The following is a 57671-nucleotide window of genomic DNA, read 5'->3' as shown; positions in this document are numbered from 1 at the left end:
TTAGAGTTAAGTTCTACTGTGAGACTTAAGCCTGTTCGCCTTCAGCTTGTTGAGCTTGGTTCTGTAGGTAGTTCATGAACAAAGCATCGAAGTTTACTGGAGCTAGGTTCAGTTGTGGGAACGTACCTTTAACCACTAGGCTAGAAATCGTTTCACGAGCGTATGGGAACAGGATGTTCGGGCAGAATGCGCCTAGGCAATGTGCCAGTTGGCCAGCTTCCATTTCGCTTGCAGAGAAGATACCGCCTTGCTGAACTTCACAAAGGAATGCTGTGTCTTCTGCGTTCTTAACTGTAACCGTTAGACGTAGAATTACTTCGTACACGCCTTCGCCAAGTTCACGGCTTTGAGTGTCTAGATCCAGTTTTACATCTGGGTTCCACTCTTTTTGAAACATGTCTGGAGAGTTTGGCGCTTCGAAAGATACGTCTTTTAGGAAGATACGTTGGATTGCGAAGTTTTGTTGTGCGTCTTGTTGTGCTGCTTCAGCCATTTTCTTGTCCTTAAAAATTTAAATTAGGTTTTGTTCGTCATATCTGCCGGACAAAACCTTAAAGTCATATTCGTTGAATCAGGTCAGCTTACTGCTTGTCTTTAAAAGTTTTTCACCTTTAACTACTTCTTACCTTTAACCAAAGGTAAGTTAGCTTCGCTCCAAGCCACTAAGCCGCTTTTAAGTACGCTTACGTTTTCGAAACCTGCTTTAACCATTAGGTTAGCGCTTTCTTGAGCAGTTTGACCTGTCTTGCATACTACGATGATTGGGTCTGCTTTGTGGCTTTCAAGGCTACCAAAGCTATTTGCTTTGATATCTGACGGCAAAATGTGAACTGCGTCCGTAATATGGCCCTTTTTGAACTCATCTTTAGTACGAATATCAACCACAACACCGTTTTCACGGTTAATCATGTGTGTGGTTTGCGCTGCCGTGATCTCTTTGTACGCTGCATTTGATGTTTTGATTACGTTCGCAATGATGGCAACAACCAAGCCGATCCATACGATGGCTAAAATCATATTCTCTTGAACAAATGGAACTAACTCTTGCATGTCTTGAACTCTTATTCGTTATTGGGCGAAAAATTATAGGGTAGGAGTATAGCGAGGTTTAGGGTTCGGTGTATAGGGCGATTGACAAGACTTACAAGCTGAAATTAATTCACATTGGTTGCTTATTGAGATCAATGTCAGAGGGGGAAGAAGAAGCAAAAAATTTTGCTTCCTAAAGTTACATTAGGGATAATGTTTGGAATTATAAGCCTTCATTTTTATGCGTAGTGTGATTTCGCCCCAACATCAAAGGGCGGTAGCATGCTTGTTTTTCTGAGATGGCTATCAGTTTAAAGTGTTTGGAGTTAATTAAATGTTTGATGCTGCTAAAGAAAAATGTTTTTTTGAAATGGATAATACCATTCAAAATTTTGCTTGGGGTAGTAAGTCTTCGTTCAATCAGTTATTTGATATCGATAATTTTAATAATGAGCCGCAAGCAGAAATGTGGATGGGCGCTCACCCAAATGGATGCTCGAAAGTTAAAAGTGGCGATTCTACAGTATTATTGTCTCGCTTGATTGAATCTCATAAAGAGGAATTCTTATCTGCGCAGATAAGCGAGAGATTTGGAGAGTTGCCATATTTATTTAAAATTCTTGCGGCTGAAAATGCCCTGTCTGTTCAAGTTCATCCAAGCAAAGAGGAAGCTGAGCTTGGTTTCCAGAAAGAAGAGCAAGCTGAGGTTCCTCTTTCTGCTCCTTACCGAAATTATAGAGATTCAAATCATAAGCCTGAACTTGTATATGCGCTAACTCCTTATTTGGCTATGAATGGTTTTCGAGCAGTTCCTGAGATCATTTCACTATTTTCAAATGTTGGAATCCCACAGTTAAGTGAGATGCTTGAACTCCTAAATGCTAATCCTTCTTCTGAGGGGCTTCGTGAATTTTTTGTAGGTATCCTCTCGTTGGAAGGAGAAAACAAAGTTGAAGCAGTCGACTCGTTAATCTCTAAAGTTAAAGATAATGTAACCCAAGAACTGTCTTCACTAATTTTAACCCTGTCAGAGCAGTATCCCGGTGATATTGGGTTGCTTACCCCATTAATGCTTAATGTCATTACTTTAGAGCCTGGAGAGGCAATGTATTTAGATGCCAGAACGCCTCATGCTTATCTAAAGGGAACTGCATTAGAAGTTATGGCCAATTCTGATAATGTACTTAGAGCAGGTTTAACACCTAAACATATTGATGTTCAAGAGCTTGCTAGTTGTACTCTTTTTGAAGAGAAGCCATTTGATACGCTAAAGTTAGCACCTTCAGTTAATAACGGTGTTTTAACTTACCCAATTCCAGTTCCTGATTTCAGGTTCTCGGTTTATAAAAAACCAAATAATGAGCCTATTAAACCTGAAAGTGCCGAAATTTTGCTGCCGTTGGACGCTGAATTGACGTTAACTCATGACTCTGGTGAGGTTGTGACGTTGAAAAAAGGAAAGTCAGTTTTCATACCAGCTTATGTCGATGAGTATCGTATATCTTCGAAAGGAAATGTAGCTAAAGCTCACTGTTAACCCTGCGTATAACAACCAAATGTTAAGTGGTTTGGCGCTGGTTTGAAACTATTTATTCTTGTCCCCTTGCTTTACTACAAAATAGGGGGGACCAAAGTATTGATTATAAATTAAAGAAGAAAAATTATGTTTATACCTGTCATTATGGCTGGGGGTTCTGGCTCTCGTTTATGGCCCCTGTCGCGTTCAGCGTTCCCAAAGCAATTTTTAGCGCTAGATAATCACAATTCATTAACGATGTTGCAGTCCACCTTAGATCGAATTAGTGGTATGTCGGCTTCTGAAGCAATCATTATTTCTAATGAAGACCATCGTTTTGTGGTTGCTGAGCAGCTTCGTACTTTTGGTCAGGAAGCTCGTATTATATTGGAACCTGCAGGGCGAAATACTGCTCCGGCTATTGCATTGGCTGCAATGCAAGCGATAGCGCATGGCGATGATCCTGTGATGCTAGTTTTAGCCGCTGACCATATAGTGCAAGATACGGAAGCGTTCCAAGACTCAATTCGTAAAGCTCAAGTTGTCGCTGATGCTGGTAAGTTAGCAACCTTCGGTATAGTACCAACTGCACCAGAAACGGGTTATGGCTATATTAAGCGAGGCTCTCAAGAAGGCGATTCGGCTTACGTTGTAGAGCAATTTGTTGAAAAGCCTCAATTGGAAGTCGCGGAGCAATATGTAGCAAGTGGAGAGTACTACTGGAATAGCGGATGCTTTATGTTCAAAGCGAGTGTCTTTCTAGAAGAGCTTAAGAAATACTCACCAGAAATTCATGAGTGTTGTTCAAAAGCAACGAATGGCACAACAGAAGATATGGACTTCATTCGCGTCGATAAGAGCGAGTTCTTAAAGTGCCCAGATGATTCTGTTGATTATGCTGTAATGGAACGCACCGATAAGACTGTAGTTGTTCCTATGGATGCAGGCTGGAGCGACGTTGGTTCATGGTCCGCGTTATGGGAAGTTTCAGAGAAAGATAGCTCTGGAAACGTAATTCATGGAGATGCGATAACAGAGGATACTGAAGGGTGTTATATTTACGCTCCGAATAAGCTGGTAGCTTCGGTTGGAGTAAAAGACATCGTTGTCGTTGAAACTAAAGATGCAGTCTTGGTCGCACACAAAGATAATGTTCAACAAGTGAAGAAAATTGTTGAGCATTTAAAGGCTGAAAATCGGGCTGAATTCAGAGAGCATAGAGAGGTTTATCGTCCTTGGGGTAAATCTGATGCAATTGATGGCGGTGAGCGCTACAAGGTAAATCGTATTACCGTACAGCCAGGTAAAAAACAATCACTCCAAATGCACTATCATCGAGCTGAGCACTGGGTCGTAGTTTCAGGTACCGCCAAAGTAAGTAGCAATGGCAAAGAGCAAATTATCTCTGAAAATCAATCACTCTACATTCCAGTTGGTGTAAGCCATATGGTTGAAAATCCCGGTAAAATACCACTCGAGCTTATAGAAATACAATCAGGTTCATACCTAAACGAAGACGACGTAGTACGTTTAGAGGAAAGTAAATAATGACAAAGTTAACATGCTTCAAAGCTTATGATATTCGCGGCCAGCTAGGCTCAGAACTCGATAATGACATCGCGTACCGAATCGGCCGAGCTTACGGCCAGTTTTTAAAAAGTGAAAGTGTAGACGAGAAAACTATTGTTGTTGGGGGAGATGTTCGTCTTACGAGTGAAGAACTGAAACTCTCTTTAGCTAACGGTTTAATGGATGCGGGTGTTCATGTATTAGATATTGGCCTATCAGGAACCGAGGAAATCTACTTTGCTACTTTTCATCTAGGTGTTGATGGCGGTGTAGAGGTTACAGCGAGTCATAATCCGATGGACTACAATGGTATGAAGCTTGTTCGTGAAGGAGCAAGACCAATTAGTGGTGATACCGGGTTACGAGATATCCAAACGTTAGCAGAAAACAATGATTTTATTGACGTTGATGTTAAAGGTACCTACAAGCAGATTAATATTTTGAAAGAGTACACTGATCATTTGATGGGCTATATTACGCCTGCGAATATTAAACCGATGAAATTGGTGATCAACTCTGGTAATGGTGCTGCAGGACACGTGATTGATGCTCTTGAAGAGCGTTTTCAAGCTCTGAATATTCCATTGGAGATTATCAAAGTTCACCATGAGGAAAACGGCAACTTTCCTAACGGAATCCCAAATCCACTATTGCCAGAATGTCGTGCAGATACTGCAAATGCGGTAAAAGAACATAAGGCTGATATGGGGATTGCCTTTGATGGTGATTTTGATCGCTGCTTTTTGTTTGATGAAAATGGCGATTTTATCGAAGGTTACTACATTGTCGGCTTACTAGCGGAAGCCTTTTTGCAAAAAGAAAAAGGCGCGAAAATCATTCATGACCCACGCTTATCTTGGAACACGATTGACGTAGTTACTAAAGCCGGCGGTATTCCTGTTATGTCGAAAACAGGTCACGCTTTTATCAAAGAGCGTATGCGTAAAGAGGATGCCATTTATGGCGGCGAGATGAGTGCACATCACTATTTTCGTGATTTTGCCTACTGTGATTCAGGTATGATTCCTTGGTTGCTAGTAACTGAGTTATTGTCAGTTAAAAGCATGAAGTTATCCGAAACGGTTTCAGAACGTATTAGTGCATACCCTTCATCTGGTGAAATCAACTCTAAGCTTGCTAACCCGAAAGAAGCAATTAATCGAGTTTTAGACGCCTATAAAGGCTCTGAGCTTGTGTTTGATGAAACTGATGGCATTAGCTTGGAATTTGCGGAGTGGCGATTTAACTTACGCTCGTCAAATACCGAGCCTGTTGTTAGGTTGAATGTGGAATCACGTGGGAATATAGCCTTGATGGAAGAGAAAACACAATCAATTCTAGCTATTTTGCGCGGGTAACGTTCTTCTAGCATAAGCCTCATATAACAGCTCTGAGGCTTATGTGACTAACTTGACCTATAAATTATCTCTAGGTTGAAACTTTAAAGGCTTTTTAAATGAAAAGAGTATTACTTCCTCTGTGGGCGTATCGATACTTCATACTTTCTTCAATCCGTACTGAGTTTCGCTCTCGTTTTGCTCGAAGTAAACTTGGCGGCTTATGGATGGTTTTGAACCCATTAGCAATGGTACTTGTCTATGCTCTGATTTTATCACAAATCATGACGGCTAAACTGCCTGAGGTCTCCACACAATATGCATATCCAATTTATATCCTTTCTGGTGTGATTGGTTGGACATTGTTTGCAGAAGTATTAGGTCGGTGTCTTACTGTCTTTATTGATAACGGAAACCTATTGAAGAAAATGTCTTTTCCTAAGCTTGCTCTTCCACTAGTGGTAGTGGGGACTGGCTTTGTTAACTTCTTTTTGATGTTTGTTGCTATGTTTGCAGTATTTGGTGTTTTGGGTCACTTGCCTTTTCACGCTCTTCATTGGCTGCCTTTACTTGTTCTTATTACTTTGGGCTTAGCTGTAGGTATTGGACTATTTTTCGGAGTGCTGAACGTATTTATGCGAGATGTCGGACAGGTTCTAAATGTGGTGCTGCAGTTTTGGTTCTGGCTCACTCCTATTGTATACATGTTATCTATCGTACCTGAGAAGTATCATTGGTTAATGATGTTAAACCCGATGACTGGAGTAGTCATGGGTTATCACAACGTGCTGCTTTATGACAAAATCCCGGATTTTAGCTTGCTTATATATCCGAGTGTTTTTGCTGTCACGAGCTTAGTTTTAGCAATGGTGCTGTTCAAAAAAGCGAGTGAAGAAATGGCGGATGTGTTATGAGTAGCGTGTTAGAAGTTAACAACGTTGGAAAATCGTTTAAAGAGTACAGCTCAGAACTTCAACGAATATCATCATGGTTTGGCCTAAATCCCAAGCCAGTCCAAGAACATAAAATTCTTAAAAATATTAACTTCTCCTTGGCCTCTGGTGAAGCTGTTGGAATTGTAGGGCAAAATGGTGCAGGCAAAAGCACTTTGCTAAAAATGATCACTGGAACCCTGAAGCCCTCTAGTGGCAGTATTAATGTCACTGGACGAATTTCAGCTATTTTAGAGTTAGGTATGGGGTTTCACCCTGATTTAACTGGGCGACAAAATGTTTATCATTCTGCTGGTCTTATGGGATATAGCCAAGATCAGATAGATGCAGTAATTGATGAGCTAGAAGCCTTTGCTGAAATAGGGGAATATTTTGATCAACCGGTTCGCACATACTCTAGTGGTATGCAAATGCGTGTCGCTTTTGGTGTTGTCACTGCATATCGACCTGAGATCCTTATTGTAGATGAAGCGCTTTCAGTTGGAGATGCTTATTTTCAACACAAAAGCTTAAGCCGCATTAAAGAGTTTCAAGAGCAAGGAACAACACTATTGCTTGTTTCTCATGATAGAAGTGCGATTCAAGCTATTTGTGACCGAGCGATTCTTCTAGAGCAAGGGATGGTTATTAGGGACGGTAATCCTGAAGAAGTAATGGACTTTTATAATGCTCTTATAGCAGAAAAGGAAAATAGTAGGATATCGCAAGTAAAAACTGAATCAGGTCTTATTCAAACATCTTCTGGTACCGGTGAAGCTAACCTTATAGATGTTGGCTTATATAATGAAAATGACCAAAAAGTAGAATATGTATTTGTAGATCAACCAGTAACTATTAGAGTAAAAGTAAAAGCTAATGAGGATATTCCAAAGTTGGTTGTTGGCTTTATGATAAAAGATCGCTTGGGGCAAACGGTTTATGGAACTAACACACATCACCATGATAAAATTATTCATGATATCAATTCTGGGAGTTCACTAGAATATCTATTTTCATTAAATATGAAGCTAGGCCCGGGTTCATACTCGATTGCGGTTGCATTAGCAGGAGGTGAATCTCATGTTGAAAAAAACTATGAGTGGCGAGACCTTGCTGTAGTTTTTCATGTTGTTAATAATAATAAAGAAATTTTTGCCGGAAGTACTTGGTTGCAAACGGGAATAAATATTAAAGGGATAAATAAATTATGATAGTTAAAATCACTAACAGGTTCTTATCTCTATTTGATGTTGTAATACTTAGAAATAGTTCAATTAACTCTAGGTTGCATAGTTTAAATTGTCAGATTGACGAATTATCAAACTTAAAGAAAAAGTTGGAAAATGATAAAATAGAAAAATTAGAGATAAAAAAGGAAATAATAGGCTTACAAGGTGTCATTTCAAAAGCGACCCCAAACTTCGATGATGATAGAGTTCGAAAATCAGAAATAACAAGAGATCTAATAGATTTACAAGAGAAGCAAATAAAACACCGAACGTATACTAAGTGGTCTATTATCGATGCAATAAGCAGAGATGGTAATATCTCAGGCGTAAAACTTGCTTGCCCTATATGTAAGGAAGTAGCGACGTATGATAACCCCTTAGAAAGTCATTGTATTTTTGGTGGCGGTATTTTGAAACGGCATCTTTGTAAGCATTGTGGGGTGATTTTTGGGCCTCAGAAAATGTTAGAGCTATCAGATGCAGAGTTGGATGAGGAATATAAGTGGCACTATGAAGTTTACTCGGAAGGAGACTCGACTGAGCAGGAAAAAAGAGCTTTTTATTCACTAAATCCCACCAAATCAGGAGTTTATTTAAACTATGGTGCTGGCGAGTGGTCTCGTTCAATTATTGAGTTAAGGGAAGAAGGATGGAATGTGTATGGCTATGAGCCACATGCAATATCTTCGAATGAACACATAATTGGAGATTTTGATTCGTTACAAAAACTAGATTTTGATGGTGTATTTTCAAACAATGTTATTGAGCACTTTAAAGATCCAGTAAAGGAGCTATTAAAAATAAAATCTCTACTTAAAAATGAAGGGCTAATGTCCCACGCAAGCCCTTGTTTTGAGTATTTGTATGAATTTACGCGTTTTCACCTTTTTTTCTATACTGGAGATTCGATGGAATATATAGCCAGAAAAACTGGTATGGAAATATATGAATTTATTGTTGATGGTGAATTTATGAATGTCGTTTTAAAACCGAATTAAAAAGAGAAGGAAACTTAAAGAATGAATTTTATTTCCTACGCTCAGAACTTTGAAGATGTCATGCTTTGGCGAGCACTTAAACATGTAGAAAATGGGTTCTATATTGATATTGGTGCAAATGATCCAACAGAACACTCTGTAACCAAGTCTATGTATGATCGTGGTTGGCGTGGTCTTAATTGTGAGCCTGTGCAATATTGGTTTGAAAAACTTGAAGAAAATCGAGTCGATGATCTTAACTTGCAGATTGCAATTGGTGCAACTAACGAAGAGCTAGAGTTTTTTGAAGTTGTAAATACAGGTCTCTCAACCTTAGATAGATCTATAGCTGAACAGCACTCAATGGAGTATGGCTTTGATCTGATTAGGTATACAGTGCCTGTCGAAAGCCTTACCTCCATTTGTAATAGAACAAATTTTGGAGAAGTTCACTTCTTAAAAATTGATGTTGAAGGAGCTGAAAAGTCAGTTTTACAAGGTATTGATTTTAAGATAATTCGACCTTGGATTGTTGTTGTTGAAGCTACAAAACCAATGTCTCAAGATGTTGACTATGAGCAATGGGAATATCTTATTACTTCAAAAGATTATCACTTCGTATACTTTGATGGGCTCAATCGTTTTTATGTCGCAAATGAACATACAGAGCTTGATTGTCACTTTGATAGACCTCCAAACGTATTTGATGGTTTTGTTCGCTATAGTGAAACAGAAGTAATTAAAGCTGAAGCCAAAGTGAGTGAAGCTGAAGTCAAAGTAAGTGAAGCTGAAGCCAAAGTAAGTGAAGCTGAAGCCAAAGTAAGTGAAGTTGAAGCAAAAGTAAGTGAAGCTGAAGCCAAAGTAAGTGAAGCTGAAGCCAAAGTAAGTGAAGCTGAAGCCAGAGTGAGTGAAGCTGAAGCTAAAGTGAGTGAAGCTGAAGCCGAAGTAAGTGAAGCAATACGCAATTATTCAGAATTAATCAATAGTAACTCTTGGAAGGTAACGAAACCAGTTCGTAGCTCTGTTCGTTGGTTTAGAAGTATATTAGGAAAGAAATAGTAATGCGTATTGTTATTGATTTACAAGGCAAGCAAAGTACGGGTAGCAAAAATAGAGGTATTGGTCGCTATAGTTTGTCTATTTCACAAGCGATCGCAAGAAATCGCAAAGACCATGAAGTTATTATTGTCCTATCATCGGCTTTTCCAGAAGAAATTTCAGTTATTAGAAATGAATTTAAATATTTGCTACCAGCTGAAAATATAGTTGTCTGGGAAGGGGGGAACGACTCTTCGTATTTAACTGGAACTAATGAATTAAGAAAGAGTGCAGAAATTAGTCGAGAACTATTTTTCCTTGATTTAGAACCGGATGTTATTTATATTACCAGCCTTTTTGAAGGGCTGGATGATAATGTAACTACAAGTGTTGGTAACATTATCTCTGATGTTCCTGTTGCAGTAACACTTTATGACTTAATTCCGCTAATTAATGAAAATCCATATTTAGAAAATCCTGAAGTTAAGCGTTGGTATTTTGATAAAGTAGAACATTTAAAAAGAGCTGACCTGTTACTTGCTATTTCTCAGTCATCTCGGCAGGAAGCTTTAGAACACCTTGACTCAAGTGTTGATGGTGTTGTTAATATTGGCACCGCCGCAGACCCCCAATTCAAAAGAGTTGAATTTAATGAGGACTTTAAGTCTAAATTACTAACTAATTACAACATCAAAAAAGATTTTTTGATGTATACTGGTGGGATTGATTTAAGGAAAAATATAGAAGGACTTATTAGAAGTTATGCAAAACTTCCATTAGAACTAAGAAATAAATATCAATTAGCGATCGTATGCTCTATTAATGAAAGTCAAAAGCATGACCTAGAGCTATTAATAAACAAAGTGGGACTAGAAATTAATGATGTTGTCTTAACTGGATTTATTTCTGAAAGCGAATTAATAGCGCTTTATAATTTATGTAACCTATTTATTTTCCCATCTTGGCATGAAGGTTTTGGTTTGCCAGTACTTGAAGCAATGCATTGTGGAGCGCCAGTTATTGCAGCAAATACGTCGAGCTTACCCGAGGTTGTGGGGCTAGAGGAGGCTCTGTTTGACCCATATGACGACCTAGATATGGCAAATAAAATTGAATTAGTATTAACAGATAAACAGTTTCGGGAAAAGCTATGCGAGCATTCATTAAAGCAGTGCTTAACTTTTTCTTGGGATCATAGCGCTCAAAAAGCTATAACCGCATTAGAAAAGATAGCTATAAAAAGCAAAAAGGAAGTCATTTATCCAAAGCGCCTAAAGTTGGCCTACGTATCCCCTTTACCCCCGCAGCGAAGTGGAATCGCAGATTATAGTGCCGAACTGCTTACTCAATTATATCGTTACTATGATATTGATGTTGTAGTTGACCAAGATACTGTTTTAGACCCATGGATAACCAAATATTGTAATATTATTAATGTTATAGAATTTAAAGAAAATTCGATAAACTATGAACGTGTTTTATATCACTTTGGGAATTCCGAATTCCATCAGTATATGTTCAATTTATTAATTGATATTCCAGGAGTTGTTGTATTACATGACTTCTATCTTTCTGGAGCTATTAATTATATGGATGCGCATGATTACGAAAATTACTCTTTTGCAGATGAATTGTTTTATTCCCATGGGAATGAACCATTTGATAATGATGATTGTGATCTGGTTATGGACTATCCATGTAATAAAAAAGTACTAGATTATGCGAAAAGTGTGATCGTTCATTCTGAAAATTCAATTAACTTGGCAAAGGAATGGTACGGGAAAACATCGACTCACAATTGGCAAGTGATACCTCTTTTACGGAACGCGGCGATTATAAATAATCGAGATATTATTAGAGAGAAACTTAATATTCCCAATGATGCTATTGTTGTTGCAAGTTTTGGGATAATGAGTCAGTCAAAGTGTAATATTGAATTGGTTAAAGCTTGGCTAAGTTCCTCTTTGAGTGAAAATGAAAATTGCTATTTGATTTTTGTTGGTGGGAATGACCGAGGAAGCTATGGTGAAGAGATACAGGCGTTAATAGACTCGAGTGGATACTCAAAGCGGGTTTTAATCACCGGCTGGACGGATACAGAAGCCTTCAAGGAATACCTGTCGATAGCTGACATTGGTGTGCAACTGCGAACCTTATCTCGAGGTGAGACATCGGCGGCAGTATTAGACTGTATGAATTATGGCCTTGCGACAATAGTAAATGCTAATGGGTCTATGTCAGAGTTGTCAAAAGATGCAGTGCTAATGTTAAACGATGAATTTACTCAAAGCGATTTAGTAAATGCGCTGGAATCTCTCTATTTAGATGAAACAAAGCGAAAAATTCTTAGCGATAATGCAATCTCTGTTATTAATAAAACACACTCACCAGAAAGGTGTGCTAACCAGTATACAAAAGCTATAGAGTCTAGTTACGCAAAAAGCACGAAGCATAAAGAAGGTTTAGTTGAACTAAAAAGTAAGCTTTCTGATGCTAATGCTGAGACTCATAAATGGTGGTTGAAAGCAACAGAGTTAGATTCTGAAATAACGACTTTGGAAGCTAAAGCACATGAATGGTGGGTTAAGGCTACGGTAGCTGAAGAAAAAAGTAATGCGATAATAAATAGTAAATCTTGGCGTCTCATGAGACCTTTACGATTTCTTAGCCAGAAATATCAGATAATTAAGTTCGGCTGCAAAGCTTGGCGAAAATTTGCTCCGGGCAGCAGGCCGAGAAGAGTCTTAAAAAAATCGTTATTAGTTATTAAGTCTTATATCATTTCAAAACCTTATTTATTAAAAGTAAGCCTCAATACACTGAACTATTTTCCTCGTTTAAAAAATAGGCTCAAGTCGATAGCTATATCAGATTTAAGAAAAAATCAGGCAGCAGTTGTTGAGTTGTCTGATAGAGGAAATGAGGTATATCAAAATATTAAATTGAAACGACTTAAAAAAAGAAAGGTCCAACAATGAGAGTTGTAATTGACTTACAAGGTAATCAAAGTAGCGGCAGTCGAAATCGTGGTATTGGTCGTTACAGCTTAGCAATAACAAAAGCAATTCTGAGTAAAAAAAAGGAACATGATGTTATTGTTGTTTTATCCAGTCGATTTCTTGATACCATCGAATTGGTTCGCAATGAATTGAAGGGGGATATTGAAGAAGAAAATATTCGTGTTTGGGATGCACCTGATGGCCTTTCATACATGCATAGAAGTAATGACTGTCGAAGAAAAAATGCAGAATTAATTAGAGAGACATTCATAGCAAGTCTTCAGCCAGATATAGTTTTTGTTACCAGTTTATTTGAAGGTTTTATTGATGATGCTGTTACTAGCATAGATCTAATGAATTATGGTATACCGACTGCGGTGGTATTGTATGATTTAATTCCTTTAATTAACGCTTCCCCTTATCTAGATAATCCAGTAGTTAAAATATGGTATGAAGATAAAATTAGCCACTTAAAGAAGGCAGACATACTACTGTCCATTTCTGAATCATCTAGACAAGAAGCCTTACAGTATTTAAACATGCCATCAGCTAAGGTTGTAAATATTGGAACTGCGGCAGATTCTCAGTTTAAAGTTGTTGATTTATCCCAGAGGGAACGTTCTGAAATTATTTCAAAATATAATTTGAATAAAGATTTCTTGATGTATACAGGTGGAATTGATCATCGTAAGAATATAGAAGGTTTAATTCGTTCTTATGCGATGCTTGATATCCAGACTAGGTCCTCTCACCAATTAGCAATTGTTTGTTCAATTAATGAAGAACAAAAGATCAATTTAACAACTCTAGCCAAGTCAGTTGGTCTGTCAGATGACGATGTTATATTTACCGGTTATATACCTGAAGATGATTTAATTGCATTATATAATCTGTGTAAAGCTTTTATTTTTCCATCATGGCATGAAGGTTTTGGGTTACCTGCATTGGAGGCCATGAACTGTGGAGCTCCTGTTATTGCTTCAGATCGTTCAAGCTTACCTGAAGTTGTTGGGTCCCAAATTGCACAATTTAACTCACTAGACGATGAGGAAATGTCTGAAAAAATTATGCAAGTTCTATCTGACGATGAGTTCAGAGAGCAATTACTTGAAAATGGAAAAATTCAGTGTACAAAATTTTCTTGGGAGAAAAGTGCTGAGTTAGCAATTGAAGCTTTTGAAGTGTTTTTAGATAAAAATCATAACAGGGAAGTGAATAATTCAAACGCTAGGAAAAGGCTAGCATATATTTCGCCTCTTCCGGAACAAAGAAGTGGCATTGCTGATTATAGTGCAGAGCTATTGCCTTCTCTGATTGAATACTATGATGTTGATGTAGTTGTAATTCAAGAAGAGATATCTGATGATTGGATAAATGAAAATTGCCTCGTCCGTAGTGTTGATTGGTTTGAAAGTCATTCAGATTTATATGATAGGGTTTTGTACCATTTTGGGAATTCTCATTTTCATCAACACATGTTTGACTTACTTTATAAATATCCAGGAACTGTTGTTTTACATGATTTTTATTTAGGGCATGTAATGGAATCGATGGGGCTTCTAAATGACCAAGCATATTACTCTCATGGTTACATCCCATTTGTTGGGGGGGGAGAAGACATTGTTTGGAATTACCCCTTAAACAAAAAAGTGATTGATCACGCTCATGGAGTGATCGTACATTCTGATAACTCAAGAATATTAGCTAATAAATGGTTCGGTGAGCAAGTTGCGAAAGAGTGGTCTGTTATTCCACTTTTAAGAAAGCCAGCAGAAACATTAATAAAAAGAGAATGCAGAGAAATATTAAACCTCCCAGAAGATGCATTTTTAGTATGTAGCTTCGGTCTTTTAGGCTCAACAAAACAAAACGAAGAGCTTTTAGATGCATGGTTAGCTTCAAAGTTAAGTGAAAACCCAAAATCGTACTTAATATTTGTTGGTGAGAACTCTTCTAACGAGTATGGTGTAAATATCGAAAAGAAAATTCGACAAAGTGATCATTCATCTCGGGTTATTATTACTGGTTGGGCTGACAGTGATACATTTAAGAACTTTTTATCAGCATCTGATATCGGTGTACAACTTCGTACGATGTCTCGTGGAGAAACATCAGCAGCTGTCTTGGATTGTATGAATTATGGCCTCCCTACGATTGTTAACGAAAACGGTTCAATGGCAGATTTGTGTGACGACAGCGTTTTAAAGATACAAGATGAATTCTCACTACAAGAGCTAGTTAAAGCTCTTGAAGAACTATATTTCAATTCAGAAAAAAGAAGTAGTATTGGTATAAATGCTAGAGAAAAGATTGCTGATGAACACTCTCCTAGAAAGTGTGCGAAACAATACTTTGAGGCAATTGAAAACTTCTATAATACAAACATTAATGAGAATCACGGCTTATTAGATTCTATTGAAAGCAGTGATGCTGATGATAACGAATTGATTCTATTGGCTGATAGTATTTCAAAAAATCATCAATACCCAGGAGAAAAAACATTCTTTATTGATGTATCACAATTAGCAACTGTCGATAGTAAGTCTGGTATACAGCGAGTTGTCAAATCAATATTGAATCAGTTGCTATTAAATTCTCCTGAAGGCTATAGGGTTGAACCAATATATTCGACTACTGATATGACAGGGTATCGATATGCCCATGGTTTTATGAGCAACTTTTTATCTATCCAGAACTTGCATCTAACCGAAAAGTTAATAGATTTTAAACAAGGCGATGTCTTTTTGGGTTTAGACTTATGTCAGCATACTGTGATATCTAAGTCAAATTATTTCAAGCAATTACGCGCAAGTGGTGTCAAAACCTATTTTGTTATATACGACTTATTACCGGTTACAAAAAGCGATTGCTTTCCAAAAGAGTGGTTGTTATCTGAAGTTCATAGTGATTGGTTAAAGGTTGTGTGTGAAGGGAATGGAGCTTTATGTATATCAAACTCAGTACAGGATGACTTAGCTAAGTGGATAGGAAAAGAAAAAATAATATGCAGTGATTCTTTCTCATTAAGTTGTTTTCACTTAGGCGCAGATATAGGTAATAGTAAACCTTCAACTGGATTAACCAAAGATCATAGTTTTATATTAAATAAAATAGCTTCTAAAGTGACTTTTTTAATGATTGGAACAATCGAACCTCGCAAGGGTTACGGCGAAACTTTAGCTGCGTTTGAACGGCTTTGGGAAGACGGAATTGATATTAACCTGATTATTATTGGCAAAGAAGGATGGTTAGTGGATGAACTTGTTTCAAAGTTAAAAGTTCATTCAGAGCTCAATGAGCGTTTATTCTGGTTAACAGGAATAAGTGACGAAGCCCTTGAGATTATTTATGAAAAAGCTAGTTGTTTAATCTTCTCTAGTGAAGCTGAAGGTTTTGGCTTACCGTTGATTGAGGCAGCGCAAAATAATCTTCCAATCATAGCTCGCGATATTCCTGTATTTAGAGAAGTTGCTGGTGAGAATGCATATTATTTCGATAATGAGAAGAGCCCTGAAGTTATTCATGATGCTATTAATCGCTGGTTAGAGATGTATGAGAAGAACCTACATCCTAAATCTGTTGACTTACCATGGTGCACATGGCGAGAAAGTACTGTTCAGTTGTTAGGGTGTATTGGCATAGAGTATACATAAGCATTAAAAGTATGGTGAAAGCGCCTTGGGCATAACTGCCCTAGGCTCTTTGATAACAAGTTTATTTTGGCTAATTTTGTTACTAACCCAGGATACTGACAGTAAACAGCACTATTTATGCAGATTCAGAATTGGTTTGGAAGACGCGTAATATTTTAGTAGAATATTTTGTTATATATTCACAGTAAATGATGAGAATTAATCAGATGAAAACAGCAGTAATTACAGGCATTACAGGCCAAGATGCAGCATACCTTGCAGAATTGTTACTAGAAAAAGGTTACAAAGTATACGGTACATACCGTCGTACAAGCTCTGTGAACTTTTGGCGTATCGAAGAGTTAGGGATTGAGAATCATCCTAATCTTGAGCTTGTTGAATACGATCTAACGGATCTTTCTAGCAGTATTCGTTTACTACAAAATACTGGTGCAGATGAAGTATATAATCTTGCTGCACTTAGTTTTGTGGGCGTATCATTTGATCAACCACTTACTACTGCAGAAATTACAGGTATCGGTCCGGTTAATCTTTTAGAAGCTATTCGTATTGTGAATCCTAAGATTCGTTTTTACCAAGCATCGACTTCAGAAATGTTTGGTAAGGTACAAGAAATCCCTCAACGTGAATCTACGCCATTTTACCCACGTAGCCCATACGGTGTTGCAAAACTGTATGCTCACTGGATGGTGATTAACTACCGTGAGTCATACGACATTTTTGCTACTAGTGGCATTTTGTTTAACCATGAATCACCGTTGCGTGGTCAAGAATTCGTTACACGTAAAATCACTGATTCTGTAGCGAAAATCAAGCTAGGTAAGCTAGATGTGCTTGAGCTTGGTAACATGGATGCGAAGCGTGACTGGGGCTTTGCTAAAGACTATGTAGAAGGCATGTGGCGTATGCTTCAAGTAGACAAGCCTGATACTTATGTGCTTGCTACAAACCGCACTGAAACAGTTCGTGATTTTGTTACGATGGCATTCAAAGCTGCTGACATTGAACTAGAGTGGAATGGTTCTGAAGAGAACGAAACAGCAACAGATAAAGCGACTGGTAAAGTGGTTATGAGAATTAACCCTAAATTTTACCGTCCTGCAGAAGTTGAACTGTTGATCGGTAACCCAGAAAAAGCGAAGAAAGAGCTTGGTTGGGAACCTACAACGACACTTGAAGAATTGTGTGCAATGATGGTTGAAGCTGACCTTCGTCGTAATGAGCAAGGTTTCTCATTCTAGTATTTAACGTTTTTTGTAAAATGGCAGCAGTTTTCTGTTGCCATTTTTTTTGAGATTAAATTATGAAAAAAGTATTGTTAACTGGCGCTGATGGCTTCACTGGCAAGTATGTTGAAAGTGAACTGATCTCGAGAGGCTACTCAGTGGTTGGGCTCGTTTACCGCGAAGCTAAAGATGGTCAGGTTGCTTGTGATCTAACTGATCGTAACGCTGTGTTGGAGTGCCTCAAAGAAATAAAGCCGGACTACATTATCCATCTTGCGGCGCTGTCTTTTGTGGGGCATTCTGACCAAAAAGCATTTTATGATGTTAATGTTTTTGGTGCTTTGAATTTGCTAGAAGCCGCAAAAGAACTTGGGCTAGAATTAAAGAAAGTGGTACTTGCAAGCAGTGCAAACATATACGGCAACCCCGAGAATGTACAGCGTATTTCGGAAACCGTTTTACCTTCGCCGGTTAATCATTATGCAATGAGCAAACTTGCGATGGAGCATATGGCGAAGTTATGGTTCAGCCAGTACCCAATCATCATTACTAGACCATTCAACTACACTGGCCCTGGTCAAGCTGGGCAGTTTTTGATCCCGAAAATTGTGTCTCACTTTCAGAAAAAGGCTTCTGAAATTGAGTTAGGTAATACCGATGTGTCTAGAGATTTTAGCGATGTCCGTGATATAGCATTAGCCTATGCGAACCTTTTGGAATCTGATGCTCAATCTGAAATCGTGAACTTGTGTTCTGGTCAAGTGACTTCACTACAATCGATTATCTCGATGATGGAAGATATTGCTGGTTACAGTATCAAGGTTCGAGTTAATCCAGACTTCGTACGCGAGAATGAGATTAAAGTATTGGGTGGTGATAATGCTAAGCTTACATCATTAACAGGCAAGGCTCCCTCGATCATGATCGAGAAAACTCTGGCTGACATGTATCATGCAAAATAAGTTGTTGATCAACGTATCACCAATTAGAGAGCCATTGACGGGTATAGGCTACTATACCCTTAATATCCTTAGTGAATTACTCTCGTGTGATGTGGATGTTATTGGTATAAAGAATGGTAAGTTGTTAACCCCAGAAGAACTGCTTGAACTTGCCTCTCAATTTCAAAATCCGACGCCTAATGATAAGTCTCCAAACAACAAGAAACGATTGGTCGTGGAATTTTTAAGAGCGATTCCAGGTGTTTATCAACTTAAGAACTATTTGTTGTCTTTGCGAGCACAAAAGCGATTAAAAGGTTTGGCAAATCAAGGGTATGTCTATTTTGAACCAAGCTTCATACCCTTTGATTACGAAGGAGTAACAATTACGACTGTCCATGATTTGTCGTTCCTGTCTCATCCTAGTTTCCATCCTGCAACAAGAGTTTCATACCTAACGAATAAAATGCAGGGCTCAATTGCTAAATCTGATCATATCGTTGTGGATTCTGATTTTATTTTGAAAGAGCTTCATGACTTCTTTCCTGATAGCAAAGATAAGAGTTCCACGTTGTATTTGGGAGTAGCTGATGGTTTTAGGCCTTATGCAAAAGGCGAGTGTGATGGGTTACTTCGTTCACTGAAAATAAAGCATAATCACTTTGTTCTGAGCGTGGCAACGTTAGAGCCTAGAAAAAATTTAAGTAAGCTGATTGATGCTTATAAGCTGTTACCCATTTCGATTCGTAATCATTACCCTTTAGTCTTGGTTGGAGATCAAGGTTGGAAAAATACAGAGCTTATGAATAATGCGAAAGATTTGGTTGAGCGTGGTCAAATAATTTTTACAGGTTACGTAGCTGATGGTGACTTAAAGCGTTTGTATGCATCGACCGCTGCTTTTGTTTACCCGTCATTATATGAAGGCTTTGGATTGCCGGTTATTGAAGCGATGGCATCTGGAGCCCCTGTGATTACGTCTGATATTGGCGCGACAGCTGAGGTGGCTGCAAGTGGAGCTCTTCTTGTCGACCCTTGTGATGAAGTTGCTATTTCTGATGCGCTTGTAAAGCTTATTCTGCACCCTCTAGATAAAGTGAAGCTGGCAGAGAGCGGTATTAACAGAGCTTCTAAGTTTAAATGGTCAAATACGGTTGAGCAACTCCTTGAGATAGCGTCTGTTACCTCAAGAAGTTCATAACTTAGTTCCTTGTAAGCTTATGCGATGCAATGAGTTGGTTATATAGCGCTATGTAATTATCCGCATAGCGTTTTGCTGTAAATTCATTTTCAAAACGTTGGCGTGCTCTTTGTCCGAGCCTTTGGCATAGCTGCTCATCATTGTCCAACGTTTGCATAGCCTCTGAAAATGCTGAACCATCTGCAGGTAGAACTGTGAGCCCTGTTTCTCCATTTGCATTCACATAAGAAGAGCCGGTTCCTATATCGGCACTTACAATAGGCTTACCAAACATCTGCGCTTCTACTAATGAAATCCCGAATGCTTCAGAGCGCAAGTGCGAGGGAAAGACAAAGGCTTTTGACAAAGAGTGAAGTGCGACTTTATCTTCTTCAGAAATGAATCCAACGAGTCTCACATTCGTGAGTGAGTGCTCTTTGATATACGCTTCTAGATTATCCCTTTCTGGACCATCACCAGCAATTACAATAGGTAATCCATTTAATTTAGCCGCCTCAAGAAGGTATTGCAGTCCTTTATAGTATCGAAGTACACCTACAAACAAGAAAAAACCTCTACCAACGCGGTTCTCCCACTTTTTCAGTTCGTTTTCATTTACAGTTGGATAAGTAGATTCATCGATTGCAAGAGGAATAACATCGACTTTATTCGCATATTTGATCAGGTTTTCGCTTGTCTGCGCATATTGAGGTGAACTGGCAATGATTCGGTCAACTTTAGTCAGGAAATGTTGCTCAAGGGGCTGGTAAATTTTCTTTAGTAACTTTTGTTTAACTATGTCGGACTGATAGCTTACTAAACATGGTTTTTTAGGTGCGACGAGGCTGAGCAAATCACCAGTAGGCCAAGGATATTGATAATGGATTATATCGTGTTGCTTACTTAACTTTCTAAAACGGCGAATTAGACTAAATGAAAACCCGTTAGACGAGATCTCGAAATCTTTTTTGACGACAATGATTCGACTACCTTCAAAGTCATACTCTTTATTCTCTGAGCCTAAAGTTAGGATGGTATTTTTGATGCCTTGCTCACTGCTACCTTTACAAATATAACGAATTGCTTGCTCTAAGCCTCCTTTTGTTTCTGGGTAACAAGTGCGGTAAACATGTAGTACTTTCATTAGGTTCTTAATCCATCAACTTAAATTAGGTTTATATCCAGTTGGAGCTTCTAACAATATTTGAATAATGCATTCTTCATCAAAGTTATGGCAGCACAAATCCAGTTGATCCAACAGGGGCTGCATTTCGTTCCAACTGAGTATCTGTTCTCTAGCCGTCATTATTTTCTGGTGGCCGCTGCCTTCCACATTATCCCCAATTAACAGCTCTTCATAGAGCTTTTCGCCTGGACGTAGTCCTGTGAATTTTATAGAAATATCGCCCTCTTGAGGTGATCCTTCTATATTTTCTTGCATACCCATGAGGTGAATCATTCGTTTCGCTAGGTCTAAAATCTTGACTGGTTCACCCATATCGAGGACGAACACTTGACCATTGTTACCCATTGCTCCTGCTTGTATAACAAGTTGAGCAGCTTCGGGGATCAGCATGAAATAACGAATGATATCAGGGTGAGTGACAGTTACAGGGCCGCCACATTTGATTTGCTTTTTGAATAATGGAACAACCGAACCTGAAGAGCCTAAGACATTACCAAAACGTACCATTGTGAAATTTGTGGTGTTTTGCTTATCTGCCAACGCTTGAAGAACCAACTCAGCCATGCGCTTGGTTGCCCCCATTACGTTGGTTGGTCTCACTGCCTTATCTGTTGAGATTAGAGTGAAGTTTTTTACCCCGGTCTGGATCGCAGCTTCAGCGCAAGCAAGTGTGCCAAACACATTATTACGAACGCCTTCAACAATATTATCTTCAACTAATGGAACATGTTTATATGCTGCAGCATGGTAAACAGTTTCAACTCCATGCGCTGCCATCACTTTTTCTAAGCGGTTTTGTCTCTGAACGGAGCCAAGAGCTGCAACAATTCGAGTTTCGCTTTTTAAGTTTATTTTTGTCGAATTTAGTTCTTGGTCGATTTTGTAAAGGTTGTATTCATTTAACTCAAACAGCACAAGAGTTTTGGGTTTCTGTGACATGATTTGACGACAGAGCTCAGAGCCAATAGAGCCTCCAGCACCAGTGACAAGAACATTCTTATTAAAAATATTTTGCGCTAAAAGTGCCTTGTCAGGGTCCACTGCAGCTCTTCCAAGTAGATCTGCAACGTCTAAGTCCTTTACGTCAGTTGCTGTCGCTTTTCCTGCAGCAATATCTTCTACTGATGGAACGGATTGTACTGCGATTGGCCAATGTGACAACTTTTCAACCAGCCTCAAGCGCTCTCCTTTATTTATCCCATTAATGGCTAAAAGCAGCTTTACGGGTTGATAAAGGGATTGAAGGTGTTCAAATTCACTTGGGTGATGGACCTTTAGTCCGAACATTATTTGACCTGACTTTGTAGGGTCATCATCAAGTAAAACTACTGGGTTGTATTCGTCTCCCTGAATTAGGGCATATGTTAGATCGCGACCAGTTGCTCCCGCGCCATAAATAAATACATTGGGCTTCTGACGTTTAAACCAGTGATAATAAATTGAACGGATGAGGATTCTGGGGCCACCTAAAGTCAGCGTTGCCAAACCTGCATAGATAAATGGAACACTTCTAGGGATGAACGAGTGGAAAAAAAAGCCGCTCATAATTAAAGCTAAGGTGGAAATTATTACGCCAAAGAAGATGTTGCCAACTGCGGGCAACATCATATAACGTAAAACTGCTCGGTACATCCCTAGCTTAACAAAGCTATAAATAGTGATCGATACAGTAACAAATAGTGTTATTAGTTCTTCGACTTCTACTTCAAAAAATGCGTTTCCAAGTCGTAAGACAATCGCCAAATAGAGTGAAATAACGATAGCAAAAATATCATAGCCAATACTGATGAAACGCTTATGCTTGCGTTTAGCATTTAGCAAAATGTGTATTGGTCTGATCATGATATTCCTTAACGTGTCACTGAGCGTCTTGAGTTTGATTGTTGTTAGTTTTTAGCGTGTATTTTAATGTTCTTAAGTGCGGTAAGCTAGATGTAATTGGTTGTTATGTGTTACCTAATCGGTTTACTGTTTATTTTGTTTGTTATTTGTTCGATTGTTGAGCGGTTTGTTTTATGAAACTTTTGGTTACAGGTAGTACTGGTTTTGTCGGCTCTAGAGTTGTTGAGTTGGCCAAAAAGCGAGACTGGGCAGTCATTCCGGTTGTGCGTAAGCAAATAGAGCCACTAACTAATAGCTTGGTTATCCCTTCCATTGATGCTTCTACCGATTGGTCTGGTGCATTCGAAGGTGTGGATTGTGTTGTTCATTGTGCTGCTCGAGTGCATCAAATGAATGAGAGTGAGCAAGGTGCTTTAACTGCCTATCGAGATATCAATACCCTTGGCACTTTGAACCTAGCGAAGCAAGCCGCTGTAGCGGGCGTTAAAAGGTTTGTATTTGTCAGCTCTATTAAAGTTAACGGTGAATTCAGTGAGCCAAATTTACCCTTTGAACCGAATTTAAAGAATACTCCGCAAGACCCTTATGGTTTGAGCAAGTATGAAGCTGAAGTTGAGTTGGCTAAGCTTTCAAAAGAGACAGGGCTAGAAGTGGTTATCATTAGGCCTCCATTAGTTTATGGGCCTGGCGTCAAAGTAAATTTCTTATCTATGATGCGTTTGATTGATAAAGGCATTCCGTTACCGTTTGGTGCTATAAAGAACCAGAGAAGCTTGGTTTATTTGGATAATTTGTCCGATTTGATACTAACTTGTTGCGAGCACCCTTCAGCTCCGGGCTATACCTTCTTAGCTTCTGATGATCAGGATGTATCGACAACTCAATTGATGCAAACCATCGCTCATGCTATGGGGAAATCACCGCGATTAATTCCAATCCCAATGTCTTGGATACAAGCTGGATCGTCAGTTTTAAATAAACAGCACATAGCGCAAAGAATATGCGGCAACCTCCAAGTGGATATAGGTTTGACGAAAGAGATCTTGGGATGGAAACCTCCTGTAAGTTTTGAACAAGGGCTCAAAAGAACCGTAGAAGCTTACTTGAAGTCGCATTGATGCGTTTTAGGTAGCTTATGGCTTTCATATCCATAAATTCTTCAGGTATCCTTTATTGATTAGTGGTGCTTATAGCGCCCCATGTTTTCAATCCGAATTTGATAGGACACATATTTTGATTCGTTTGTTAGATTTTGTTTTTGCTTTCTTTGGCCTGCTGTTCCTATGGCCAGTATTTCTCATTATTTGTATCCTTGGTTACTTTGATACGGGGTCGCCTGTCTTTTTTCAGACCCGTGTAGGTCGTAACAAAAAACCTTTCACCTTGGTCAAATTCCGCACCATGCCAGTCGAAACCAAGTCTGTAGCGACTCATTTAGTTGGAGCGAGTTCAGTGACTAAGCTTGGTGGATTCCTGCGTAAAACCAAACTTGATGAGCTGCCTCAGCTGTACAACGTGCTTAAAGGTGAAATGAGCTTAGTCGGTCCAAGGCCATGTTTGTTTAACCAACAAAAACTGATTGACGAGAGAGAATCAAGAGGGGTTCTCTCTGTTAGGCCTGGTGTAACGGGTTTAGCTCAAATTAATGATATCGATATGTCGACACCTAAGTTGCTGGCGGAGTGGGATAAAAAGATGATTCAAAAGTTATCAGTAAAACTCTATTTTCTTTATATTATACAGACAGTTTCAGGCAAGGGTTCTGGAGATAGGGTGTAGTGAGGAATAGCCTAGGTAAGTCGAGCGGATTAATTAAGCAGGGGGTTCAACTTGGTTCTCTTAAGGTTACAGGGGCAATCGGGGCTTTACTAGTTAACTTATTACTGGTTCGCTTATATCAACCAGAGATTATTGGGCAATATTTTATTTCTCTCGGTATTCTTGTTTTTGTATCACAATTGGCTACATTGGGAGGGGGGCGATTACTCGTAAAGAATATTGCCGCCAGTTATGACTTAAAAGAAAAATACTGCGCTATTTCTGCTGCTTTTTTGCTTTCCTTATTGGGTGCATTGATCTGTTTTGGATTGTATTTTGGGGTGTTAGTTAGGTTGCTTGACTTAACTGTTGAACTAGGTTTATTTGAAATATACGCAATGTCATTGTTTTTTTTAACGATGACTATATTTCAAGGTCATAATAAAGCTCCTTTGGGGGCGTTTTTTCAATTTGTTTTACAACCTTTTATATTTGTTGTTTTAGTTCTGAGTGTACCTAAATATTCTCTTATTAAATTGTATTCTTTTAGTGTCTTTTTGACGCTAGTTATTGCGCTAGGTTATTTGATTAAAATGGGTGATATAGGGTTTAGTCGAATATCAGTTGCTGAGTTAAATAAGACATTCAAAAGCACATTGCCATACCTGTCGATTATGGTTCTTGGTCTTGCGGTTACACATCTGGTGCTGCCTTTATCTTCATTTTGGTTAGATGATAAGAGTATTGCAGTGATGGGAGTTACTGCTCGTTTAATGAATGTTTTGTTCTTTGTAGTTGTTGGAGCAAGAATATTACTCTTACCTCGTTTTACTAAAGCGGTGAGTCTTAAAGATTCAAAAGCAGTATTGAAGTTGGGTTATGTGGGGGCATTCTTTCCTGTCGTTACCATGCTGTTTGGTGTAATGATTATATTTGTTTCCAGTGAAGATATTATGAGGATGTTTGGGGAGGAGTATGTATCTTTTCATGAATTATTGATTTATAGCTCACTATTGCTGATTCCTGCAGCTTTTTTGGGGTGGACTGAAAGCTTTTTAATAGCCCACAATAAATTAGGCTATATTACCATTTCGACAGTTATGTCCGCACTTGTCGTTTTTGTTTTTCTCGCTGTGTTAACTATTAACTATGGAATATGGGGGGCTGTGTTAGCCTCGATTGGAGGTAAAACCATTTATACTTTATTTACGGCTTATTTTTCATATAAGTTTCAGAGTGACGTAAATAAAAGTTAATATTTATATTGAGCAACTAAAATAATATCGCCACTGTGTTTGAATAGTTTTGATTTTACTAGTGACCACAATGTCCCTAATAAGAGGTGTTTTTTACCTGATTTCAGCCTTCTATCTTGATCAAAATAGAGTTCCTTTACTTCAAAGTTCAACCCTTCGATAAGTTTTACAAAGGTGATTGGTGTAAAAGTGTAATAGTGGTCATTACTGACTTTCTCTCGTTGTAGTAATAGAGCGGGAAGCGCATGTTTTATATTGTATGCATTTGGTACCGCAAAAATAACTTGTTTAGTTTTTACAATGTTCATTATTTTTTTTATGAAGCCTGTTAGATCAACAACATGCTCTATCACATGAGATAAAACGACATAATCATACTCTTCTTCTAGGTACTTGTTTTGATCATTGAATATATCGCAATAATCAACATGGTATCCTTTTTCTTGCAGTAATTTAATGCCCTTTTCATTGATATCAAGCCCTGCTGTATAGCTGGCTTTTTGGGAAATATTGTGGAATTGATGTTCTCCTTGTTCTATGTACTTTTGCATGGAGAGCATATCAATCATATCTACACAGCCAATCACTAACACTCGTTGATCTTTGCATAGTTCAGGAATTGAGTGTCGTCGGATATCTAGTAGTGCCACTTTTTTAAATGAAAGTTGAGCATTATCCCCAACTTTAGTGGATGTAGTTATTATGTTCACTATTGTTCCCTTTTAAGAGTTAGGAGAGTGTAATTCTTGAAGTAAATGTTGGTGATAAAGGACGACATCACTGGCTTTCCAGTCTTGATAAAAACTTTTTCCATAAAGGGTTACTGGTTTTTCAAGGAGTAAAGAATGTAACCCTCCAGTGGAGTTTATTGTATATACATGCTCACTTTCAAGAACGCTTTCCAGCAAAGCTCCCTGGTTACATATGAGAATACCTTCTTGTTTACAAAAATGGATTTGTTCTTGTATTACGCAGAGTTGTTTTTCTCCAGGGTGAAGCCGAACGATAAGAGGAAGTCCTTTTGATTCTGAATCTTTGTGTGCTTTTTTAATTGAATCAATGGCATTTGTATTAGATTGAAATAAGGTTTGTGAATCTTGTGCTACTTGTCCTATGAATAAATTGAAGTTACTTGGGCGTTGTAAGCTCCTATGGCTATGAATTACCTTTCTAACTCGATAGATCTCTAAAGCTGTTTTTAATTGCTGCAAGGGAGATGAATGAGGTGCTGTTGTTTTTAGGCAATAAAAGCCTATCAGGTTCACAAACTGTTCTAGAGCTTTACTTAGTATTGATGAGTCAACGTGTGGTGGACGAAAAGTTAGTAATCGTTTTTTTAGCAGTTCTATTTCTCTAGGCGTCACAGTACGAGTTCTTCGCAATTCTTCTATTTTATGATGATGATCTGCATCCGCATTTACCCCTGTATAACTTGACTGGTATTTATTCGGGAAATTAGCTATTTCAAAGTAACGAATATTATGATGTGTAGTCTTTATTTCTAAAGCGACGTATTGAAATCCTGAGAATACCCATAGTTCATCATTTGGTTCTACTAATTTTTTAAAGTTACTTCGGTTAATACCATAGTGATATTCTCTTTGTCCCTTAATCTCTTCAATGCTTGACTGTACTGTGTTTTTCTTAACTTTACTTTGTCTAAGTAAAATATGGCTGCCAGGATACTTTTTTGTTTTTGCTAGCACATAGGTATAGATGTTCGAATGAAGTACATAAGAGGGTGTAGTATTTTCATTCTTAAGGACTCGTTGGAAAAATTCAAGTCGAGTGGCATTGTCAATGAGTATATGTACTACTTTTTTTTGCTTCATTACGCAGATCCATCAGTTGTTAGTAAGGTCCTAACCGTTTTTATTGCGATAGTTAAATCTAACTCGAAGCTGTAGTGCTTAATATAATAGATATCATAGCCTAGCTTTGTCTGCGTTGATTCTGAATTGTCGGTATATCCTTGATTTATCTGTGCCCAGCCGGTGATTCCTGGCTTTACCGTATGGCGATAGTTGTAAAATGGGATTTGCTGTTTGTAGGACTTAACAAATTCAGGTTGCTCAGGTCGAGGGCCAATTAGGGACATATCTCCCTTTAATACATTATAAAACTGCGGTATTTCATCCAATCTAAATTTTCTTAACCAAGCACCAATAATATGAATTCGATGTTTTTCTTGAGTAGCAAATTGTGTACTTTTGATTGATGCTGAATTGTACATGGTTCTGAATTTATACAGAGTAAATGTTGTACCATTTTTTCCAACTCGAGTTTGGGTGTATATTACTTTTCCTGGATCTTGTATATAAAGTAGAGCTGAAATAATAGAGCATAAAATAAGAGTTATAGGCAAAAATAGTAAGATAAGAGTTGCTTCTAGTACGGGCTTTATTTTTAAGTATCTAGAGTTTGGGATGAGAGATTGTAAGGTGGTTTCGGATAAATGAGTAGTTGATACTTGTTTATTTAATCGCTCAGTAATCACTTCCGAATGATAAACGGGTATTTGAGCAAGAGCACAATCTGCAAGGAATTGAGCTGTATCTCTTGAGTGTATTTCATGGAGATTAGTAACCAGTCCATCGGAGTTTTTTTTGATTTGATGTAGTGATATGTCTTTTTGATACTGATATATGGTAATGTTTTTATAACTTGAGTCAACACTATCTACTGATCCAGTAAGAGAATATAGTGTAATTTTTTGTTTTTTATGTAAACGATAATAGATGAGAATCCAAATAAAGGTTAAGGCAGCCCCTATAAGCAAAGCAGGACGAGAGTAATCTATTCGGATGAGTGTAATAAATAGAGCTGAAACGCCATAACTACTTATAAGTGTAATAATGAACTCATGCTGTTTATTTGAAAATAGTCTATTTTTTGACGGAAGAGTATAAGTAGTTAATAAAAATACAAACATAACCAAAATCATAGAATTAAGAACAGTGTTTGGTAAATGAGAGTATGTGAATAGACACCAACTTGTTATGATTAATTGAATGCTAAGAAGTGCCAATGAATGTTGGATCGTATAAAGCTTCATAGTAATTCGTATATTGTATTTCCTGTGGTGGAGTGTATCAAAATTTTAGGTTAGCAGCGAGGTTATAAGGTGCAGGTTTTTCCTAAATTTAGGGAGCTTAATCTCAATTTTCGACCTGTTTTACTCAGCTTTCATTCCAAGATCTAGATTAATGACCAAACTTAGTAAATCCTGGGTCACTGACGTTTGGATTGGTGAAGGAGCATGCTAACAATGACAACAACACAACCATTGCGGATCTAGTTTGACTCATGCGAACTAGCTCATTAACCAAGCGTGCATTGTTACTAGTTCCGATAATGGAGGCCAGCATTCTGGGAATTGGTTATCATCGGGAGCTAGGTGTTAGTTGTCAGAATTTATATGCTTCAAACTAGCATTGGTATAGGGGGCAATATGAAAAATACTCAAGCTTGTGAGATTTCTCCGATTATTAAAGCTTTAAGAAAACAGACTTGACGGAGTAGCCATCATCTAATTCTTAGGCTAACAGGGATTATTTATATAAACTTTAGTTTGGAAACAAAGTATCGGTCACCATCAAATGACGCTTTTTTTCACATTCGATCATCCTACCTGCGCCCTTTCTTGATCTTCCGCTACAGTTTTGACTGTAAACTGTAGTAAAATTACGCTAATTTGTTTTTATACCGATTTATTTTGAATTGAACGAGGTCAGTCCTATGTCAGCTAAGAAGCCAATGGCTCTAGTGATCCTTGACGGTTACGGTTACCGTGAAGACAACCAAGACAACGCTATCGCGAACGCTAAGACTCCAGTTTTAGACGGTCTTATTGCTAACCAACCTAACACGCTAATCTCGGCTTCTGGCTTAGATGTAGGCCTACCTGATGGCCAAATGGGTAACTCTGAAGTGGGTCACACCAACATTGGTGCGGGTCGCGTGGTATACCAAGATCTTACTCGTATTACTAAGTCAATTTCAGATGGTGAGTTCGGCCAAACTGAAACGCTAGTGAACGCTATCGATAAAGCGGTGAAAGCTGAGAAAGCGGTTCACATCATGGGCCTTATGTCTCCAGGTGGCGTTCACTCTCATGAAGATCACATCTACGCAGCTGTTGAAATGGCAGCAGAGCGTGGCGCAGAGAAAATCTACCTGCATGCATTCCTAGACGGCCGTGATACGCCGCCACGCAGCGCAGAAAACACACTAGCACGCTTCCAAGAACTGTTCGCTAAGCTAGGCAAAGGCCGTGTGGCTTCGCTTATTGGTCGTTACTACGCAATGGACCGTGATAACAACTGGGATCGCGTTCAAGAATCTTACGACCTGCTGACTCAAGCAAAAGCTGAGTTCACATTCGACACTGCTGTGGCTGGTCTAGAAGCAGCTTACGCTCGTGACGAAAACGATGAGTTCGTTAAAGCGACTGAAATCAAAGCTGAAGGCGAAGAGTCTGCAGCTATCGTAGATGGCGATGCAGTTATCTTCATGAACTACCGTGCTGACCGTGCTCGTGAAATTACACGTGCATTCGTTCCTGATTTCGATGGTTTTGCTCGTAACGTATTCCCAGCGATCGATTTCGTAATGCTGACTCAATACGCGGCAGACATTCCACTTCTATGTGCATTCCCACCGGCTTCTCTAGAGAACACTTACGGTGAATGGCTATCGAAGGAAGGTAAAACACAGCTACGTATCTCTGAAACAGAGAAATACGCGCACGTTACTTTCTTCTTCAATGGCGGTATCGAAGACGAGTTCGAAGGCGAAGAGCGTCAACTTGTTGCTTCTCCAAAAGTAGCAACTTACGACCTACAGCCAGAAATGAGCGCACCAGAGCTAACTGAAAAGCTAGTTGCAGCAATCAAAGGCGGCAAATACGACGCGATCGTTTGTAACTTCCCTAACTGTGACATGGTTGGCCACACTGGCGTTTACGATGCAGCAGTTAAAGCAGTAGAGTCGCTAGATGAATGTCTTGGTAAAGTGGTTGAAGCAATCAAAGAAGCTGACGGCCAACTGCTTATCACCGCAGACCACGGTAACGCAGAAATGATGGTTAACCCAGAAACGGGTGGCATCCACACTGCACATACTAACTTGCCAGTGCCGCTTATCTACGTAGGTAACAAAGACGTTGAGTTCAAAGAGGGCGGTAAACTGTCTGACTTAGCACCAACGATGCTTTCTCTGTCTGGTATCGCAATCCCGGCAGAAATGTCAGGTGATGTGATCGTTAAATAGTCAGTAGTTAAATAGTTGTTTGGCTCAGCGGCTCACGTTGAGCTTTAACGATTTTGAAAGCCCGCACTTCAAAGTGCGGGCTTTTTTATAGATGTGAGATACGAGTAAGCGAGATGAGAAGAGCTTAAGAACGGATGCGTGATGTGAGATACGGGTAAACGAGTAGCGAAGAGCTTAAGGACAGGTATTGGGTAAGAAAAACATGCAGGGGAGAACATAAGGGCACGACCTTAAACAAAAGACGAAAAGAACAGTTTTGATGAATATCGAAAGAGTGACATTTCTTGAATGATTAGGTAGCTTAAGGCTCATACTATACTTGTCTTTTACCTTATATTTAGGCTGTTTATATGAACTCAAACCCAGACCGTTGGAAGCAACGACTGCAAAACTTAATGAAAGCGCAGCAAAGGCTTGAGAGAGCGTGCTCACAAGATAGCTACAATGAGTTAGAGCTCGCTGGGTTAGTACAAACTTTTGAATTTTCTTTCGAACTGACATGGAAGACCCTTAAAGACTTACTTGAGTTTGAAGGGTTTGATGTGGCTTCGCCGAGGAGCGTTTTTCGTACGGCCTTAGAAGCTAAGCACCTGTCTTCGGAGCAGTGTGAGATTATGCTTGAAGCACTCATAAAACGAAATTTATTGTCCCACACCTATGATGAGGAAAATGTCCTTGAAGCTCAGTCACTGATCTTAGAGTCATTTTCACCAGTGATAGGGCAAGTCACACTCTATTTAAAGCTTAAATGTGATCAAGAGGGTCAATGCGAACAAGAGGTTAAATGTGATCGATAGTTATTTGGTTAAACCAGACTCGGTCGGCCTTAAGCCTCATCAGTATCAGTTGATTGAGGATATTGTTTTGAGTCATGCCGCAGTCATTCATGCCTGGGTATTCGGTTCTAGAGCCCTTGGAACTTATAAAGATAACTCCGACATCGATATTGTTATCGAGGGGCATGGGATTTCGTTAAGTGTCGTCGCAGGCTTGCAAGATCGTTTAGAACAGTCGTCGCTTCCATTCAAGGTTGACTTGCTCGTTAAGCATAGAATTACATCGAATGAGCTACTTGCCCATATTGACACTTATGGGATTAAACTAAAGTAACCGAACGTATTATTATCAGCGTAACGGTGATGTTGATTCTTGAACCGATTGTTTACGTTTTGCCAGTTTATCTCGAATCTGAGTACCTGAATTGACTCGGCCATGTTTTTTATCATCAATAGAAAACGATAATAGTTTCATTAGCGCTATAGCTCCATCTCTACGCTTTCGATCTTCATAAGATTCAATCGTATCAGTGGACATTACCATCACCTCTTTGTATGAAATTTTAAATATAGACTATATGTTGTCTGGTGATAATGGCGCTTCTTGATGGCGAAATTTTATATTATTGATCTAGTGAGATAAGGTTTACTTCTTTTTATTTAAGATCGAACGCTCAAAATCTAACAACCACTCTTTGCGATTCATACCGCCGGTGTAGCCGGTTAATGTTCCATTCGCGCCGATGACTCTATGGCAAGGCACAACAATACTAAATGGGTTCTTGCCATTTGCACCACCCACAGCTCTTACTGCTTTTGGGTTATCCATTATTTTCGCTTGTTCACCGTAACTGATGGTTTCGCCATAAGGAATGGTTGTTAAAGCTTGCCAAGCTACTTTTTGAAAGTCAGTGCCTTTTATCGCTCTTAATGGCAAATCGAATTCTATTCGATGACCTGCGAAGTACTCATCTAACTGTTTCGCTGCCAGTTGGCAAAGGTCATCTGGATTGCTAATCATTAGCTCTTCGTGATTTATATGGTCAATTTCAATAAGCGACACACCATTGCTAACAATGATCATCTTGCCAATCGGCGCGTCATAGAACATTTTGTAAGTGGTGTCTTCCATGTCATCTTCCTTTTTTTAGTCTTTTTCTGCTCTCAAGCTCTTAAGTCTTTTCGCATCACGGTTACTCGCATCTCGTATCTGCTCTTATATCTTTTCGCATCCCGTATCTGCTCTTATATCTTTTCGTATCCCGCATCTGCTTTACCCCTTACACGAAGCGCAAACAAGTACCCTGAAATACCGCCGACAATGTTCCCCAAGGCTAAGCCTATAAACAGCCCTTCGACACCATCAATTTGGCTGCCTATCCAAGCGAATGGCAAGGTAAAGACAAACAAACGCATGAAGCTCCATTGAAAGGCTTTGAGTGGTTGATGCATGGCATTCATCCCACTGATCAGCATCATCACAATGCCTTGGAATCCATAGCTAAAGGGCACGACTAACAGGTAATGCCACAATATGCCTCGGACGGATTCTTCTTGAGAGAACAGGGCAGCCAAAGGAATGCTCAACGGCACCATCATTAAGAAAATCAAACCTTGGAACATCACAGCAAAACGCATACTCAGAAACAGTGCCTTAAAACTGCGTTGTGGGTTGTTTGCGCCAAAGTTCTGCGCCATGAAAGGCGTAAGCGCCGAAGTAAGAGACATCAACACAATGATAAGAATGGACTCGATACGTTGCGCTGCGCCATACGCCGCCACGGCTTCAGTCCCTTGTTTGGCCAGCATCATCATGATGATAGCGCCGGCAAGTGGGTTCAGAGCGTTAGACAAAGCCGCTGGGGTGCCTATTTTTAAGATCTGTCGCCAGTCACTGACGATGTTTGTCAGCTTAGGCGGCGCAAGCAGTTTTTCTCGCACCATCAATACGTAGAGTGAGCTACACAAAGCACCAAACCAACTGAAACCACTGGCAATCGCAGCGCCTTGAATCCCCAGTTCAGGAAAAGGCCCATACCCGAAGATGAGTAGCGGATCTAAAACGCCATTGATAAGGCCAGCCAGTAGCATGATCTTGGCGGGTGTTTTCGTATCACCGGTCGCTCGAATCGCGCTGTTGCCTGCCATGGGGATGACCAACAATGGGATCGCGAGATACCACACCGACATGTATTCCGATATCAGCGGCAACAACTCTTGCTTTGCTCCTAGCAGGGTAAACATAGGTTCTAAGGCGATAATACCTAATGTAGACGCGCAGCCGACCAGAAGCAGAGCCAGCAATAAGCCATGACAGGTAAAGCGTGCTGCATTTTGTGCGCTGCCTTGGCCAAGTAATCGACCGATACATGTCGATAAGCCAATACCAATCCCCATGGTGATGCAGTTGATGGCAAAGGTGACTGGAAAGGTAAAACTCACCGCGGCTAAGGCTTGGGTGCCAAGCAATGAGATGAAGAAAGTATCGACGAGGTTAAACATCAAGATCGCCACCATACCGAATATGGTCGGTATGGTCATGGTACGCAATGTACTCTCAATTGGGGCAGTTAATAGCCCGTGCTTATCTTGCATGCAAAACGCCGATAGAAACCAAAAGCGTAGGATAAACAGATGCGGGATACGAGTAAACGAAAAGCAGGGAAAGATGAGGGGTGAGAATCTGCACTTTAGCTCACAATTTTTTCGTTCCCCCCTTGGGATCTTTCACATCGCCCCCAACATATTGTTTGACCCACGCTAATCGTGGCAACTATCAAAATTTAAATGGAAATTATCAGGAGATAAGACCGATGAATATCCGTCCTCTACATGACCGAGTTATCGTTGAGCGCCAAGAAGTTGAATCTAAATCTGCTGGTGGCATCGTTCTAACTGGTTCTGCCGCAGAAAAATCGACTCGCGGTATCATTCTAGCTGTCGGCAAAGGCCGCATTCTAGAAAACGGTTCAGTGCAACCGTTGGACGTAAAAGTTGGCGATACCGTTATCTTTGCTGAAGGTTACGGCACGAAAACTGAAAAAATCGACGGCAAAGAAGTTCTGATTATGTCTGAAAACGACATCATGGCGATCGTCGAGTAATCTATTTTTCATTTAACTCTCAGTAAAAGTTATCAGAGCCAGTATTGGATGATTCATATCGTCATTCCAGAAATGAGGAACGAATTATCTGGAATCTAAACAGAGTGCGATTTGAGTAGATTCTGAATCACGTTCGTCCCTCACTGTTCAGAATGACGCGATAACGCTGAGACGCCCCGAAACAAAGAATTTGAAAGGAAATTAAGATGGCTGCTAAAGACGTTAAATTTGGTAATGACGCACGTATTAAAATGCTAGAAGGTGTAAACGTTCTGGCTGACGCAGTAAAAGTAACGCTAGGCCCTAAAGGCCGTAACGTTGTTCTAGACAAATCATTTGGCGCACCGACTATCACTAAAGATGGTGTTTCAGTTGCACGTGAAATCGAACTTGAAGACAAGTTCCAAAACATGGGCGCGCAAATGGTTAAAGAAGTGGCTTCGCAAGCGAATGACGCGGCGGGCGACGGTACGACTACAGCAACAGTTCTTGCTCAAGCAATCATCACTGAAGGCTTAAAAGCCGTTGCTGCTGGCATGAATCCAATGGATCTTAAGCGCGGTATCGACAAAGCAGTTATCGCTGCAGTTGAAGAGCTAAAAGGCCTTTCTGTTCCATGCGCAGATACAAAAGCTATCGCGCAAGTAGGTACTATCTCTGCGAACTCTGATTCGACAGTAGGTAACATCATTGCTGAAGCGATGGAAAAAGTAGGTCGTGATGGCGTAATCACGGTTGAAGAAGGTCAGGCTCTACAAGACGAGCTAGACGTAGTTGAAGGTATGCAGTTCGACCGTGGTTACCTATCTCCTTACTTCATCAACAACCAAGAAGCGGGTTCTGTTGATCTAGAAAGCCCATTCATTCTTCTTATCGACAAGAAAGTTTCGAACATCCGTGAACTTCTTCCGACTCTAGAAGCGGTTGCTAAGGCATCTCGTCCACTTCTTATCATCGCTGAAGATGTAGAAGGCGAAGCGCTTGCAACTCTAGTTGTGAACAACATGCGTGGCATCGTTAAAGTGGCTGCTGTTAAAGCGCCTGGTTTCGGTGACCGTCGTAAGTCTATGCTGCAAGACATCGCTATCCTAACTGGCGGTACGGTTATCTCTGAAGAGATCGGCCTAGACCTAGAGAAAGTAACGCTAGAAGACCTAGGTCAAGCTAAGCGTGTAACTATCACTAAAGAAAACTCAACCATCATCGATGGCGCGGGCGAAGAAACAATGATCCAAGGTCGTGTTTCTCAAATCCGTCAACAAATCGAAGATGCAACGTCTGACTACGACAAAGAGAAACTTCAAGAGCGCGTAGCTAAGCTAGCTGGCGGTGTTGCAGTAATCAAAGTGGGCGCTGCAACTGAAGTTGAGATGAAAGAGAAGAAAGACCGCGTTGAAGATGCACTTCACGCAACTCGCGCTGCCGTTGAAGAAGGTGTGGTTGCTGGTGGTGGTGTTGCACTTATCCGCGCTGCATCTAAAGTTGCTGGCCTTGAAGGCGACAACGAAGAGCAAAACGTCGGTATCCGTGTTGCACTACGTGCAATGGAAGCGCCTATCCGTCAAATCACTAAGAACGCAGGTGATGAAGAATCTGTTGTTGCTAACAACGTTCGTGCTGGCGAAGGTAACTACGGTTACAACGCGGCGACTGGCGAATACGGCGACATGATTGCAATGGGTATCCTAGATCCAACTAAGGTAACTCGCTCTGCACTTCAGTTCGCAGCGTCAGTTGCTGGTCTTATGATCACAACAGAAGCGATGATCACTGATAAGCCACAAGATTCTGGCCCTGCAATGCCTGATATGGGTGGCATGGGCGGTATGGGTGGCATGGGCGGCATGATGTAATCATCCCCCTTTCTCTATAGCAGAGAAAGTCACACATAAGCTTTAGAAAACGGAGACTTCGGTCTCCGTTTTTTTGCTCTTAAGCCTTATTTATTCGCATCCCGTATCTGTATTTCAGCTTCACCATCACCCTTTTTTCCAAAGCTCCTTGGTCAGCCTGCCTTGTGCGTAAACTGTTGTTCATCAATTTTTTGCAGCATCATGTCACGCTTAAATGGTTTTGGAAGATAATCGTTCATTCCACACTCGAAGCAACGTTTAATATCATCATCGAGCACGGATGCCGTTAAAGCGAGGATATGTGTTGCCTGAAGTTGCAGGTTTTCTTCATAGCGCCTGATTCGCTCTGTTGCCTCAAAGCCATCTACATTCGGCATCATGCAGTCCATCAAGATAAGGCCGATGTCTTGATGATGCCCTTTATATAAATCAATCGCTTCTTGTCCATCATTGGCAACCCAATATTCAATCCCTAACTTATCTAAATTGATACATACCACCTTCTGGTTTACGCGGTTATCTTCAACTACGAGGACTTTTTGACGTACAGTCGCTTCTATCGGCTCAGGTTGATGTTGAGGGGGTTGTGGCTGTGACCTTTCAAGCACGGAGTTCAACATGCTACTTAAGCGGGAACCGAGCATAGGAAGAGTCACATAGCCTGAGATAAAATGACACTCACTCATAGGATCACTAAGATTATCTTTCACTATGATGATTTTCACCTCTGGTGCTAAGCGATGCAGTGTTTTGGCTTGGTTAATATCTTCCATCAAAGCGATCTCTGGGAGGTCAGTTGCCGCCAAGTTTGTTTCGATTGATTTTAGTTGTGGTGAGTAACCAAGGCGGAACAAGTCATCGAGTAAAAGTTTCGATGGCGCATCTGAATAATAGACAACGGTTTGTTTACGATTTTTATGTTCAGAATGATCTGATGGCACTACGGTTAATTGGAAATGAAAGCAACTGCCCACGTCTTTCTCTGACTCAACGTTTATCGAGCCTCCCATCATTTCCACCATACGTGACGAAATACTAAGCCCTAATCCGGTCCCCGCAATATTGGAAGTGATGTTGGTATCTTCTTGGCAAAACGCTTTGAAAATGTGCTCTTGTTGGTCTGCTGCGATACCAATACCCGTATCTCGAACAGAAAACTCGACCACACACTCTGTTTCCAATGATGGAAGCCGTTTAGCGGTGAATACGATAGAGCCTTGTTCTGTAAATTTGATCGCATTTGAGGCTAAATTCATCAACACTTGGCGAATTTTATTCCCATCAACATGAATGTACTCTGGGAGCTCGCCATCAATTTCAACTTCCAACTTAATCTGCTTTTGATAAGCTTTAGAAGAAATCAGAGTCACGCTATCAAACAGCAGCTCTCTTAAGTCTGTCGTATGTGGATTAATTTCCAGTTTACCCGATTCAATTTTGGACAGATCGAGAACATCGTTGATCAACATAAGTAAGGTTTGAGAAGAGGTATAGATAGTCCCAAGGCAGTCTTTCTGTTCTGCGGATAGTTTGGTTTCTGCCAGTATTTCTGACATACCAATCACGCCATTAAGCGGTGTCCGTATCTCATGAGACATATTGGCAAGAAAGGCACTTTTTGCACGGTTTGCTTGTCGTGCTTTCTCTTGTGAAACAATCAATTGAGTTTCAAGTTGACTGGCACGCCACACAACATAAAGCAGCACCAGTAACGTCACCCCTCCTAATGCGGCTGTCGATAAGTAGCTGTACGACTTTATCTGCGTCAGGCTCTCTGCGATCTGCTTGGGTGTTTCGGTGAAAAGTAAGTTGAGCTCATCTTCAACATGATAAATACTGCTGGTGAGTTCTCCTTTGAGGCCGCTATCAGAGCTGTACCCGACACTCTTTAACCCTCGCTGCAATCGCCAAAAGTGGCGTTTAAAATTATTAAACGAAGCTAATGCACTGATCGTTCGGGAATTCTGTTCTATTTCATCTTGGATTTTGAACAATGAATCGACAATCTTATCTAATGTTGTCTGATCAAAATCGGTAAAGAACTGATACATGAGATCTTGTGTTTCTAAAGTCAATTCTTCAAGCTGCACATTATTGGATTCATGTACGAAGCGCTCAAGTGTCAACGCTGCATTTTTTAGTTTCTCAATGAGCCCAATTTGGTCCCTCTTGCCATGTATGCTGACTAACTCAAGGGCTAATAATGTAAAGGCGGTGTGGTACTCGTCGAGATACTCGACAACTTTGGCATAATTAAAAGAAATATTGAGGTCGCTTCGTACGATTTTCCCATCGATCTCAGCCAGCTTTTCGATCAGCTGACTTCGCTTTATATTGAGTTGTTCTTGAATCTCTGGTTGCCTTGTGGAAACAAACTGCTGCTCTTGTCGTCTGACAGAGAGCATAACGCTATAAGCTTCAGAAAGACTGAGCTGGAGATTAATCATGTCCTGCTCTTTGTTCTTCAGAGCATGGCTAACATAGATATAGAGGCCTAAAAATAACACGATAGCCAAAAAACCACGCGAAATAATCGCTTTAATGGTCTGTTTATTCGTAGGTTCCTTAATCATGATATTCCCACTGTTTCATATCGTTCTATTCCTATATTAGAATTTAGTTTATTTTCAGAATTTTACGAACATTAGTTTTTGAATACCTGAGGTCTGTTGAGCTTTTATCAATAAATTTTTTAGGATGACATCGCTTTAGATGCGGCAATAAGTGTGTGGGCTATAAGCTTGTGAAACATGTTGATTTTCTCGCCTAGATTTTTGTTTGGAATAATAAGCGTTAGAGCGGAGGTTTCGGTCTCTGTTTTTTTTGCTTTTCGCATCTCGTTCACTCGAATCCCGCATCTGCTCTTAACCATTGCTCTTTATGATTTAGCGGCTTATATTCAACAGTACAGTTATTACATTGATTTAACATGGGTAGCTGTTGAATAAAGGACAATAAATGCTTGATTAAAAATGGATTAATCAAGTGAACAATAAGTCAGTGGAGACTCCCCAATGAAAAAACTACTTTCAGTACTTGCTGTGTCTGCAGCAGTAATGGCACCGGCGGCATTTGCTTCTTCGCCTGTTATGTTTTCAACGATCAATGGCTTCAACGCACCTGACTCAGACGCTGTTGGCGGTGTGCGCTTGGCTTTACTTCACGGACAAGTGAACGACCTTAAAGGTCTTGATCTTGCTGTTGTTGGTATGTCTGAGACGCAAACGACCACAGGTGTGAACCTGGGTATTTTGGGTGCATCAAAAGTGAACCAAGAAATGACCGGTGCATCTCTAGGTTTCTTCAACTGGAACACGGGTAAAACAACGGGTGTTAACCTTGGTGCTGTGAACATTACTAATGATGTGAAAGGCGCGAACGTGAGTTTCGTCAACTACTCAGAAGGTAACACTATGGTTGATGTTGGCGCTGCGAACCTTTCAGAAGTGTCTACGGTTCAGGTTGGTATCTTCAACAAAACCAACAAAATCGAAGGCGTACAAGTTGGTCTGATCAACTGTGCTGACAACGGTTTCTTCCCGTGCTTCCCGATTGTAAACTTTGCTAAATAACGCTGTCGTTTAGCCTTTGGTTCTCCCATTGGCGAGCAACGTTCAGTTAGTGCATTAGCTTTTAATCGCTAAGCCTATCAACGCCTAAACCCTTGTTTGGGCGTTATTACATTCAATTCTACTTCCACGATAAACTTCTCAAATTACCCAATAAGCATGTTGTTTTATATTTGTTGTTGCGATGTTTGAATTTATAGGTACAATGTGCGATAAATTCCCAATGATGATTTATATGCTTTGATTAACCACCATACCGTCGATTTTAAAAAGGCTTTCTTAGGCCTGACCGCCAGTTTTTTAGTAGTTTTGAGCTTGTTGCTCGTTGATTCAGCGGAAGAATCAGATAAACAGTATGGAATGGAAAACCAAGGCGTAACACGCTCTTTAGCGGAGCTCACACAGATCATAAATGCGCTTGAGTACAACATCACTGCGCTTTATCCACTGCATGGGGATACCTACGTATTCTCGCATGACAAAAAGATCGAGGGTGAGACGTGTTACTTCACCAGTGAGGAGCAACATGCCCCTCGTTTTGATTTTATGTTCTCTGGCCCTCGCGAGATGTGCAACCCGGAATCGGACCTTTATACCGAAGCGGGTAAGCGCCTGTTCATCGCGCCGACCATGGCTTATTTTGCCAATACCATTGATACCATCTCTGCGATTTATTTCATTTCAAAAGAGAAATTCATTATCTCTTCGCCTTCTGATTTTGCCAGTTACATTAAGGGCGACACCTTTGATTCGGTTGTGAATAGCAGGCCTTATTGGGGGAACACGATTCGCTTTGGCTTAGCTCAAGGGCAAGACCAAGTGGTGTATACCGGCCAATATGATGACTACCTGACAGGTCAGAAAGTGGTGACCTTAACCAAAGGAATCTACGTTAATGGTGAGTTTAAAGGGGTGTTGGGTGTCGATGGCTATGTCTCGAACCTAGTATCGAACCCTACCCATGGCTATAAAGTCACCAGTACTCGAGGCGCAAACAAATACGGGTTTATGGATTTTACGTATTCCAAGCCTCTGTATGTTGATGACATTAACACCCAGCTATATCTGAGTATTGAAGAAGATAAGAGCGAGCACTTTCTGCATGTATTGGAGATGGAGAAGATTCAGCTTTCGATACTGTTGGTTTTGTATCTGCTCTCGGTTTTATGGCTATGGCGCTTCTATACAAGACAAGAGCACCAGCGTTTAAATGAGCTAGCAATGCGCGACCCATTAACGGACTTGCTGAATCGACGTGGTTTTGAGGCTCGATTACTGGCGCAAGATGAAGAGCCGATTATTGGTGTTGGCGTGTTTGATATCGATGATTTCAAAGTCGTTAATGATCAGCATGGCCATAAAGTGGGGGACGAGGTGATTTGCCATGTTGCTCGGTTGATGCTGAACAGCGTTAGACAGCAAGATATCGTGGCTCGATTTGGTGGCGAAGAGTTTGTTGTCGCGATTACGGGTGAATCGTCTGAGTTGCTTTCATCGATCTTTGAGCGAATTCAAAACGATATTAGCCTACAGAGTTATCGATGCCCTACGGGTGACAAGATTAGTATCTCAGTGTCTGGTGGCGCGACGCTTTACTCTTTGTATAAGTTCGACAGCGTAGGGCACTTGTGGGAAAACCAGAGTATTCGTTCGTCTGACGAGCAGCTCTATAAGGCAAAGGCTGCGGGTAAGAATCAGGTGTGTATTCAGGTGTATTAATTAGTTGGATACACAAAGACCTAGTCGTGTGACTAGGCCTTTTTAATGTCTGCTTCAGGTTGAGGTTACTTCTTCACGCGGCCTTTTCGCATCCACTTTTGGTGAACGCCACGACGTAAGCTTTGGAAGCTGTTTTCCACTTTATCGACACCAAGCAGAATCACTAGCGCCATTAGCGTGATAATGACCGATTGGGAAAGATGCCCTAGTGCGATCATCATACCTAATGCTGCGAGTACCCAGATAATTGCGGCTGAAGTCACGCCATGAATCTTGCCATCCAGTGTCATCATTACACCAGCCCCAAGAAATCCAACACCCGTAATGATCTGACCAAGCACACGAGCTTGATCGAGTGTGTTGGGGGATAGGCTGATCGCCATGGTGAGGAAGAAATAGGTACCACTGATGATCAGAATCGACGTTCGGATTCCGACGGGTTTACCGCGTGTTTGCCTTTCGATTCCGATTAAAGAACCACACAGCATGCATGCAGCGAGGCCTGCCCAGCTAAAGGGGGCAAGGTTGAGAGTTTGTTCTACAAATTGTGACATATCACCCCTCCTAAAAATTTAGAATAGAGCCGAGTATGCTAATAATAGACCGGACGATCGAACAAAAACTTTTTGTCTTAACGATTGATAAAGATTACTTAAAACCTAGCAGCCGCTTGTTGTTAAGGTGAAGGCTGGTGTCGTGGTCTCTGTCGCTTCTTGGTACTCAATACGATAAGAAGCGACCATTGCTCTAGATAGAGTTATTCAATGTGTAGGTCGAGTAGTGTCTTGCTGCTGCGCCCGCCAATCTCACGGGTTAACTTAGGTACTAGGTAGCCAGAAACCTCAGAGATTAATCCTTTAAAGTGATGCTTCGCCTCTTCATCTGAAATATAGAAGTGCGCTGCGCCCTGAACCTTATCAAGTACATGCATATAGTAAGGTAAAATACCGGCGTCGAATAGCTTTTCGCTTAATTCTTTCAATGAGTTAGCGCTGTTGTTTACGCCTTTAAGCATCACGCCTTGATTGAGCAGAGTAGCCCCAGTTTGCTTTAGCTTATGAAAGGCTTGCTTGAGTTCTAAGTTAATCTCGTTGGCATGATTAATATGGCTCACCATCACCACATTGAGGCGAGTTTGAGCTAACAATTGGCACAGTTCATCCGTTACTCGAGCGGGAATCACAACCGGTAATCGGCTATGAATTCGAACTGTTTTCACATGTGGAATTTGTGCGATAGCATGAATTAGCCACTCTAGTTCGCTGTCTTTGGCCATCAGTGGATCGCCACCCGATAAGATAACTTCGTTGATCTCTGGGTGAGCAGCCACATAGTCGAGACTGGTTTGCCAAACAGACTTCGAGCCCTTGTTATCTTGGTAAGGGAAGTGACGACGGAAGCAGTAGCGGCAGTTAATCGCACAACCGCCTTTCACAATCATCAGTGCACGGTTCTTGTATTTATGCAGTAGCCCGGGAATGGCGTTGTCTTGCTCTTCCAGTGGATCAGCGGAATAGCCTTGGTGTACCTCAAACTCTTCGCTTAGCGGTAAAATTTGTCGTAGCAATGGATCGTGTGGGTTGCCTTTTTCCATTCGTTCGACAAAGCTAAGAGGTACCCGAAGTGCAAATAACTCACGAGCAGCGAAGCCTGCTTGCCACGGTGTTGGGTCTATTTCCAATGCCTCAAGCAGTTTTGTCGGGTCAGAGATCGCATTCGATAGTTGTTTGAGCCAGTTTTGCTCAACAGATTCGACTTTTCGGGTTATGATATGCGGCATTGAAATTAACTCAAAGATGTGGAAGAGAAAATCATGGCGTCAGTAAGCACCAATGAATTCAAAGGCGGTTTAAAATTCATGATGGATAACGAGCCTTGCTCAATTATCGAAAATGAATACGTTAAGCCAGGTAAAGGCCAAGCGTTTAACCGTGTTAAACTTCGTAAACTGCTGTCAGGCAAAGTGTTAGAGAAAACATTTAAGTCAGGCGATACAGTAGAACTAGCGGACGTTGTAGACGTTGAACTAGGCTACCTATACAGCGATGGCGAATTCTACCACTTCATGAACAACGAAACATTCGAGCAAATCGCTGCTGATGCAAAAGCAGTAGGCGAGACTTCTAAATGGTTAGTTGAAAACGACGTATGTACTCTAACGTTGTGGAATGATAACCCTATCACAGTAACTCCACCAAACTTTGTTGAGATCGCAGTAACAGAAACCGATCCTGGCCTTAAAGGCGACACACAAGGTACTGGCGGTAAGCCTGCAACTCTAGCAACAGGCGCGGTAGTTCGCGTACCTCTATTCATCGCTATCGGTGAAGTTGTTAAAGTTGATACTCGTACTGGCGAATACGTTGGTCGTGTGAAGTAATTGACTTCAAGTATCTGAAAAAGGTCGCTTAGGCGGCCTTTTTTTGTATCCCAAGATCAGATTCGCGTAAACGAGATGCGGGATGCGAGATACGAAGAGCTGGAAGAGCAGATATGTGTGAACGAGATGCGAGATACGAAAAGCAGGAAGATCAGAGCCGAGTCAGAGAGATAAGATATTCAACAAATAACAAAAAAGCAGAGCTGGATAACCTAGCTCTGCTTTCGTTTTTCTGCTCTTAAGCTCTTCGATACTCGATTACTCGAATCCCGCATCTGCTTTTAAGCTCTTCGATACTCGTTTACTCGAATCCCGAATCTGCTCTTAACTGTTAGATCATAAAGATGAAAATAACAGACAATGCGCTGATTAGGCCTGCGAAGAAGTAGCAACCCACTTTACCCGCAACGCCGACGTGGAACTTAAGGTCGTGCATGCCGTGGTGAAGACGGTGCATTGCATGCCACATTGGCAGTGCTAGCGTACCGATGATGAATAGCGCACCGATAATGCTGGTGGCGAATTCAGACACACGCTCGTAGCTCATTGCGTCCGCATCGATGATGCCCATTGGCACTAAGATACCTAACACTAGAACCGTGATTGGTGTGATCATCGCAAACCAAGTACCGCCAGCGCCAAATAGGCCCCACCAGATTGGCTCATCAGAGCGTTGTGGGTTGTGGTTAACAGGTTTTACTTTGTAATTTGTGTTCATAACGAAAGCTCCTTACACCACAACAAGAACGATTAAAGAAATAAAAGCCACCGCTGCCCACTGGGTCAGTACGATGATTTTTTTATCAACCAATTTGCCTTTAAGACGGATTGGCATTACTTGAGGCATCATGCTGAAGAAGGTTTGAGCGTGCAGCAAGCTGCCTAGCAGTGCCACGATGTTGATACCAACGACGATAGGGTGCGCCATAAAGCTCAACCAACCCACCCACGCTTCAGGGCCTTTCACTAGTGCACCCAAACCGAAGGTTAGGAACAGAGTGAATAGAATCAAAGGCAGTACAGTCGCTTCACGTAGCATGTAGAAGCGGTAGAACGGATGGTTGCTCCACCACGTTCTCTTCATCTCACGAACATAAGGCTTACGATTGCTCATATTATGCCTCCTCTGCTGTTTTTACTTGCGATCCGTCTGGCTTGAACATCGAGATAACGAAGTCCATTGAAGACTCAACTTTACCTTGGTTTACTGCAGCCGCTGGGTCTACTTTCTTCGGACATACGTCAGAACAGTAACCTACAAACGTACAGCCCCAAGCGCCATTGTCGCCATTGATAAGCTTCATACGTTCAGCTTTACCATTGTCACGGCTATCTAGGTTGTAGCGGTGAGCAAGAGCAAGTGCCGCAGGGCCGATGAACTCAGGGTTTAGACCAAACTGAGGACATGCTGCGTAACACAAACCACAGTTGATGCAGCCAGCGAACTGCTTGTATTTCGCCATTTGCTCTGGAGTTTGGATGTTCGTGCCGTCTTCTGGCTTACGGTCGTTACCAATGATGTAAGGCTTGATTGCTTCAAGGCGCTCGATGAACGGCGTCATGTCGACAATCAAATCTTTTTCGATTGGGAAGTTAGCCAAAGGCTCAATTTTGAAGCCGTTTGGATAATCACGTAAGAAGCTCTTACACGCCAGTTTTGGCACGCCATCAACCATGATGCCGCAAGAACCACAAATCGCCATACGACAAGACCAACGGTAAGACAGGTCTTTATCTAGGTTGTCTTTGATGTAACCGATCGCATCAAGTACTGACATGGTTTCATCAAATGGCACTTCAAAGGTTTGAAAGTGAGGTTCTGCATCGTGCTCAGGGTCATAACGCAGGATTTCAATTTTTTGGATTCGATTCGCTGACATTATGCTTGCTCCTCTTCGCTCTTCTTCGCATTCTCTTCTGCTGCTTTTTCAGCGGCAGCGGCTTTCTCTGCAGCTTCACCGTACAGACGAGCTTTAGGTTGAGATTTAGTAATCTTAACGCCGCTGTAGTCGATGGTTGGTGCTGCATCTTCGTTGTAGAAAGATAGAGAGTGTTTCAGGAAGTTCACGTCATCACGTTCTGTGCAGTTGTCGTCTAGACGTTGGTGTGCACCGCGAGACTCTTTACGAAGAATCGCTGAGTGGACCATCGCTTCTGCAACTTCAAGGCCGTAACCCACCTCGATAGCGTAAAGTAGGTCAGTGTTGAACACTTTGCCTTTGTCTTTAATGCTGATCTTCTTGTAGCGAGCTTTCAGTTCAGTGATTTTGTCGATGGTCTTTTGCATCAAGTCTTCTTGACGGTAGATACCACAACCCGCTTCCATGGTGTGACCCATTTCAGTTCGGATGTCAGCCCAGTTCTCGTCGCCTTCTTGGTTTAGTAGACCTGCGATGCGCTCTTCAACCGCTTTCACTTGCTTAGCGATAGACTCTTCGTTCCAGCCTTTGAATTCAGCAGCGCGTTTCACCGCTTCTTCACCAGCAACGCGGCCAAATACCACGAACTCAGCCAGTGAGTTAGAACCTAGGCGGTTTGCACCGTGTAGGCCAACTGAAGCACATTCACCAACGGCGAATAGGCCTTTAATACGAGTTTCACAGGTACCGTTAGTTTCAATACCACCCATGGTGTAGTGAACGGTTGGACGAATCGGGATTGGCTCTTTTGCTGGGTCTACGTTTACGTACGCTTTTGCTAGCTCACAGATGAACGGTAGACGCTCTTGCAGGTACTCTTCACCAAGGTGGCGAAGGTCAAGGTGCACGACATCACCAAGTGGGTGCTTGATGGTGTTGCCTTTCTGCTGCTCGTGCCAGAATGCTTGAGAAACTTTGTCACGTGGACCCAGTTCCATGTATTTGTTTTTCGGCTCGCCCACTGGAGTTTCAGGGCCCATGCCGTAATCTTGCAGGTAACGGTAGCCGTTCTTGTTGACGATGATACCGCCTTCACCACGACAACCTTCGGTCATCAAGATGCCAGTGCCCGGTAGGCCTGTTGGGTGGTATTGAACGAACTCCATATCACGCAGTGGTACACCGTGGCGATAAGCCATTGCCATACCGTCGCCAGTTACGATGCCGCCGTTGGTATTACAGTGGTAAACACGACCTGCGCCGCCGGTTGCTAGAACAACAGATTTTGCTTTGATGGTAACAAGCTCACCTTCAGACATGTGAATCGCGATTAGGCCTTGTACTTCGCCATCTTCAACGCCGCTCTGGTTTTCTACGAGAAGGTCCACCACAAAGTACTCATCAAATCGTTTGATTGTGTCGTACTTCATCGAAGTCTGGAACAGAGTATGAAGCATGTGGAAGCCGGTTTTATCCGCTGCGAACCACGTTCTCTCTACTTTCATACCGCCGAATCGGCGTACGTTTACTTCACCGTTTTCTTTACGACTCCATGGGCAGCCCCATTGTTCCATTTGGATCATTTCGCGAGTCGAGTTTTCAACAAAGTATTCAACAACATCCTGTTCACATAGCCAGTCGCCACCGCCAACAGTATCGTTGAAGTGGTTATCTAGGCTATCTTCGTCTTTAATTACCGCTGCTGAACCGCCTTCTGCTGCCACCGTGTGCGAACGCATTGGGTAAACTTTAGAAATCAGTGCTACTTCCAATTCAGGATTAGCTTCAGCTGCTGCAATTGCTGTACGAAGACCAGCGCCGCCTGCGCCGATGACTGCGATATCTGTGGTAATTGTCTTCACAGTTATTCTCCAGTGTGATGCGGAGTATTCCGCTTGTTATTATAAAAAGCATTTAGAGAGTACTTAAACGGCATCAACCGTTTATCACCCCTAAGCCTTAAGTGGTAGGTTCAGTGTAAGAGAGGAAGGTATTCGAAAAGTTGATGCATTTGGGTTTTTAGGTCGGTAATGCATATGGAGGCATAGAAATTATAGGTTATGTGACTGCAATCACGGCAATGAATTGTTGATAACGTTTAACCCACAGGGTGGGTGTTAACGGCTTGTTGAGTATGATTTTTGTTATCAATGTTGATGTGAAATCTGTATTGATAATTGTATTGTAGAACGTAATTTTCTGGCTTCATTAAAACAACATTTTGCTTTCACGAATAGAAAGATAGAAGCTTACAAAAGCGATGAAAGGTGGTAATTTTCGTCGCCTAGAATTCAGTAATATGGAACTCAATAATGCACTCTACATGGCAACCGGCCGCAACCATTAAACAGTTAAAGCAACGTGCTGATATCCTTAATCAAATTCGTCAGTTCTTTGTTGAGCGAAACGTGATGGAAGTGGATACGCCTGCGATGAGCCACGCCACGGTGACGGACGTGCATTTGCATACTTTCAAAACTGAATTCGTAGGGCCGGGTTATGCGCACGGTCAGCCTCTGTTCTTTATGACTAGCCCTGAGTTTCATATGAAACGTCTATTAGCGGCGGGCAGTGGCTGTATTTACCAAATTTGTAAGTCTTTCCGTAACGAAGAAAATGGCCGTTACCACAACCCTGAGTTCACCATGTTGGAGTGGTATCGCGTTGGCTTTGATCACCATGACCTGATGGATGAAATGGATTTGCTGTTACAGCAGGTACTTAAATCGGGCTCAGCAGAGCGAATGACTTACCAACAAGCCTTTATTGACGTGTTAGGTGTGTGTCCACTGGAAGATTCGATGGCTACGCTAAAGCAAGCCGCAGCAAAACTTGGGCTCAGCGACATTGCAGATCCAGAACAAGACCGTGACACCTTGCTGCAGTTGCTGTTTAGTATTGGGGTGGAAGCGAAGATAGGGCAACAAGTGCCTGCGTTTGTTTATGACTTCCCGGCTTCACAAGCTGCACTAGCCAAGATTAACCCTAATGATGCTAGGGTAGCGGATCGCTTTGAGGTGTACTTCAAAGGGATTGAATTGGCAAACGGCTTCCATGAACTCGATAAACCACAAGAACAACTTCAGCGCTTTGAAGGTGATAATGCCAAACGTATTGAGATGGGCTTATCGCCTCAACCGATTGACCATCACTTGATTGAGGCATTAAAAGCGGGCTTACCAGACTGTGCGGGTGTTGCTTTAGGTATTGATCGTCTGATCATGCTGGCGTTAGGTTATGACCACATCGATGATGTGACGGCTTTTCCGTTCCCGCGCTCTTAGCTCTCTATTCAGTTAGTCTTACTTACTGTTTGGCTAACTGACCAGAATCCCAGTGCCACTATCTTACTAGGATACCAGTGCCAATAACGGCAACAATGGCACCGATCCAAGCGTAGGCATTTGGTCTCTGTTTGGTGTACAGCCAAAGTATTGGTAACAACATGATTGGTGTGGTTGAAGATAACAGAGCAACCATGCCGACATTGCCTTCCTGAAGCGCATACAAGATCAGCGTCATTCCCACCGCCATCGCTAAAAATCCGTTCACTGCGGTAATCGCAAATATTTGACCATTCATCGGGTTGATTGCGCGTGAGAGCTTAGCGCCAGTTAGACGAAATGCGGAGTGAGCAACAAAAGCGGTAATCATACGAATCGCTGAAGCGGCAACAGGGTCTATGCTGGTTTGCATCACGGGTTTTGCAATAATACCGCCCAAGGCTTGGCAAATAGCGGCAGTGATTCCGAGAGCTACACCAATCCACACGGTGCCCTTGATGGTTTCGAGTTGGTTGTTGGCTTGTCCTCGACGACCAAAGAATATCGCGGTTAAAACGCCGCTAAACACCAAAGCCGAGCCAATCAGCTCCACCGAAGTCATGCTTTCGCTAAATAGGAAGTAACCAAGAATTGCCGAGAACACGGCGTGACAAGAGAACAGCAAACCTGCTTGGCGCGGTCCCATTCTGTTCAAACAAGCAAATAGGGCGGTATCACCAATGAAGATGCCAATTAGCCCAGACAGCATCATCGGCGTGACTAGGTCTGCTTCGACCGTTGACCAGCCACCAGTAAACCAAGCCATGCTCGATAAGATGATAGCAGTGCAACCCATGCGCCAACGGCTATAGGCGAAAGAACCTAAGTGTTGAGCAGGCTTTACTGACATCAGGCTCGCGATAGCCCAAAGAAAAGCGGCAGCAAGAGCCAACCATTCGAATCCCATCTGAATAACATCCTTGTGTCTGGGATAAATTAGCTCATCAATATGCATTAAACCGGACTGAGAACAAAGTGATTCTTGTGAAAAGAGTCACTTTGTTTCAGTTATCGGTTTACGTCACCGGCCGCTCGATGGTGAGGTTTAACTTATGTTGCTTGAGATGAGTTATACCTTAAAGCGCTCCACATCTCGGCGCATCGACTCGGCAGCGTTACTCATTTCATTTGAGCTATTGCGGCTGCTTTCAGCTTGTTGTGCAAGATCGTCGGAGGCATCCTTGATTCCTTGCGTATTACGACTGATGTCTTCGCTTACTGCGCGTTGCTCTTCTGCAGCACTCGCTATTTGCAGCGCCATATCGTTGATTTCAGTGATCGCTTGGGTGATTTTAGAGAGGCTGCCATGAGCTTGCTCTGCGAAGCCAACGCTGTTCTCTGCCAGTTGGGTGCTGGTGGTCATGCTTTCAACGGCATGTTCGGTATTCTTCTGTAACGTATCAATCATCACGCGGATTTCTTCGGTCGAGCCATGCGTTCTTTGGCTAAGCACTCGCACTTCATCGGCGACAACCGCAAACCCACGACCTTGTTCACCTGCACGAGCCGCTTCAATTGCAGCATTTAATGCCAATAGATTGGTTTGTTCGGCAATGCCTTGAATGGTGGACAGGATCTGGTTGATGCTTTGCGCGTTGTTTTCCAGCTCTCGGATAACATTGGCAGCGTCTTCCACTTGGCTCGCAAGGCTAGTGATAGCGTCGCGGTTTTGTTGAATAACCTCTTGGCCATCGTTACACGCGGTCGCCGAAGCTTGAGAAGCGGATGCGGTTAATTCTGCATGACTCGCCACCTCTGCTGCGGTCGCTGACATCTCATGAATCGCGGTCGCTATCTGGTTGATATCGTTTTGTTGATTCTCCACTCGAATGGAGGATTGAGTGGCCAATTGGTTGGCTTTTTCTGCGTGATTATTTAAATCATGGCTGTGCTCGATAACGCCTTTCAGCATGCTTTGCATCTGACTCAAGAATTGGTTTACGAGCTCGGCAAGCTTACCGATCTCATCCATGCGTGTGATATCAATGCGTTGAGTGAGGTCACCTCTGCCTTGAGCCAGCTGAGTCAGTGCGTCAGACAAGGTTTGTAGTGGGGAAAGCAGGCGGTTGATCACCACTGTGCTCGCAATCGAAATGACGATATACAAAATCAAAGAAGTAAGAGCGATGAACTGAATCGCGTCAGATACTGCGGAAAACGCCATTTCCTTATCGATAACAATACCCAGTGACCAATCGGTATTCGGGACATTGGCAATGTAGACCATTTTATCCTCTTGGCCAGGCCAAGTTAGCGTAGTGATCATTTGGCCTTGGATCAGTTGTGACACTTTGTTGGCTGTTAGTTCCGGATTCAAACTGGTCAGTGGTTTCTGACTTAGCTCTTCATCACTGTAGGCAACGATGTTGTTGTTACCGTCAACTAAAAACGCAAAGCCATCGTTATCCAGTTTCACGTTGAGTACGGTGTCGATAATGCTGGTTACAGTTAGGTCTGCCGCGAGGACACCTTGTCTTTCACCGTTGAATGCTTTTGCAAAGCTGATGACAATGCTGCCGTCAAAGTCTTGATAAGGTTCAGTAATGACGAGGTCTGATGTTGCGTTGGCATCTTTATACCAAGGGCGGGTGCGTGGGTCGTAGCCTGCTGGCCAATCTTCACCTTTGTCGCCATACGCGATAGTGCCGTCGCTGAATCCGGCATAAACAGACAAGAATTGTCCAGCTTGTTTGGTGATTAGCAACTCGCGGTCAGAGTTACTGTTGCTTGAAATGGTCGGTTCATTAGCAAGCATCATATCGCTGCGAGTCGAGAGCCAATCGGCAATGTAATTGGTTGTCCCTACACTGACATTCTTCATTTCTTGATTGATCGCGACCTCTGTTTCTTGAGTGAGCTGGGTAACTGATATCCAAGCTTGGGTACCACTCACGACGGCGATAATGATCGCAATGGCGATCTGAATTTTAAACTTAATAGTATGTCTCAAGGTCCATTCCTCTCTGATTAGACAAAACCTAACTACGTTGACGTACTTAATAATGAATTGATGTGTCTTTGATTGGCGTATAGTGCCGCTGTCTTAAGTTGAATGACTGTGTTTAAAATCATAAATTCTAAATATATTTACTCTGCTTTTTGTAAAACAGTGAAGTAATATCACAGTTACCTATTGATTGAAATGTCAGTTAATTGCTTGAGGTGGAGTGGTATAGATCGAAAAAAGCGCCAAATTTACATTCAGCGCTTTAGTTAGGATTAAAGGGGAGCGTTAACGCTTACTAGGTGATGATAAACAGGGCGAGGTAAACCATCAGCAAGCCCACAATACCTAAGATGATGCCCATCTTCGCCATGTCTTTGCTTTCGATAAGCCCGGTCGAGTAGGCCAGTGAGTTTGGTGGTGTCGATACGGGCAGAATCATGCCAAGTGACGCAGAGAAGGCGACCACAACCAGCAAGCCTTGCAGACCACCAATCGCAACTAGGCTTTCCATGGAAGCACCAATTGCAGCGGCTATCGGCATCAGCAAGTTGGCCGTCGCAGTGTTTGACATGAAGTTCGCCATTAACCAACACACGATAGACAATGTCAGTACCACAGCTGCAGGTGACAGCGATTCATAGTCAATTGCGTGTGCGAGTGCAGCGGCTAAGCCTGTTTTATCTAAGCCAATACCAATCGCAATACCACCTGCGACCAGCCACAACACATCCCAGTTAATCAGCTTGAGTTCTTCTTTGCCCATGATGCCAGTGAGCGTAAACACAGCCAGTGGAATGATAGACACGACATAGGTGTTCATGCCGTGCAGTTTGGTGGTCATCCACAATAAGATTGTCGCAGCGAAGGTGATGTAAACCACAATCGCTCGCCAGCTCTTTCTAAATTGTCCATCAAGCTTGAGCACCATGTTTCTTTCTTTAGAAGGGAAGAGTTTTTGTAGAAGAAACCAAGCGATGGTGAGTTGGATGATCACAAAGGGTAAGCCCATCATCATCCAGCTGAGAAAGTCGATGGTATTTTCACCCGTTAGGTATTGCAGCGCGATGGCATTGGGCGGTGTACCGATTGGGGTTGCGATACCGCCAGTATTGGCAGCAATTGGAATACACAACACGAGCGCTTTGATACCCATATCGCCTTTTGGTGCAGATGCCACGATAGGGCCGAGCAGCGCAAGCATCATTACCGTCGTTGCGGTATTTGACATGAACATTGAGAACACGGCGGTGATCAGCATTAAGCCGAGCATAATGAAGCGCGGCTCTGTACCAAATGGTTTGAGAAGCACTCGAGCTAGGTTGTTATCGAGTTCGTACTTGGATGCGGATATCGCAAGAGCAAAGCCACCCATGAAAAGGATGATGATTGGTGATGAAAATGCACCGAAGATGTCGGTATATTTGATTAACTCACCGAGATCGTGCCCCGCTGGTGGATTTCTAAATAGGTGTAAACCTTTGTCAGATATCATCACCAGTTCAAGCGCAATGATCAAAATGGAAGTGGCGAATACCGGAACAGGTTCAAGCACCCACAGCAGGGCTGCTAATAAGAATATCGCCAACAGGCGGTGTTGAATCAGCGTGAGATCATCGATTGGTATTGAATCTATCGGCATGAATAACACGCCTAAGGGAATCGCAAAACAAATCAACAGCTTGACCAGAACGCCAACATTGAGTTTAGGCATGTACAAAGACCCTATAAATAAAATATCTTCAAATAGAGTAAGTTATCTGGATTTCTGGTACTTGGAGACGGGTTGGAAAATCAAAAAGTTGTTTAAGGTTTCGACAGTTGTTTTGTTTTTGGTCAATCTTTTATCTGGGCAATTAGAGACAAGAGTGAGAAGCAGCAGGTGGCTGGGCAGGGTTTGAAAGATTGAGTTGTTAGAGCTTGAGTAGCAAATGAATCGGTAGAGTTAAGAAAAAGGCGCGTTCTTCTCTGAAATAGAAAAAGTAACGCGCCTTGAAAGCTTAAATGAGTTAACTCAAATTGTTAAGCTTGGTCAGTGTTCTCAGCAGAATCGGTAACAACATCGTCATTTGCTTGCGCTTCTTTGCCAGCAATGTGCGCGAAAGGTGTACCAAGAACCGTTTTCTCGCCATTTTGCATAGTGTCGTCAAACTTGATCGCATCTTTAGCGAACAGGTTGATAACGGTTGAACCAAGCTTAAAGCGGCCCATCTCTTCGCCTTTCTTCAAGATGATTGCTTTGTCACCTTGTGCAGGGTAATCCCATTTGTAAACCGAGTTACCACGAGGTGGGGTGATGGTACCTGCCCATACTTGCTCGATGCTACCTACGATCGTTGCGCCAACCAGCACTTGTGCCATTGGGCCAAATTCCGTATCGAAGATACAAACGACACGCTCATTACGTGCGAATAGGTTTGGAACGTTTTCTGCCGTTAACGGGTTAACTGAGAAAAGGTCACCTGGAACGTAGATCATCTGGCGCAGTGTGCCGTCGCATGGCATGTGCACGCGGTGGTAATCACTTGGAGACAGGTAAAGCGTTGCGAATTCACCGTCTTTAAATTCATCCGCTAGCGCAGCATCACCACCCAATAGCTCGCGAGCTGAGTAGTTATGGCCTTTCGCTTGAATCAGTTGACCGTCAGTAATTGGGCCAAATTGGCTCACACGTGCATCTGCAGGGTGAACAATAACAGACTCACCTTCAGCGATAGGACGCATGCCTTCTTTCAATTCACGCACGAAGAATTCATTGAATGTTTTAAAGTGTTTTGGATCGCTATGCAGAGCTTCATCCATGTTCACTTTGTATTGCTTGATGAACCAGTTGATGATCGCTGTCGTTAAGCCGCCCGCTTTAGCAGACGCAAGTTTGCCGACTAGGCGAGTTAATCCATGTTGTGGAATCCAGTACTGCAATCCAACTTTAATCTTATCCATTGTATTAATTTTCCAATGCTAATTGTTTTTCAATTAAATCTGTCGATGACGGTTTAGGGCGCGAGATGTTACTTAAATTCGCGCCAATTGTCAGTAAATGCACACATTTGTTCACAAAAACGCGATTAGAGATCGGCTTTTTTGTTGCGTGAATACTGACGGTTATCTTTGTTACTCGCCATGCTTTCAATGATGCGGTGGTAGTTGTCGAAACGTAATCGACTGATCTTTCCGTTTTCTACCGCTTCGCGCAGGATGCAGCCTGGGTCATCAATGTGTTTACAGTCACGGAACTTACAACCGCCAAGGTAAGGCTTGAACTCGATAAAGGCTTCAGTGATTTCGTCGGCCTCTAGGTGCCATAGGCCGAATTCACGCACTCCTGGTGAATCAATCAGATCACCACCAGAAGGGAAGTGGTATAAACGAGCTGCCGTGGTTGTGTGCTGACCAAGACCTGAGTTCTCAGAGACTTCGCCTTCTTCAATGTCTAGCGTAGGCATTAATGCATTCACTAGGCTTGATTTACCCACACCCGATTGACCAACAAAGATGTTGATACGGTCTTTGAGTTCAGCTTCCAGCTCTTTGATGCCGTAGCCAGACTCTTTACTCACGAACATCACTTTATAGCCGATCTTCTCGTACTCTTTAAGTGTTTCACGGTATTCAGCAATCTGCTCATCAGTCAGTAGATCGACCTTGTTCAGTACAACAAGCGGCGCGATGTTTACCGTTTCTGAAGCAATTAGGTAACGGTCGATAATATTAAGTGATAGCTCTGGTAGCACAGCCGATACGATAACCATTTGGTCGACGTTCGCAGCTACTGGCTTTAGGCCATCGTAGTAATCAGGGCGAGTCAGCATTGAAGTTCTCGGCTCAACCGCTTCCACAACGCCAGAAATACCGGCCATTGATTCTAAGCCTGCGCGCCAAGTCACTCGGTCACCAGAAACTAAAGTCTCGATACTACGGCGTAAGTTACAACGATGAACTTTGTTAGTTTCAAGATCTTCGATATCAGCATGTTGGCCAAAGCGCGTAATCACGAGTCCGCTTTTGGTTCCGCCAAGCATGTTCTCATCCCATTGGATAGAATCTTCTTTCTTGAGTCGCTTGTTCTGGTTGCTACGTACACGACGTACTTGACCTTTGGTTAACTTCTTTTTTTTAGCCACAATTTTTCACTTAACACATCTAACTTGATGATTGGGGACTCAAACAGGATGTTGCTGGTACCACGTGATTTCGATGGTCCTAAAGCTAGTTTGAGTATAGTTATTTGGGTATAGTACCTCTTTTACACATAAACAAATAGGCGACGCCTTATGTCCTTTAGCGATCAGAACCTTATTTGGGTTGATCTAGAGATGACAGGACTTGATCCTGAAACTCATAAAATCATTGAAATTGCTACTATCGTTACTGATAGTGAGCTTAACATCCTGGCTGAAGGACCTGTTTTGGCTATTCACCAACCTCAGAGTGAATTGGACAAGATGGACGAGTGGTGTACAACGACTCACACTGGCAGCGGCCTCGTGAAGCGAATTCAAGAAAGCACGGTTTCAGAGCAAGATGCCATCCAACAAACCATTGAGTTTCTTGAAAAATGGGTACCAAAAGGTAAGTCACCAATTTGTGGCAACAGCATTGGTCAAGACCGTCGTTTCCTATACAAGCACATGCCAGAGTTAGAAGAGTACTTCCACTACCGCTATGTTGACGTAAGCACTCTGAAAGAGCTGACTCGTCGTTGGAAACCTGAAGTGTTAGATGGTTTTTCTAAGTCGGGAAGTCACCTTGCGTTAGACGATATTCGAGAGTCGATCGCCGAGCTGCAGTACTACCGAAAAACGATTATTAACATCTAGTCGAATAAAATGATCACGTTTATCTAACTTTTCAGGGACATAAGAGCCGTTTTTTTTGCAAATCTGTGTGCTTTTACAGCAGTTGAGTAAAAAGTTTCGTAATTTTGCATTAAGGACTTGCATCACAAAAAAATGCTCTTATAATTCGCAGCCCTGAACGGAGAAAGACGTTTTCAGATTGCGATACTAGCTCAGTTGGTAGAGCGCAACCTTGCCAAGGTTGAGGTCATCGGTTCGAACCCGATGTATCGCTCCAATTTGTAGGTTACGGCGAAAGCGGTAATCGAAAGGTGAAAGACCTTTTATAATGCGATACTAGCTCAGTTGGTAGAGCGCAACCTTGCCAAGGTTGAGGTCATCGGTTCGAACCCGATGTATCGCTCCA

47 protein-coding genes and 2 tRNA genes are annotated in these 57671 nt (G+C 41.7%); 27 read left to right on the top strand and 22 right to left on the bottom strand.

The annotated features are described in order from the left end of the window. Positions 1 to 25: 25 nt before the first annotated feature. Both secB and AB4623_RS19935 read right to left on the bottom strand, forming a co-directional pair. The gene (gene secB / locus AB4623_RS19940; RefSeq protein ID WP_009847959.1) at positions 26 to 493 is read right to left on the bottom strand and encodes a protein-export chaperone SecB; all 468 of its coding nucleotides are present in this window, start codon (positions 491 to 493) and stop codon (positions 26 to 28) included. A 122-nt stretch (positions 494 to 615) separates the two neighbouring features. Continuing rightward, entirely contained in the window at positions 616 to 1050 is a 435-nt protein-coding gene (locus AB4623_RS19935; protein WP_017061445.1) for a rhodanese-like domain-containing protein, read from the bottom strand. A 313-nt stretch (positions 1051 to 1363) separates the two neighbouring features. On the opposite strand from AB4623_RS19935, the gene manA reads away from it, so the two are divergent. From manA to AB4623_RS19875, 12 genes are all read left to right on the top strand, one after another. After that, the gene (manA, locus tag AB4623_RS19930) at positions 1364 to 2566 is read left to right on the top strand and encodes a mannose-6-phosphate isomerase, class I (RefSeq protein ID WP_372147254.1); all 1203 of its coding nucleotides are present in this window, start codon (positions 1364 to 1366) and stop codon (positions 2564 to 2566) included. A 126-nt stretch (positions 2567 to 2692) separates the two neighbouring features. Then, complete coding sequence (locus AB4623_RS19925; RefSeq protein ID WP_371713989.1) at positions 2693 to 4093, top strand: mannose-1-phosphate guanylyltransferase/mannose-6-phosphate isomerase; 1401 nt, start codon at positions 2693 to 2695, stop codon at positions 4091 to 4093. Then, positions 4093 to 5472 (top strand): phosphomannomutase CpsG, encoded by a 1380-nt coding sequence (cpsG, locus tag AB4623_RS19920; RefSeq protein ID WP_372147252.1) that lies wholly within the window; start codon positions 4093 to 4095, stop codon positions 5470 to 5472. The genes AB4623_RS19925 and cpsG overlap by 1 nt, the downstream gene beginning before the upstream one ends. Positions 5473 to 5570: 98 nt before the next feature. Continuing rightward, positions 5571 to 6365: an ABC transporter permease gene (locus AB4623_RS19915; RefSeq protein WP_372147250.1), complete on the top strand. Its 795-nt coding sequence runs from the start codon at positions 5571 to 5573 to the stop codon at positions 6363 to 6365. After that, the gene (locus AB4623_RS19910; protein ID WP_372147248.1) at positions 6362 to 7594 is read left to right on the top strand and encodes an ABC transporter ATP-binding protein; all 1233 of its coding nucleotides are present in this window, start codon (positions 6362 to 6364) and stop codon (positions 7592 to 7594) included. The genes AB4623_RS19915 and AB4623_RS19910 overlap by 4 nt, the downstream gene beginning before the upstream one ends. Then, complete coding sequence (locus AB4623_RS19905) at positions 7591 to 8610, top strand: class I SAM-dependent methyltransferase (protein ID WP_371713985.1); 1020 nt, start codon at positions 7591 to 7593, stop codon at positions 8608 to 8610. Before AB4623_RS19910 ends, AB4623_RS19905 begins: the two co-directional genes overlap by 4 nt. 21 nt (positions 8611 to 8631) lie before the next feature. Continuing rightward, positions 8632 to 9648: an FkbM family methyltransferase gene (locus AB4623_RS19900; RefSeq protein WP_372147246.1), complete on the top strand. Its 1017-nt coding sequence runs from the start codon at positions 8632 to 8634 to the stop codon at positions 9646 to 9648. A gap of 2 nt (positions 9649 to 9650) precedes the next feature. Continuing rightward, positions 9651 to 12605: a glycosyltransferase gene (locus AB4623_RS19895; protein WP_372147244.1), complete on the top strand. Its 2955-nt coding sequence runs from the start codon at positions 9651 to 9653 to the stop codon at positions 12603 to 12605. Continuing rightward, positions 12602 to 16279 (top strand): glycosyltransferase, encoded by a 3678-nt coding sequence (locus AB4623_RS19890; protein ID WP_372147242.1) that lies wholly within the window; start codon positions 12602 to 12604, stop codon positions 16277 to 16279. Before AB4623_RS19895 ends, AB4623_RS19890 begins: the two co-directional genes overlap by 4 nt. A 206-nt stretch (positions 16280 to 16485) precedes the next feature. Then, entirely contained in the window at positions 16486 to 17520 is a 1035-nt protein-coding gene (gene gmd, locus AB4623_RS19885; RefSeq protein WP_102540610.1) for a GDP-mannose 4,6-dehydratase, read from the top strand. Positions 17521 to 17582: 62 nt separating this feature from the next. Continuing rightward, complete coding sequence (locus AB4623_RS19880; RefSeq protein WP_372147240.1) at positions 17583 to 18467, top strand: GDP-mannose 4,6-dehydratase; 885 nt, start codon at positions 17583 to 17585, stop codon at positions 18465 to 18467. Then, entirely contained in the window at positions 18457 to 19647 is a 1191-nt protein-coding gene (locus tag AB4623_RS19875; protein ID WP_372147238.1) for a glycosyltransferase family 4 protein, read from the top strand. Before AB4623_RS19880 ends, AB4623_RS19875 begins: the two co-directional genes overlap by 11 nt. A gap of 1 nt (position 19648) precedes the next feature. Here AB4623_RS19875 and AB4623_RS19870 read toward each other — a convergent pair whose 3' ends face one another. After that, positions 19649 to 20770, bottom strand: coding sequence for a glycosyltransferase family 4 protein (locus tag AB4623_RS19870; RefSeq protein ID WP_371713979.1), 1122 nt, complete (start codon positions 20768 to 20770; stop codon positions 19649 to 19651). Between the two features lie 15 nt (positions 20771 to 20785). Then, positions 20786 to 22654: a polysaccharide biosynthesis protein gene (locus tag AB4623_RS19865; protein WP_372126646.1), complete on the bottom strand. Its 1869-nt coding sequence runs from the start codon at positions 22652 to 22654 to the stop codon at positions 20786 to 20788. 173 nt (positions 22655 to 22827) lie between these two features. Between AB4623_RS19865 and AB4623_RS19860 the strand changes: the two genes are divergently transcribed. From AB4623_RS19860 to AB4623_RS19850, 3 genes are all read left to right on the top strand, one after another. Further along, positions 22828 to 23772, top strand: a complete 945-nt coding sequence (locus tag AB4623_RS19860; protein ID WP_372147236.1) for a UDP-glucose 4-epimerase family protein — start codon at positions 22828 to 22830, stop codon at positions 23770 to 23772. 112 nt (positions 23773 to 23884) lie between these two features. After that, complete coding sequence (locus AB4623_RS19855) at positions 23885 to 24433, top strand: sugar transferase (protein WP_372118391.1); 549 nt, start codon at positions 23885 to 23887, stop codon at positions 24431 to 24433. After that, positions 24433 to 25668 (top strand): hypothetical protein, encoded by a 1236-nt coding sequence (locus AB4623_RS19850; protein WP_372147234.1) that lies wholly within the window; start codon positions 24433 to 24435, stop codon positions 25666 to 25668. The genes AB4623_RS19855 and AB4623_RS19850 overlap by 1 nt, the downstream gene beginning before the upstream one ends. Here the strand turns inward: AB4623_RS19850 and AB4623_RS19845 are convergent. From AB4623_RS19845 to AB4623_RS19835, 3 genes are read right to left on the bottom strand one after another with little or no spacing between them, the layout of a single operon-like run. Beyond that, entirely contained in the window at positions 25665 to 26378 is a 714-nt protein-coding gene (locus AB4623_RS19845) for a class I SAM-dependent methyltransferase (RefSeq protein WP_372147232.1), read from the bottom strand. The two genes, AB4623_RS19850 and AB4623_RS19845, sit on opposite strands and share 4 nt — an antisense overlap. A gap of 12 nt (positions 26379 to 26390) precedes the next feature. After that, a complete protein-coding gene (locus AB4623_RS19840) occupies positions 26391 to 27500 on the bottom strand; it encodes a hypothetical protein (protein ID WP_372147230.1) in 1110 nt (369 codons plus the stop codon). Next, positions 27500 to 28600, bottom strand: coding sequence for a sugar transferase (locus AB4623_RS19835; RefSeq protein WP_372147228.1), 1101 nt, complete (start codon positions 28598 to 28600; stop codon positions 27500 to 27502). The genes AB4623_RS19840 and AB4623_RS19835 overlap by 1 nt, the downstream gene beginning before the upstream one ends. An 806-nt stretch (positions 28601 to 29406) precedes the next feature. On the opposite strand from AB4623_RS19835, the gene gpmM reads away from it, so the two are divergent. The 3 genes from gpmM (at position 29407) to AB4623_RS19820 (ending at position 32049) form a co-directional block, all read left to right on the top strand. After that, positions 29407 to 30939, top strand: coding sequence for a 2,3-bisphosphoglycerate-independent phosphoglycerate mutase (gpmM, locus tag AB4623_RS19830; RefSeq protein WP_017060549.1), 1533 nt, complete (start codon positions 29407 to 29409; stop codon positions 30937 to 30939). A gap of 350 nt (positions 30940 to 31289) precedes the next feature. Further along, positions 31290 to 31736: an HI0074 family nucleotidyltransferase substrate-binding subunit gene (locus AB4623_RS19825; protein ID WP_017093683.1), complete on the top strand. Its 447-nt coding sequence runs from the start codon at positions 31290 to 31292 to the stop codon at positions 31734 to 31736. Further along, positions 31726 to 32049 carry a nucleotidyltransferase family protein gene (locus tag AB4623_RS19820; RefSeq protein WP_017067158.1) on the top strand — a complete coding sequence of 108 codons (324 nt, stop codon included), beginning with the start codon at positions 31726 to 31728 and terminating at the stop codon, positions 32047 to 32049. Before AB4623_RS19825 ends, AB4623_RS19820 begins: the two co-directional genes overlap by 11 nt. Before the next feature lie 15 nt (positions 32050 to 32064). Here AB4623_RS19820 and AB4623_RS19815 read toward each other — a convergent pair whose 3' ends face one another. The 3 genes from AB4623_RS19815 to AB4623_RS19805 form a co-directional block, all read right to left on the bottom strand. Beyond that, positions 32065 to 32190 carry a hypothetical protein gene (locus tag AB4623_RS19815; RefSeq protein ID WP_258183539.1) on the bottom strand — a complete coding sequence of 42 codons (126 nt, stop codon included), beginning with the start codon at positions 32188 to 32190 and terminating at the stop codon, positions 32065 to 32067. A gap of 171 nt (positions 32191 to 32361) precedes the next feature. Next, the gene (locus tag AB4623_RS19810; RefSeq protein WP_102397872.1) at positions 32362 to 32847 is read right to left on the bottom strand and encodes a methylated-DNA--[protein]-cysteine S-methyltransferase; all 486 of its coding nucleotides are present in this window, start codon (positions 32845 to 32847) and stop codon (positions 32362 to 32364) included. 113 nt (positions 32848 to 32960) lie between these two features. Next, positions 32961 to 34310, bottom strand: coding sequence for an MATE family efflux transporter (locus AB4623_RS19805; protein ID WP_372147226.1), 1350 nt, complete (start codon positions 34308 to 34310; stop codon positions 32961 to 32963). 218 nt (positions 34311 to 34528) lie between these two features. Between AB4623_RS19805 and AB4623_RS19800 the strand changes: the two genes are divergently transcribed. After that, positions 34529 to 34819 carry a co-chaperone GroES gene (locus AB4623_RS19800; RefSeq protein ID WP_010433998.1) on the top strand — a complete coding sequence of 97 codons (291 nt, stop codon included), beginning with the start codon at positions 34529 to 34531 and terminating at the stop codon, positions 34817 to 34819. Positions 34820 to 35025: 206 nt separating this feature from the next. Beyond that, positions 35026 to 36672, top strand: a complete 1647-nt coding sequence (gene groL, locus AB4623_RS19795; protein ID WP_017061290.1) for a chaperonin GroEL — start codon at positions 35026 to 35028, stop codon at positions 36670 to 36672. 152 nt (positions 36673 to 36824) lie between these two features. On the opposite strand, the gene AB4623_RS19790 is transcribed toward groL, so the two are convergent. Then, positions 36825 to 39245: an ATP-binding protein gene (locus AB4623_RS19790; RefSeq protein ID WP_017067161.1), complete on the bottom strand. Its 2421-nt coding sequence runs from the start codon at positions 39243 to 39245 to the stop codon at positions 36825 to 36827. A gap of 441 nt (positions 39246 to 39686) precedes the next feature. On the opposite strand from AB4623_RS19790, the gene AB4623_RS19785 reads away from it, so the two are divergent. After that, positions 39687 to 40244, top strand: a complete 558-nt coding sequence (locus tag AB4623_RS19785) for a VC2662 family protein (RefSeq protein ID WP_017061293.1) — start codon at positions 39687 to 39689, stop codon at positions 40242 to 40244. Between the two features lie 237 nt (positions 40245 to 40481). Continuing rightward, entirely contained in the window at positions 40482 to 41960 is a 1479-nt protein-coding gene (locus AB4623_RS19780) for a diguanylate cyclase (RefSeq protein ID WP_372147224.1), read from the top strand. A gap of 65 nt (positions 41961 to 42025) precedes the next feature. On the opposite strand, the gene AB4623_RS19775 is transcribed toward AB4623_RS19780, so the two are convergent. Then, positions 42026 to 42514, bottom strand: coding sequence for an MgtC/SapB family protein (locus AB4623_RS19775; RefSeq protein WP_065584502.1), 489 nt, complete (start codon positions 42512 to 42514; stop codon positions 42026 to 42028). Between the two features lie 203 nt (positions 42515 to 42717). Beyond that, positions 42718 to 43740 (bottom strand): EF-P beta-lysylation protein EpmB, encoded by a 1023-nt coding sequence (epmB, locus tag AB4623_RS19770; protein WP_372147222.1) that lies wholly within the window; start codon positions 43738 to 43740, stop codon positions 42718 to 42720. Positions 43741 to 43773: 33 nt separating this feature from the next. Between epmB and efp the strand changes: the two genes are divergently transcribed. Beyond that, positions 43774 to 44340 carry an elongation factor P gene (gene efp / locus AB4623_RS19765; protein WP_017067165.1) on the top strand — a complete coding sequence of 189 codons (567 nt, stop codon included), beginning with the start codon at positions 43774 to 43776 and terminating at the stop codon, positions 44338 to 44340. A 331-nt stretch (positions 44341 to 44671) separates the two neighbouring features. On the opposite strand, the gene frdD is transcribed toward efp, so the two are convergent. The 4 genes from frdD to frdA are packed head-to-tail and all read right to left on the bottom strand — an operon-like array spanning position 44672 to position 48061. Next, positions 44672 to 45058: a fumarate reductase subunit FrdD gene (gene frdD / locus AB4623_RS19760; protein ID WP_017631313.1), complete on the bottom strand. Its 387-nt coding sequence runs from the start codon at positions 45056 to 45058 to the stop codon at positions 44672 to 44674. Positions 45059 to 45070: 12 nt separating this feature from the next. Continuing rightward, complete coding sequence (gene frdC / locus AB4623_RS19755; RefSeq protein WP_372147220.1) at positions 45071 to 45454, bottom strand: fumarate reductase subunit FrdC; 384 nt, start codon at positions 45452 to 45454, stop codon at positions 45071 to 45073. Position 45455: 1 nt separating this feature from the next. After that, complete coding sequence (locus AB4623_RS19750; protein ID WP_009847917.1) at positions 45456 to 46220, bottom strand: succinate dehydrogenase/fumarate reductase iron-sulfur subunit; 765 nt, start codon at positions 46218 to 46220, stop codon at positions 45456 to 45458. Further along, the gene (gene frdA, locus AB4623_RS19745) at positions 46220 to 48061 is read right to left on the bottom strand and encodes a fumarate reductase (quinol) flavoprotein subunit (RefSeq protein WP_017063169.1); all 1842 of its coding nucleotides are present in this window, start codon (positions 48059 to 48061) and stop codon (positions 46220 to 46222) included. The genes AB4623_RS19750 and frdA overlap by 1 nt, the downstream gene beginning before the upstream one ends. Positions 48062 to 48511: 450 nt before the next feature. Between frdA and epmA the strand changes: the two genes are divergently transcribed. After that, a complete protein-coding gene (gene epmA, locus AB4623_RS19740) occupies positions 48512 to 49483 on the top strand; it encodes an elongation factor P--(R)-beta-lysine ligase (RefSeq protein WP_372147218.1) in 972 nt (323 codons plus the stop codon). Positions 49484 to 49541: 58 nt separating this feature from the next. Here the strand turns inward: epmA and AB4623_RS19735 are convergent, their stop codons facing one another. The 5 genes from AB4623_RS19735 to rsgA form a co-directional block, all read right to left on the bottom strand. Further along, entirely contained in the window at positions 49542 to 50429 is an 888-nt protein-coding gene (locus AB4623_RS19735; protein ID WP_017063171.1) for a DMT family transporter, read from the bottom strand. 162 nt (positions 50430 to 50591) lie between these two features. Beyond that, entirely contained in the window at positions 50592 to 52472 is a 1881-nt protein-coding gene (locus tag AB4623_RS19730) for a methyl-accepting chemotaxis protein (RefSeq protein WP_372147216.1), read from the bottom strand. A 292-nt stretch (positions 52473 to 52764) separates the two neighbouring features. Continuing rightward, a complete protein-coding gene (locus AB4623_RS19725) occupies positions 52765 to 54180 on the bottom strand; it encodes a DASS family sodium-coupled anion symporter (RefSeq protein ID WP_017061303.1) in 1416 nt (471 codons plus the stop codon). Between the two features lie 308 nt (positions 54181 to 54488). Continuing rightward, the gene (gene asd, locus AB4623_RS19720; protein WP_017063172.1) at positions 54489 to 55409 is read right to left on the bottom strand and encodes an archaetidylserine decarboxylase; all 921 of its coding nucleotides are present in this window, start codon (positions 55407 to 55409) and stop codon (positions 54489 to 54491) included. A 125-nt stretch (positions 55410 to 55534) separates the two neighbouring features. Beyond that, the gene (rsgA, locus tag AB4623_RS19715; protein ID WP_372147214.1) at positions 55535 to 56590 is read right to left on the bottom strand and encodes a small ribosomal subunit biogenesis GTPase RsgA; all 1056 of its coding nucleotides are present in this window, start codon (positions 56588 to 56590) and stop codon (positions 55535 to 55537) included. A 150-nt stretch (positions 56591 to 56740) separates the two neighbouring features. Here rsgA and orn point away from each other — a divergent pair, with 150 nt between their 5' ends. From orn to AB4623_RS19700, 3 genes are all read left to right on the top strand, one after another. Further along, positions 56741 to 57286 carry an oligoribonuclease gene (gene orn, locus AB4623_RS19710; protein ID WP_010434065.1) on the top strand — a complete coding sequence of 182 codons (546 nt, stop codon included), beginning with the start codon at positions 56741 to 56743 and terminating at the stop codon, positions 57284 to 57286. 180 nt (positions 57287 to 57466) lie between these two features. After that, a tRNA-Gly gene (locus AB4623_RS19705) sits at positions 57467 to 57542 on the top strand. Between the two features lie 53 nt (positions 57543 to 57595). Continuing rightward, positions 57596 to 57671: transfer RNA gene (locus tag AB4623_RS19700), tRNA-Gly, on the top strand.

It is taken from the genome of Vibrio sp. 10N.222.52.C12, from assembly GCF_041474215.1.
Lineage (GTDB): Bacteria > Pseudomonadota > Gammaproteobacteria > Enterobacterales > Vibrionaceae > Vibrio > Vibrio crassostreae_C.
Note: the sequence above shows the minus strand (reverse complement) of the source record. Positions and strands in the feature narration are given on the sequence as shown.

What these genes read in the sequence shown, in the direction of transcription:
- AB4623_RS19725 (WP_017061303.1), bottom strand. Translation starts at nt 54,180, where the DNA reads ATGCCTAAACTCAATGTTGGCGTTCTGGTCAAGCTGTTGATTTGTTTT.
- AB4623_RS19750 (WP_009847917.1), bottom strand. Translation starts at nt 46,220, where the DNA reads ATGTCAGCGAATCGAATCCAAAAAATTGAAATCCTGCGTTATGACCCT.
- AB4623_RS19935 (WP_017061445.1), bottom strand. Translation starts at nt 1,050, where the DNA reads ATGCAAGAGTTAGTTCCATTTGTTCAAGAGAATATGATTTTAGCCATC.
- AB4623_RS19925 (WP_371713989.1), top strand. Translation starts at nt 2,693, where the DNA reads ATGTTTATACCTGTCATTATGGCTGGGGGTTCTGGCTCTCGTTTATGG.
- AB4623_RS19800 (WP_010433998.1), top strand. Translation starts at nt 34,529, where the DNA reads ATGAATATCCGTCCTCTACATGACCGAGTTATCGTTGAGCGCCAAGAA.
- AB4623_RS19815 (WP_258183539.1), bottom strand. Translation starts at nt 32,190, where the DNA reads ATGAAACTATTATCGTTTTCTATTGATGATAAAAAACATGGCCGAGTC.
- orn (WP_010434065.1), top strand. Translation starts at nt 56,741, where the DNA reads ATGTCCTTTAGCGATCAGAACCTTATTTGGGTTGATCTAGAGATGACA.
- AB4623_RS19840 (WP_372147230.1), bottom strand. Translation starts at nt 27,500, where the DNA reads ATGAAGCAAAAAAAAGTAGTACATATACTCATTGACAATGCCACTCGA.
- AB4623_RS19895 (WP_372147244.1), top strand. Translation starts at nt 9,651, where the DNA reads ATGCGTATTGTTATTGATTTACAAGGCAAGCAAAGTACGGGTAGCAAA.
- AB4623_RS19915 (WP_372147250.1), top strand. Translation starts at nt 5,571, where the DNA reads ATGAAAAGAGTATTACTTCCTCTGTGGGCGTATCGATACTTCATACTT.
- efp (WP_017067165.1), top strand. Translation starts at nt 43,774, where the DNA reads ATGGCGTCAGTAAGCACCAATGAATTCAAAGGCGGTTTAAAATTCATG.
- epmA (WP_372147218.1), top strand. Translation starts at nt 48,512, where the DNA reads ATGCACTCTACATGGCAACCGGCCGCAACCATTAAACAGTTAAAGCAA.
- AB4623_RS19880 (WP_372147240.1), top strand. Translation starts at nt 17,583, where the DNA reads ATGAAAAAAGTATTGTTAACTGGCGCTGATGGCTTCACTGGCAAGTAT.
- frdC (WP_372147220.1), bottom strand. Translation starts at nt 45,454, where the DNA reads ATGAGCAATCGTAAGCCTTATGTTCGTGAGATGAAGAGAACGTGGTGG.
- cpsG (WP_372147252.1), top strand. Translation starts at nt 4,093, where the DNA reads ATGACAAAGTTAACATGCTTCAAAGCTTATGATATTCGCGGCCAGCTA.
- gpmM (WP_017060549.1), top strand. Translation starts at nt 29,407, where the DNA reads ATGTCAGCTAAGAAGCCAATGGCTCTAGTGATCCTTGACGGTTACGGT.
- AB4623_RS19790 (WP_017067161.1), bottom strand. Translation starts at nt 39,245, where the DNA reads ATGATTAAGGAACCTACGAATAAACAGACCATTAAAGCGATTATTTCG.
- AB4623_RS19905 (WP_371713985.1), top strand. Translation starts at nt 7,591, where the DNA reads ATGATAGTTAAAATCACTAACAGGTTCTTATCTCTATTTGATGTTGTA.
- AB4623_RS19810 (WP_102397872.1), bottom strand. Translation starts at nt 32,847, where the DNA reads ATGGAAGACACCACTTACAAAATGTTCTATGACGCGCCGATTGGCAAG.
- gmd (WP_102540610.1), top strand. Translation starts at nt 16,486, where the DNA reads ATGAAAACAGCAGTAATTACAGGCATTACAGGCCAAGATGCAGCATAC.
- groL (WP_017061290.1), top strand. Translation starts at nt 35,026, where the DNA reads ATGGCTGCTAAAGACGTTAAATTTGGTAATGACGCACGTATTAAAATG.
- asd (WP_017063172.1), bottom strand. Translation starts at nt 55,409, where the DNA reads ATGGATAAGATTAAAGTTGGATTGCAGTACTGGATTCCACAACATGGA.
- AB4623_RS19910 (WP_372147248.1), top strand. Translation starts at nt 6,362, where the DNA reads ATGAGTAGCGTGTTAGAAGTTAACAACGTTGGAAAATCGTTTAAAGAG.
- AB4623_RS19875 (WP_372147238.1), top strand. Translation starts at nt 18,457, where the DNA reads ATGCAAAATAAGTTGTTGATCAACGTATCACCAATTAGAGAGCCATTG.
- manA (WP_372147254.1), top strand. Translation starts at nt 1,364, where the DNA reads ATGTTTGATGCTGCTAAAGAAAAATGTTTTTTTGAAATGGATAATACC.
- frdD (WP_017631313.1), bottom strand. Translation starts at nt 45,058, where the DNA reads ATGAACACAAATTACAAAGTAAAACCTGTTAACCACAACCCACAACGC.
- AB4623_RS19890 (WP_372147242.1), top strand. Translation starts at nt 12,602, where the DNA reads ATGAGAGTTGTAATTGACTTACAAGGTAATCAAAGTAGCGGCAGTCGA.
- AB4623_RS19785 (WP_017061293.1), top strand. Translation starts at nt 39,687, where the DNA reads ATGAAAAAACTACTTTCAGTACTTGCTGTGTCTGCAGCAGTAATGGCA.
- AB4623_RS19805 (WP_372147226.1), bottom strand. Translation starts at nt 34,310, where the DNA reads ATGCAAGATAAGCACGGGCTATTAACTGCCCCAATTGAGAGTACATTG.
- AB4623_RS19835 (WP_372147228.1), bottom strand. Translation starts at nt 28,600, where the DNA reads ATGTTTGTATTTTTATTAACTACTTATACTCTTCCGTCAAAAAATAGA.
- AB4623_RS19860 (WP_372147236.1), top strand. Translation starts at nt 22,828, where the DNA reads ATGAAACTTTTGGTTACAGGTAGTACTGGTTTTGTCGGCTCTAGAGTT.
- AB4623_RS19775 (WP_065584502.1), bottom strand. Translation starts at nt 42,514, where the DNA reads ATGTCACAATTTGTAGAACAAACTCTCAACCTTGCCCCCTTTAGCTGG.
- secB (WP_009847959.1), bottom strand. Translation starts at nt 493, where the DNA reads ATGGCTGAAGCAGCACAACAAGACGCACAACAAAACTTCGCAATCCAA.
- AB4623_RS19870 (WP_371713979.1), bottom strand. Translation starts at nt 20,770, where the DNA reads ATGAAAGTACTACATGTTTACCGCACTTGTTACCCAGAAACAAAAGGA.
- epmB (WP_372147222.1), bottom strand. Translation starts at nt 43,740, where the DNA reads ATGCCGCATATCATAACCCGAAAAGTCGAATCTGTTGAGCAAAACTGG.
- AB4623_RS19865 (WP_372126646.1), bottom strand. Translation starts at nt 22,654, where the DNA reads ATGATCAGACCAATACACATTTTGCTAAATGCTAAACGCAAGCATAAG.
- AB4623_RS19735 (WP_017063171.1), bottom strand. Translation starts at nt 50,429, where the DNA reads ATGGGATTCGAATGGTTGGCTCTTGCTGCCGCTTTTCTTTGGGCTATC.
- AB4623_RS19825 (WP_017093683.1), top strand. Translation starts at nt 31,290, where the DNA reads ATGAACTCAAACCCAGACCGTTGGAAGCAACGACTGCAAAACTTAATG.
- AB4623_RS19900 (WP_372147246.1), top strand. Translation starts at nt 8,632, where the DNA reads ATGAATTTTATTTCCTACGCTCAGAACTTTGAAGATGTCATGCTTTGG.